Annotated in this window: 53 protein-coding genes and 2 pseudogenes (2 of these 55 only partly in view); 33 read left to right on the top strand and 22 right to left on the bottom strand. The window is 71.7% G+C overall.

Annotated elements, in window-relative coordinates; translation table 11 throughout:
* Positions 1–465, bottom strand: the 5' end (the start) of a protein-coding gene (locus ACIBVQ_RS24025; RefSeq protein WP_399180026.1) for a flavin monoamine oxidase family protein. 1,122 nt of this gene lie to the left of the window's left edge; only the first 465 of its 1,587 coding nucleotides appear in the window; its start codon is at positions 463–465; its stop codon lies off the left edge, out of view.
* Between the two features lie 501 nt (positions 466–966).
* On the opposite strand from ACIBVQ_RS24025, the gene ACIBVQ_RS24020 reads away from it, so the two are divergent.
* Both ACIBVQ_RS24020 and ACIBVQ_RS24015 read left to right on the top strand, forming a co-directional pair.
* Positions 967–1,509: an SRPBCC family protein gene (locus ACIBVQ_RS24020; protein ID WP_352015624.1), complete on the top strand. Its 543-nt coding sequence runs from the start codon at positions 967–969 to the stop codon at positions 1,507–1,509.
* A complete protein-coding gene (locus tag ACIBVQ_RS24015; RefSeq protein ID WP_362914857.1) occupies positions 1,506–2,681 on the top strand; it encodes a zinc-dependent alcohol dehydrogenase in 1,176 nt (391 codons plus the stop codon). Before ACIBVQ_RS24020 ends, ACIBVQ_RS24015 begins: the two co-directional genes overlap by 4 nt.
* 52 nt (positions 2,682–2,733) lie before the next feature.
* On the opposite strand, the gene ACIBVQ_RS24010 is transcribed toward ACIBVQ_RS24015, so the two are convergent.
* Entirely contained in the window at positions 2,734–3,030 is a 297-nt protein-coding gene (locus ACIBVQ_RS24010; protein WP_386188074.1) for an STAS domain-containing protein, read from the bottom strand.
* The gene (locus tag ACIBVQ_RS24005; protein WP_399180023.1) at positions 3,030–7,208 is read right to left on the bottom strand and encodes a SpoIIE family protein phosphatase; all 4,179 of its coding nucleotides are present in this window, start codon (positions 7,206–7,208) and stop codon (positions 3,030–3,032) included. Before ACIBVQ_RS24005 ends, ACIBVQ_RS24010 begins: the two co-directional genes overlap by 1 nt.
* A 367-nt stretch (positions 7,209–7,575) precedes the next feature.
* On the opposite strand from ACIBVQ_RS24005, the gene ACIBVQ_RS24000 reads away from it, so the two are divergent.
* Positions 7,576–9,372: a SpoIIE family protein phosphatase gene (locus ACIBVQ_RS24000; protein ID WP_399180022.1), complete on the top strand. Its 1,797-nt coding sequence runs from the start codon at positions 7,576–7,578 to the stop codon at positions 9,370–9,372.
* Between the two features lie 109 nt (positions 9,373–9,481).
* Positions 9,482–9,910, top strand: a complete 429-nt coding sequence (locus ACIBVQ_RS23995) for an STAS domain-containing protein (RefSeq protein ID WP_399180020.1) — start codon at positions 9,482–9,484, stop codon at positions 9,908–9,910.
* A 45-nt stretch (positions 9,911–9,955) separates the two neighbouring features.
* Here ACIBVQ_RS23995 and ACIBVQ_RS23990 read toward each other — a convergent pair whose 3' ends face one another.
* Positions 9,956–12,004, bottom strand: a complete 2,049-nt coding sequence (locus ACIBVQ_RS23990; protein ID WP_399180018.1) for a sensor histidine kinase — start codon at positions 12,002–12,004, stop codon at positions 9,956–9,958.
* 226 nt (positions 12,005–12,230) lie between these two features.
* Here ACIBVQ_RS23990 and ACIBVQ_RS23985 point away from each other — a divergent pair, with 226 nt between their 5' ends.
* The gene (locus ACIBVQ_RS23985) at positions 12,231–13,931 is read left to right on the top strand and encodes a serine/threonine-protein kinase (protein ID WP_399180016.1); all 1,701 of its coding nucleotides are present in this window, start codon (positions 12,231–12,233) and stop codon (positions 13,929–13,931) included.
* A gap of 295 nt (positions 13,932–14,226) precedes the next feature.
* Here ACIBVQ_RS23985 and ACIBVQ_RS23980 read toward each other — a convergent pair whose 3' ends face one another.
* Together ACIBVQ_RS23980 and ACIBVQ_RS23975 are read right to left on the bottom strand one after the other, a co-directional pair.
* Positions 14,227–14,643, bottom strand: a complete 417-nt coding sequence (locus tag ACIBVQ_RS23980; RefSeq protein WP_399180014.1) for a DoxX family protein — start codon at positions 14,641–14,643, stop codon at positions 14,227–14,229.
* Positions 14,644–14,796: 153 nt separating this feature from the next.
* Positions 14,797–15,210 (bottom strand): VOC family protein, encoded by a 414-nt coding sequence (locus ACIBVQ_RS23975; RefSeq protein WP_352015633.1) that lies wholly within the window; start codon positions 15,208–15,210, stop codon positions 14,797–14,799.
* A gap of 128 nt (positions 15,211–15,338) precedes the next feature.
* On the opposite strand from ACIBVQ_RS23975, the gene ACIBVQ_RS23970 reads away from it, so the two are divergent.
* A complete protein-coding gene (locus ACIBVQ_RS23970; protein WP_352015634.1) occupies positions 15,339–16,211 on the top strand; it encodes a sigma-70 family RNA polymerase sigma factor in 873 nt (290 codons plus the stop codon).
* Positions 16,212–16,256: 45 nt separating this feature from the next.
* Here the strand turns inward: ACIBVQ_RS23970 and ACIBVQ_RS23965 are convergent, their stop codons facing one another.
* A complete protein-coding gene (locus tag ACIBVQ_RS23965; RefSeq protein WP_362914873.1) occupies positions 16,257–16,928 on the bottom strand; it encodes a response regulator transcription factor in 672 nt (223 codons plus the stop codon).
* Positions 16,925–18,046, bottom strand: a complete 1,122-nt coding sequence (locus ACIBVQ_RS23960) for a sensor histidine kinase (RefSeq protein ID WP_399180011.1) — start codon at positions 18,044–18,046, stop codon at positions 16,925–16,927. Before ACIBVQ_RS23960 ends, ACIBVQ_RS23965 begins: the two co-directional genes overlap by 4 nt.
* A gap of 146 nt (positions 18,047–18,192) precedes the next feature.
* Here ACIBVQ_RS23960 and ACIBVQ_RS23955 point away from each other — a divergent pair, with 146 nt between their 5' ends.
* Positions 18,193–18,900: a hypothetical protein gene (locus ACIBVQ_RS23955; protein ID WP_352015637.1), complete on the top strand. Its 708-nt coding sequence runs from the start codon at positions 18,193–18,195 to the stop codon at positions 18,898–18,900.
* Positions 18,901–18,941: 41 nt separating this feature from the next.
* Positions 18,942–19,538: an HD domain-containing protein gene (locus ACIBVQ_RS23950; RefSeq protein ID WP_399180009.1), complete on the top strand. Its 597-nt coding sequence runs from the start codon at positions 18,942–18,944 to the stop codon at positions 19,536–19,538.
* A gap of 54 nt (positions 19,539–19,592) precedes the next feature.
* On the opposite strand, the gene ACIBVQ_RS23945 is transcribed toward ACIBVQ_RS23950, so the two are convergent.
* Together ACIBVQ_RS23945 and ACIBVQ_RS23940 are read right to left on the bottom strand one after the other, a co-directional pair.
* Positions 19,593–20,681, bottom strand: coding sequence for a DUF6745 domain-containing protein (locus ACIBVQ_RS23945; protein ID WP_399180007.1), 1,089 nt, complete (start codon positions 20,679–20,681; stop codon positions 19,593–19,595).
* Positions 20,682–20,960: 279 nt separating this feature from the next.
* Positions 20,961–21,539 carry a TetR/AcrR family transcriptional regulator gene (locus ACIBVQ_RS23940; protein ID WP_399180005.1) on the bottom strand — a complete coding sequence of 193 codons (579 nt, stop codon included), beginning with the start codon at positions 21,537–21,539 and terminating at the stop codon, positions 20,961–20,963.
* 542 nt (positions 21,540–22,081) lie between these two features.
* Between ACIBVQ_RS23940 and lanL the strand changes: the two genes are divergently transcribed.
* The 23 genes and pseudogenes from lanL (at position 22,082) to ACIBVQ_RS23825 (ending at position 44,100) form a co-directional block, all read left to right on the top strand.
* Positions 22,082–24,925: a class IV lanthionine synthetase LanL gene (gene lanL / locus ACIBVQ_RS23935; RefSeq protein ID WP_399180034.1), complete on the top strand. Its 2,844-nt coding sequence runs from the start codon at positions 22,082–22,084 to the stop codon at positions 24,923–24,925.
* A complete protein-coding gene (locus ACIBVQ_RS23930; RefSeq protein WP_399180003.1) occupies positions 24,922–26,739 on the top strand; it encodes an alpha/beta hydrolase family protein in 1,818 nt (605 codons plus the stop codon). Before lanL ends, ACIBVQ_RS23930 begins: the two co-directional genes overlap by 4 nt.
* Positions 26,740–26,884: 145 nt before the next feature.
* Positions 26,885–27,013 (top strand): ALQxL family class IV lanthipeptide, encoded by a 129-nt coding sequence (locus tag ACIBVQ_RS23925; protein WP_362780061.1) that lies wholly within the window; start codon positions 26,885–26,887, stop codon positions 27,011–27,013.
* Positions 27,014–27,069: 56 nt separating this feature from the next.
* Positions 27,070–27,201 (top strand): ALQxL family class IV lanthipeptide, encoded by a 132-nt coding sequence (locus tag ACIBVQ_RS23920; protein ID WP_399180001.1) that lies wholly within the window; start codon positions 27,070–27,072, stop codon positions 27,199–27,201.
* A gap of 56 nt (positions 27,202–27,257) precedes the next feature.
* Positions 27,258–27,377, top strand: coding sequence for an ALQxL family class IV lanthipeptide (locus ACIBVQ_RS23915; RefSeq protein WP_399179999.1), 120 nt, complete (start codon positions 27,258–27,260; stop codon positions 27,375–27,377).
* Positions 27,378–27,562: 185 nt separating this feature from the next.
* The gene (locus ACIBVQ_RS23910) at positions 27,563–27,685 is read left to right on the top strand and encodes an ALQxL family class IV lanthipeptide (protein ID WP_352015646.1); all 123 of its coding nucleotides are present in this window, start codon (positions 27,563–27,565) and stop codon (positions 27,683–27,685) included.
* 84 nt (positions 27,686–27,769) lie between these two features.
* Positions 27,770–27,895, top strand: coding sequence for an ALQxL family class IV lanthipeptide (locus ACIBVQ_RS23905; protein ID WP_352015647.1), 126 nt, complete (start codon positions 27,770–27,772; stop codon positions 27,893–27,895).
* Between the two features lie 151 nt (positions 27,896–28,046).
* Complete coding sequence (locus ACIBVQ_RS23900) at positions 28,047–28,187, top strand: ALQxL family class IV lanthipeptide (protein WP_399179997.1); 141 nt, start codon at positions 28,047–28,049, stop codon at positions 28,185–28,187.
* A gap of 173 nt (positions 28,188–28,360) precedes the next feature.
* Positions 28,361–28,489 (top strand): hypothetical protein, encoded by a 129-nt coding sequence (locus ACIBVQ_RS23895; RefSeq protein ID WP_362914890.1) that lies wholly within the window; start codon positions 28,361–28,363, stop codon positions 28,487–28,489.
* Between the two features lie 189 nt (positions 28,490–28,678).
* Complete coding sequence (locus tag ACIBVQ_RS23890) at positions 28,679–30,499, top strand: ABC transporter ATP-binding protein (protein ID WP_399179994.1); 1,821 nt, start codon at positions 28,679–28,681, stop codon at positions 30,497–30,499.
* Complete coding sequence (locus tag ACIBVQ_RS23885) at positions 30,481–32,376, top strand: ATP-binding cassette domain-containing protein (RefSeq protein WP_399179992.1); 1,896 nt, start codon at positions 30,481–30,483, stop codon at positions 32,374–32,376. The genes ACIBVQ_RS23890 and ACIBVQ_RS23885 overlap by 19 nt, the downstream gene beginning before the upstream one ends.
* A gap of 71 nt (positions 32,377–32,447) precedes the next feature.
* Positions 32,448–33,500, top strand: coding sequence for a radical SAM protein (locus tag ACIBVQ_RS23880; protein ID WP_399179990.1), 1,053 nt, complete (start codon positions 32,448–32,450; stop codon positions 33,498–33,500).
* A 195-nt stretch (positions 33,501–33,695) separates the two neighbouring features.
* The gene (locus ACIBVQ_RS23875) at positions 33,696–33,941 is read left to right on the top strand and encodes a hypothetical protein (protein WP_352015653.1); all 246 of its coding nucleotides are present in this window, start codon (positions 33,696–33,698) and stop codon (positions 33,939–33,941) included.
* Positions 33,938–34,132 (top strand): annotated as a pseudogene (locus ACIBVQ_RS23870) (PIN domain-containing protein); the annotation flags it as partial. The gene ACIBVQ_RS23875 and the pseudogene ACIBVQ_RS23870, both read left to right, overlap by 4 nt.
* 50 nt (positions 34,133–34,182) lie before the next feature.
* Positions 34,183–34,362 (top strand): hypothetical protein, encoded by a 180-nt coding sequence (locus ACIBVQ_RS23865; protein ID WP_399180036.1) that lies wholly within the window; start codon positions 34,183–34,185, stop codon positions 34,360–34,362.
* A 19-nt stretch (positions 34,363–34,381) separates the two neighbouring features.
* The gene (locus ACIBVQ_RS23860) at positions 34,382–34,867 is read left to right on the top strand and encodes a GNAT family N-acetyltransferase (RefSeq protein ID WP_399179988.1); all 486 of its coding nucleotides are present in this window, start codon (positions 34,382–34,384) and stop codon (positions 34,865–34,867) included.
* 108 nt (positions 34,868–34,975) lie between these two features.
* Positions 34,976–36,586 (top strand): AMP-binding protein, encoded by a 1,611-nt coding sequence (locus ACIBVQ_RS23855; protein WP_399179986.1) that lies wholly within the window; start codon positions 34,976–34,978, stop codon positions 36,584–36,586.
* Positions 36,587–36,656: 70 nt separating this feature from the next.
* On the top strand, positions 36,657–38,225 hold the full coding sequence (locus ACIBVQ_RS23850; protein WP_399179984.1) for an NAD(P)-binding domain-containing protein: 1,569 nt from the start codon (positions 36,657–36,659) through the stop codon (positions 38,223–38,225).
* A 5-nt stretch (positions 38,226–38,230) separates the two neighbouring features.
* Positions 38,231–39,274: an alpha-hydroxy acid oxidase gene (locus tag ACIBVQ_RS23845; protein ID WP_399179982.1), complete on the top strand. Its 1,044-nt coding sequence runs from the start codon at positions 38,231–38,233 to the stop codon at positions 39,272–39,274.
* Positions 39,268–40,620, top strand: a complete 1,353-nt coding sequence (locus tag ACIBVQ_RS23840) for a cytochrome P450 (protein ID WP_399179980.1) — start codon at positions 39,268–39,270, stop codon at positions 40,618–40,620. Before ACIBVQ_RS23845 ends, ACIBVQ_RS23840 begins: the two co-directional genes overlap by 7 nt.
* Complete coding sequence (locus ACIBVQ_RS23835) at positions 40,617–41,963, top strand: cation:proton antiporter (RefSeq protein WP_399179978.1); 1,347 nt, start codon at positions 40,617–40,619, stop codon at positions 41,961–41,963. Before ACIBVQ_RS23840 ends, ACIBVQ_RS23835 begins: the two co-directional genes overlap by 4 nt.
* 128 nt (positions 41,964–42,091) lie before the next feature.
* Complete coding sequence (locus ACIBVQ_RS23830) at positions 42,092–42,781, top strand: response regulator transcription factor (protein ID WP_352015661.1); 690 nt, start codon at positions 42,092–42,094, stop codon at positions 42,779–42,781.
* On the top strand, positions 42,778–44,100 hold the full coding sequence (locus tag ACIBVQ_RS23825; protein ID WP_362780024.1) for a HAMP domain-containing sensor histidine kinase: 1,323 nt from the start codon (positions 42,778–42,780) through the stop codon (positions 44,098–44,100). Before ACIBVQ_RS23830 ends, ACIBVQ_RS23825 begins: the two co-directional genes overlap by 4 nt.
* A 15-nt stretch (positions 44,101–44,115) precedes the next feature.
* Here the strand turns inward: ACIBVQ_RS23825 and ACIBVQ_RS23820 are convergent, their stop codons facing one another.
* The 6 genes from ACIBVQ_RS23820 to ACIBVQ_RS23795 all read right to left on the bottom strand — a co-directional run bounded on the left by ACIBVQ_RS23820 (position 44,116) and on the right by ACIBVQ_RS23795 (position 48,012).
* Positions 44,116–44,724, bottom strand: a complete 609-nt coding sequence (locus tag ACIBVQ_RS23820; RefSeq protein WP_362914913.1) for a DUF4291 domain-containing protein — start codon at positions 44,722–44,724, stop codon at positions 44,116–44,118.
* Between the two features lie 54 nt (positions 44,725–44,778).
* On the bottom strand, positions 44,779–45,024 hold the full coding sequence (locus tag ACIBVQ_RS23815; protein WP_352015664.1) for an SHOCT domain-containing protein: 246 nt from the start codon (positions 45,022–45,024) through the stop codon (positions 44,779–44,781).
* A gap of 101 nt (positions 45,025–45,125) precedes the next feature.
* Positions 45,126–46,037 carry a cation diffusion facilitator family transporter gene (locus tag ACIBVQ_RS23810; RefSeq protein ID WP_362780019.1) on the bottom strand — a complete coding sequence of 304 codons (912 nt, stop codon included), beginning with the start codon at positions 46,035–46,037 and terminating at the stop codon, positions 45,126–45,128.
* A 1-nt stretch (position 46,038) separates the two neighbouring features.
* Complete coding sequence (locus ACIBVQ_RS23805; protein ID WP_362780016.1) at positions 46,039–46,446, bottom strand: metalloregulator ArsR/SmtB family transcription factor; 408 nt, start codon at positions 46,444–46,446, stop codon at positions 46,039–46,041.
* Positions 46,447–46,709: 263 nt separating this feature from the next.
* Positions 46,710–47,288: a copper resistance protein CopC gene (locus ACIBVQ_RS23800; protein ID WP_399179974.1), complete on the bottom strand. Its 579-nt coding sequence runs from the start codon at positions 47,286–47,288 to the stop codon at positions 46,710–46,712.
* On the bottom strand, positions 47,251–48,012 hold the full coding sequence (locus tag ACIBVQ_RS23795; RefSeq protein ID WP_399179972.1) for a hypothetical protein: 762 nt from the start codon (positions 48,010–48,012) through the stop codon (positions 47,251–47,253). The genes ACIBVQ_RS23800 and ACIBVQ_RS23795 overlap by 38 nt, the downstream gene beginning before the upstream one ends.
* A 111-nt stretch (positions 48,013–48,123) precedes the next feature.
* Between ACIBVQ_RS23795 and ACIBVQ_RS23790 the strand changes: the two genes are divergently transcribed.
* Positions 48,124–48,552: a hypothetical protein gene (locus ACIBVQ_RS23790; RefSeq protein ID WP_399179971.1), complete on the top strand. Its 429-nt coding sequence runs from the start codon at positions 48,124–48,126 to the stop codon at positions 48,550–48,552.
* A 321-nt stretch (positions 48,553–48,873) separates the two neighbouring features.
* Positions 48,874–50,685: an alkyl sulfatase dimerization domain-containing protein gene (locus tag ACIBVQ_RS23785; RefSeq protein ID WP_362914923.1), complete on the top strand. Its 1,812-nt coding sequence runs from the start codon at positions 48,874–48,876 to the stop codon at positions 50,683–50,685.
* 120 nt (positions 50,686–50,805) lie between these two features.
* On the opposite strand, the pseudogene ACIBVQ_RS23780 reads toward ACIBVQ_RS23785, so the two are convergent.
* The 6 genes and pseudogenes from ACIBVQ_RS23780 to ACIBVQ_RS23755 form a co-directional block, all read right to left on the bottom strand.
* Positions 50,806–51,114: pseudogene (locus ACIBVQ_RS23780) on the bottom strand (DUF6114 domain-containing protein); the annotation flags it as partial.
* A gap of 71 nt (positions 51,115–51,185) precedes the next feature.
* Positions 51,186–51,782 carry a DUF6230 family protein gene (locus ACIBVQ_RS23775; RefSeq protein ID WP_386188155.1) on the bottom strand — a complete coding sequence of 199 codons (597 nt, stop codon included), beginning with the start codon at positions 51,780–51,782 and terminating at the stop codon, positions 51,186–51,188.
* 201 nt (positions 51,783–51,983) lie between these two features.
* Positions 51,984–53,363, bottom strand: a complete 1,380-nt coding sequence (locus tag ACIBVQ_RS23770; RefSeq protein WP_399179968.1) for a glutamine synthetase — start codon at positions 53,361–53,363, stop codon at positions 51,984–51,986.
* A 419-nt stretch (positions 53,364–53,782) separates the two neighbouring features.
* Positions 53,783–54,886, bottom strand: coding sequence for an allantoicase (gene alc, locus ACIBVQ_RS23765; protein ID WP_399179966.1), 1,104 nt, complete (start codon positions 54,884–54,886; stop codon positions 53,783–53,785).
* Positions 54,883–56,223 (bottom strand): allantoinase AllB, encoded by a 1,341-nt coding sequence (gene allB, locus ACIBVQ_RS23760; protein ID WP_399179964.1) that lies wholly within the window; start codon positions 56,221–56,223, stop codon positions 54,883–54,885. The genes alc and allB overlap by 4 nt, the downstream gene beginning before the upstream one ends.
* Positions 56,223–56,302: the 3' end of an aspartate/glutamate racemase family protein gene (locus tag ACIBVQ_RS23755; protein ID WP_399179962.1), read on the bottom strand. Its footprint extends 655 nt past the window's final position; the window shows 80 of its 735 coding nt (coding positions 656–735); its start codon lies off the right edge, out of view; its stop codon occupies positions 56,223–56,225. The genes allB and ACIBVQ_RS23755 overlap by 1 nt, the downstream gene beginning before the upstream one ends.

Raw genomic sequence — 56,302 nt, 5'->3', positions numbered from 1 at the left:
GGCGCGGTTGTCGTTGACGAACACCTGCAGGGGGACGTCGAAGTCGCGGCAGTACCCGAGGAGCGCCTCGTGGTGGTGGGGGATCCTGGCGGGCCCCGCGTTGAAGTAGAGGCCCGGGTCGCGGTCCCAGTCGACGCGCTGGACCGAGCCGTTCTCGACGACGGTGTCCCCGCCGCGGTAGGTCCTGATCCGGCCGCCGACCCGCTCCTGCGCCTCGAAGACCCGCACGTCGTACTGCGCGGCCGACAGTTCGAGCGCGGCGACCATGCCGGAGACGCCGGCGCCGATCACCGCGACCTTGACGCCCCGCCCGCCGCCGTGTCGTGCCAGGTCCGGCCGTCCGGCGTAGGCCTCGGGTACGGCCAGCAGGCCCATCGCCGTCAGCGTCCCGTACGCGGCTCCCACGCCACCGGCGCGTCCGACCAGGTTCACGAACGCCCGGCGTGTCAGTCGGTCACGGTACATACGCCCTCCAGTACGGGGATGAGTGCGTCGGAATCGGTGGGGCGCCGCCCGGCGGAGCGTGGGCGGGAGAGAGCCCACAGCCGCTTGGCGGCGACCTGGCCGGGGTCGCGAACCGGGAGGCGTCGACGCGCTGAGCTCGACGGGGCCGAGACGCCTGTTCTCCAGACGCGCCTCTCGGGAAAACATGAGGTTCTGGGGAGGTGCGAGGCCAGTTTGTCGTTTTATGACGGGAATGTCATTGACGGTTTCTGTATTGGTTGTTGATGGTTTCTGCACGCTTTCTCGGCGGGCGGGGCATGGCCGTTCGCCGGGGACGGCCCCTGTCGTCGCCCGCTCTCGCCGGGTGGGCCGCCGATCAGGGACTTCCGCCGCTCTCGCCCCGCGTGGCGCCCTCGTGGCTCGCCTGCACCGGAAATATATGGATATATCCGACTATTCCTCACTCAACAGGTGTAACTCTCCCTGAGGTCGGTAGCACCTGAAGTCAGGAGAGGAGGAGCCATGGAATTGACGGCCACGACGACAATCCGCAAACCGGCGCGGGACGTTTACGCGTTCTGGCGTCACCTGGAGAACCTCCCGACGTTCATGTGCCACCTTGACGAGGTACGTGTCACGGGCGAACGGACGAGTCACTGGACGGCGAGCGCCCCGTTCGACCGGACGGTCGGATGGGACGCCGAGATCACCGACGAGGTGCCGGGAGAGTTGATCGGCTGGCGCTCGACCGGCGACGCCGACGTGCCGAACGCGGGAAGGGTCCGGTTCGCGCCGGCCCCGGACGGCGTGAGCACGGAGGTGTACGTACTGCTCGTCTACGACATCCCGGGCGGTCCGCTCGGCAAGGCGGTCGCCAGATACTTCGGCGAGGAGCCGCACCAGCAGCTCGACGACGACCTGCGCAGGCTGAAGCAGGTTCTGGAGACCGGTGAGGTGATGCGATCCGACGGGGCGCCCTGGGGCAAACGCGCCCGCCGGGAGTTCCCGCAGCGTCCGGCGCGGCCCCTGTCGGCGGAGGAACTCGCGAAGGGGGCGGGGGCATGAGGGCCAACACCTGGGCCGGACGCAACAAGGTCGAGGTCCGCGACGTGCCGGACCCGACGATCCTCAACGGCCGTGACGCGATCGTCCGGATCACCTCGACCGCGATCTGCGGTTCCGACCTGCACCTTCTCGACGGGTACGTGCCGACGATGCAGGACGGCGACGTCATGGGCCACGAGTTCATGGGCGAGGTGGTCGAGGTCGGAAACGGCGTCGACCCGTCGCGGCTGCGTGTCGGCGACCGCGTCGTGGTGCCGTTCCCGATCGCCTGCGGCGCCTGCGCGGCGTGCGCGGCGCGGCTGTACTCGTGCTGTGAGAACAGCAACCCCAACGCCGGGATCGCGGAGAAGATGTTCGGCCACCCGGTCGCCGGGATCTTCGGATACTCGCACCTGACCGGGGGGTTCGCCGGAGGGCAGGCGGAGTACGCACGCGTGCCGTTCGCCGACGTCGGGCCGCTGCGGATCGAGTCGGAGCTGAGCGACGAGCAGGTGCTGTTCCTGTCCGACATCCTGCCCACCGGTTACATGGGCGCCGAGATGTGCGACATCCAGCCCGGCGACGTCGTCGCCGTGTGGGGCGCGGGCCCGGTCGGGCAGCTCGCCATGGACAGCGCGAGACTGCTCGGCGCGGCCGAGGTCATCGCGATCGACAGGGAACCGTACCGGCTGCGCATGGCCGAGGAGGCGGGCCACACCACCGTCGACTTCGAGGAGACCGATGTCCGCTCCCGGCTGCTGGAGCTGACCGGCGGACGCGGCCCGGACAAGTGCGTGGACGCCGTCGGCCTTGAGGCCACGCACGGCAGCGCCCACATCGGCGCCTACGACCGCGTCAAGCAGGCCGTCCGTTCCGAGACCGACCGTCCGCACGCCCTGCGGCAGGCCATCCTGTCGTGCCGCAGCGGCGGAGTGGTCTCGGTCATCGGCGTGTACGGCGGGCTGGTCGACAAGTTCCCCGCGGGGGCGTGGATGAACCGGTCGCTCACCCTGCGCACCGGGCAGTGCCATGTGCAGCGGTACATGGAGCCGCTGCTGAGGCTGGTCGAACGGGGCGAGCTCGACCCGACCCGGATCATCACCCACACCCTGCCGCTCGAACAGGCGCCGTACGGCTTCGACATCTTCAAGAACAAGCGGGAGGACTGCGAGAAGGTCGTCCTCAAGCCCTGAGAGGGCCCTGGGCGCCACGCCGCCGGAGCACCCCGCCCCCCGAGGGCGGGGGTCAGACGCCCGGCGAGGCGTGGACGGGGGCCAGGTCGGTGAACCCGGAGATGTTCAGGACGGGGAGCAGGAGAGGAGGGGCGATCAGTTCGATCCGGTCGACATGGGCGAACAGGACCGACAGGCCGGCGCTGTCGAGGTAACCGACGGAGGTCAGGTCGAGGACGACCGCGCCCGTCGTGCGTTCGAGGGCGGCGGCGAGGACGTCGGTGTTGCTCATGTCGATCTCACCGACGGCCGTCAGCAGGACGACGCCGTCCGGGCGGAGATCGGGGACCAGGGTGAGCGGTGTGGCCATCAGGTGATCCTCGTGTGCATGTCGACGGTGGTTCCGGTGGAACCCGGGGTGACGGTGACGTGCTGCATCATGGCGCGCATCAGGGCCATGCCACGGCCGCGATGGGCGTTGATCTCGGGACGGGGAGGCTTCCAGTGGCCGCTGTCGGTCACGGTGAGCCGCAGGTCGTCGACGGAGGCCTCGGCACGCAGGCGGATCGTGCCGCCGGGGGCGTCGCGGTGCCCGTGTTCGATGGCGTTGGCGCACGCCTCACCGGCGGCGAGCAGGATGCCCTGCAGGACCGGTGGGGAGAGCCTGCACTGGGTGAGCCAGCCACGCAGGGCCGTACGGATGGGTGCGAGCTGGGACGACTCAGCGGGGAAGACCACGTCCAAGGGAGCGGGGTGCCGGTACAGCAGCAGGGCGACGTCGTCGTCGTAACCCCCCTCCGGGGCCAGGCGGGTCATGACCTGGGTGGCGAGATCGTCGACGGCGATGTTCCGGCCCGCCTGGACCGCCGCGCCTGCCTGGTCGATGCCCGCGGTCAGGGGGCGGCGACGACGCTCGACGAGGCCGTCGGTGTACAGCAGCAGGGTGGCGCGCGCGGGGATGTCGCACTCGCCTTCGGGACGTGCCCTGCCGGGGAGGACGGCCAGCGGGGCGGAGCGGCCCTCGGACAGGAGGCGGACGGTGCCGTCGGGGTGGGCGAGGATGGCCGGTGGATGCCCGGCGCTGGAGTAGGTCAGGTGCCCGGTGTGCGGATCCAGGACGCTGCAGAAGACAGTGGTGCACCTCGCGCCGGGGAGACCGGCGGCGAAGTGGTCCAGGGCCATGAGGGTCCGGCCCGGCCGGGCGTCCTGCAGCAGCAGGGCGCGGCAGGCGCTGCGCAGCTGCCCCATGACGGCCGCCGCCTCCAGCCCGCGGCCGACACAGTCGCCGACCACGATGCCGATGCGGCCGTCTGGCAGGGCGACCGTGTCGTACCAGTCGCCGCCGACCTCCAGGGGAGGGGTGGCCGGTTCGTAGCGGACGGCGAAACCGTCGGGAAGGCTGGAGGGGCCGAGGATGGCGCGCTGCAGGGCGAGGGCGGTCTCGCGCTGCTGGTCGATCTGGTGGGCGCGGACCAGGCCCTGGGCGAGATGCCCGGCCAGCAACGACAGCAGCAGCTGGTCCTCACCGGTGAAGGGCCGGTGGTCACCCAGGTCGATCCACAGGGCCAGCGGGCCCTCGGGGTGCTCCAGGAGGACGCCGGCCCCGGTGCGGTCGGTCACCGAGGAGAGCGGAGGCCGTCCGCGCAGTTCGGTGAGGGCGTCACGGCGCCGCTCGGGCAGCAGCCGCCAGACGGGTGAGCCGTCGGTTGCGGTCAGGGCCGGCTCGTCGTCGCCGTCGAAGACGGCGGCCAGCACCGACCGGGCGCGCCAGAGGTTCTTCAGTTCGGTCAGCGCGCCGCGCAGCGCGTCGTCCAGGCTGGTGGCCCGGGACAGGCACGTGCTCAGCGACGCCAGGGCGATCTCCCGCTGGACGGCGTAGTGCTCCGCGGTGACGTCGCGGAAGGTGCCGACGGTCACCCTGCGGCCGGTTTCCGGGTCCTGGGCCTGGTTGAAGGTGGCGCTGATCCACAGCCGGTGCCCGTCGCGGTGGGTGACGGGCAGGGTGTGGCTGCCCCGGCCCTGGCCGAGCAGGTCCGCGAAGGACTCGGCGACCTGCCGGTGCGCCTCGGGATCGGTCTCGGCGTCGGGCCACCAGGGATGGGCGGGCGCGTACGGCAGGCCGTCGGCCCCGTAGCCGAGGATGTCGGCGAAGGAGGCGTTGATCTCGATGACCGCGCCGTTCTCGTCACAGACGAAGAACGCCTCCCGAAGGGAGTCGATCAGCGCGGTGCGCCAGCGGGCGTGGTGGCCGCGCAACCGGGCCAGTTCCACGCTCGCCCGTACACGTGCCAGCAGTTCGGCCGCGGTGAACGGCTTGACGAGGTAGTCGTCGGCACCGGCCCGCAGGCCCTCGATGGAGGCCTCCTGCCCGGCCCTGGCGGACAACAGCAGGATGGGAACCGAGGCGGTGCGCGAGTCGGCCCGGAGCGCCGCGACCAGCCCCAGGCCGTCCAGGTGGGGCATCATCACGTCGCTGACCACCAGGTCGGGAGTGGTCGTGCGGACGGCCCGCAGGGCCTGCCGTCCGTCGCCGACCGCGTCGACCAGGTAACCGGCCCCCCGCAGGATGCGGGCGAGGTACTCGCGCATGTCGGCGTTGTCGTCGGCGATCAGCACCCGTGCCGGGGGGTCGGAGGCCGGAGCCGCCCCCGCCGCCCCCGCCGCCTCCGTCGTCTCGGCGGCCGGATCGTCGGGCAGCCAGCGCAGCGCCTCCTGCAGGTAGGGGTCGGCCGCGGCGGAGGTCACGGAGAGGGACCCGGCGAGGGACGGGGCCGTACCGGTGGCCGGGGTCAGCGCCTCGGGGGGCAGGTGGGCGTGCCCGAAGGGCAGACGGACGGTGAAGGTGGTGCCCTCTCCTTCGACGCTGTCGGCGGTGATGGTGCCGCCGTGCAGACCGACGAGCTCCCACACCAGGGCCAGCCCGATTCCGCTTCCCTCGTTGGAGCGGGACCGGGTGTTCTCGATGCGGTGGAAGCGCTCGAACAGCCTGGGCAGTTCCCCGGCGGGCACGCCGATGCCGGTGTCCTCGACGGTGACCACGGCGTGGCCGTCGCAGGCGCGCACGCGGACCCGGATGGAGCCGTCGAAGGTGAACTTCAGCGCGTTGCTGAGCAGGTTGAGGATCACCTTCTCCCACAGGCCGTAGTCGATGTGGACCGGATCGTCCAGCGGGGGACAGTCGACGTCGAAGGACAGACCGGCCTTCTCGACGGCCGAGCGGAACACGCTGGCCAGGTCGGAGGTGACGGCGGCCAGGTCGACCGGCCGGTAGCGGGCCCGCATGCGGCCGGCCTCGATGCGGGAGAAGTCCAGCAGGGTGTTGACGAGCTTGCCCAGCCGCAGCCCGTTGCGGTGGACGGTCTCCAGCTCCTCGCGTATCCGGGGATCCGCCTCGGCGAGCTGCCCGCGCAGCTCATCCAGCGGCCCCATGATCAATGTGAGCGGGGTGCGGAACTCGTGACTGATGTTGGAGAAGAACGCGGTCTTGGCCCGGTCGAGCTCGGCCAGTTCCTCGGCCCGCCGCTGCTGGGCCTGGTAGTTGCGGGCGCTGGCGACCCCCGCCGCGATGTGCCCGGCGACCAGCTCGGCGAATCCACGGTAACCGTCGTCCAGCGGCCGGTACCGGTTCAGCGCGGTCACCAGGAACCCGTACGGCCCGCCGCCCTGTCGCAGCAGCGGCAGGACCAGTGCCTGCGTGGGCGGCTGTGGCCAGTCCCCGGTGGGCAGGGCGGTGAACGGAGCCCTCCCGAGGTCCACGAGCGCCGGTTCTCCCTGGGCGAGTGTCGCGGCGGGCCACACTCCGTCCGTGTCCCCGGCGGGCAGGGCCGCCGGGGCGGCGGGATGTCCGGGGGCGACGCCGGTCGCGTTGGCCAGCCGGGCGGAGCCGTCGTCCTGGAACAGGTAGGTCAGCGTGAAGGGAAGGTCCCGCAGGTTGCGGCCGAGCTGCCTGCCGGTGAAGGCGAGCATCTCCTGCTCGGTGCGCACCACGCTGAGGTCGGAGCCCAGGTGCCGCAGCGTCGTCATCCGCCGTCCGCCGACGACCCGCTCGGTGTCCTCGCTGACCACGCACAACATGCCGACCACCTGGCCGTCGTCGTCACGCAGGGGGCTGTAGGAGAAGGTGTGGTAGGTCTCCTCCGGGTACCCCGACCGCTCAAGGAACAGCAGCAGGGCCTCGTCCCAGGTCGCCCTGCCGGTGGTCAGCACGGTGTCGATCCGGGGGCCGATGTCGTCCCAGATCTCCGCCCACACCTCGTTCGCCGGGCGGCCGAGCGCCCACGGGTACTTGCGGCCCAGCGTGTCGCGCCGGTAGGCGGCGTTGCAGAAGAACGTCAGGTCCGGCCCCCAGGCCATCCACATCGGGAACCGGGACGACAGCAGGATGCTCACCGCCGTCCGCAGGCTCTGCGGCCAGCGAGCCGGTGACCCGAGGGGGGTCGCCTCCCAGTCAACCAGGGCGAGATCACCGCCGATCTCGCCGTCGACGGCGAACACGTCGGCTCCCGCCGTCACCGACGGTTCACGCCCAGCGTCTTCAGAACGCGTCACCGAACGCCCTTTCACCCACCTGACCGGATCCCGAAGCCGCCACTCGTCCCGGTCGCGTCCACGGCCCATGATGCACGTCCCGTTCTCTTGCCGATGTGGGGAAGAAAACACCGGCATCGCCCCGCTACCTTGGCCGCTGTATTATTTTTTCACCCATTGTAGGACAATTCGGTCTCTTTCCGGTGCGTGTGGCCGGGCCGACGAGGTACGAAAAGCACCCCTCGGGAGTACGGTGGCCAGGGCCTGAGGGCCCGGGGCAGGAGAATCCACCCCGGAGCGCAGGCACATATCGGCCGTCCATGGGCAGTAACCGGTTCGGCGCTCGTCGCCACGACCAGTAAGCATCACACAAGACAGGTGAACACCGATGTCGACCAAGGGCGCCGAGGGCAGGCGGTGCGAAGAGCGAGGACGGACCGGCCTGTCGGCCAGGGCGGACACGAACATGGAGCGCTTCGCCGCTCTGGTGGCCCGGACGTTGCGGGCACCGGTGGCGCTGGTGTCCCTGGTCGAGGGAGACCGTCAGGTCTTCCCCGGCCTGGCAGGCCTGACAGGACCATGGGCCGAGAGCCGGCAGAGTCCGCTGTCGCACTCGCTGTGCCGGTACGTCGTGACGGACGGCGAACCGCTGGTCCTGACCGACGCCCGCCTCGACGAGCGGGTGCGCGCCGTCCCGGCCGTCGCCGAGCTGGGGATGGTCGCCTACGCGGGGATGCCGCTGACCGACGAGGACGGGCGGGTGCTGGGGTCGCTGTGCGCGGTCGACACCACCGCCCGCCGGTGGACCAACTCAGAACTGACCGACCTGGCCGACCTGGCCGCGGCGTGTTCGAGTGAGTTGCGGCTGCGCCTGGCCTCCCGCGCCGCGGAGGACGCCCGCGCGGCCGCGGAGGAGGCGCGCGCGACCGCCCAGGCCAACGCCGCGATGCTGCTGCGCGCCTCCCAGGAGATGGCCGAGGCCACCAGCGTCCAGGACGTGCGGCAGCGACTGCGCCACCTGGTGATCGGCGCCCTGGCGCCGCACTACATCGGACTGAGCCTGCTGCGGGACGGCAGGCTGACGCGGGTGCCCGACACCGACGGCCCGCACGAGGTCGAGGAGGTCCTCGGCCAGTACGACACCGAGGCGCCCTTCCCCTCGGCACGGGCGCTGCGCGATCGCCGGATGATCGCCATCCCCAGCCGGGAGGACCTGGCGGCCCGGTACAGCCCCGAGGCGGTGGCCGCGTTCGACTCCCTGGGCCTGACCTCGGCGGTGTGCCTGCCGCTGATCGCCAGCCGCGGCCCGGTCGGCGTGCTCATGGTCGGCTGGAATCGGCACCACCAGCCGGACCTGGTGGAACAGGCGACACTGAACGCGCTGGCCAGCTACACCGCGCACACCGTGGCACGCGCGCTGTTCCTCGGCGAACGCATCACCGTCGCCCGTCAGCTGCAGAGCGCCATGCTGACCGACCTGCCCGCCACGCCCGGACTGGACAGCGCCGCCCTGTACCGGCCCGCCGCCACCGACGACATGGTCGGGGGCGACTGGTACGACAGCTTCCCGCTGCCCGGCGTCCCCGGCGGGCCGGTGACGTCCTCCCTGGCGATCACCGTGGGCGACATCACCGGCCACGACATACGGGCCGCCGCCCTGATGGGACAGGTGCGCAGCATGCTTCGCCAGGCCGTACTCGACCATCCCGCGCTCGGGCCCGCGGCCGCGCTGACCGCTCTCGAACACGCCTGCCTGAGCCTGCGGCTGCCCGCGACCGGCAGCATCCTGCACGCCCGTCTGGAGCACGGCGACGCCGGGTGGGCGTTGACCTGGTCGAACGCCGGTCACCCGCCTCCACTGCTGCTCCTGCCCGACCGGAGCACCCGGCGGCTCGACCAGCACGACGTGCTGTTCTATCCGGGTCTCGGCCATCCACCGCGTACCGACCACCGCATGGACCTGGTGCCCGGCTCGACGCTGCTGCTGTACACCGACGGCCTCGTCGACCGGCCCGGCCGGGACGTCGAGCAGGCCATCGGCACCACCCGTGCGTTGCTGGCCGCCCACGGGGAGCGGCCGCTGCCCGAGCTGCTGGAGACACTGGCCGACGAGATGGCCGGGCCGAAGGCCGACGACGACGTCGCCATGCTCGCCGTACGCGTCCCGCTCCGTCCGCATGTCTGAGCCCGGCGGGCACCCGGGGCCGGCGCGGCGCACAGGACGCCCGGATGTGCCTTACCGTGGTCCCAGAGCCGTGTACCGGCAGGGGGCGCCTGTCAGTGGAAGGGAAGCCATGTCGCACCACGCCGACCAGAACGACCAGACGGGGCAGGCGCAGCAGGCCTTCACCGTGGAGGCCGGTACAGACGGCTATCCGACGATCGTGCACGTGTCCGGTGCGCTGGACTACGACACCTCTCCCGTGCTGGGCGCCGTGATCGACAGGCTGTGGGAGGAGCTGGACGGCGACCACCTGCTGCTGAACCTGGAACGAACCACCTTCTGCGACTCGGTCGGCCTGAGCCGCCTCATCGCCGCCTTCACCGGTTCCCAGCAGCGGGGGGTGACGCTGCTGCTGGTCGCCCCGCAGCCCTTCATGCGCCACGTCCTTGACCTGACCGGCCTGTCGCGGATCCTGATGATCCGCGACAGCCTCGCCCAGGCGCTCGACGAGGCCCGGGAGCGCTCCACGAACGACCAGGGCCACGTGCCCTCCCTGTGAGGCCCTCGGCCGACGCCACGCCCGGACCCCGGGCCGCGGGACCGGTTACCCGTGCTGGGGCACCGGCCGCGTGTCGGCGAAGGGGACCGCGGGAAGGGGGAGCGTCACCTCGACCGTGGTGCCCTCCCCGGGGCCGCCGCTGACGAGGCAGAGCCCGCCCAGCTCTGCGGTGCGCTCGCGCATGGAGGTCAGGCCGACACCCGCGCGGCGATCCGGCGCCAGCCCGGCGCCGTCGTCGACGATCAGCAGGCGCAGCGCCTCGGGTTCGCGGCGCAGTTCGACCCGGACGTGGGTGGCGTTCGCGTGCCGCCGGACGTTGGTCAGCGCCTCCTGCGCGATCCGGTAGACGGCCACCTCGACGGCGGCGGGCAGGTCGTCCAGCTCGCCCTCGACGCTCACCTCGGTGACGGGCCCCTCGGGGGTGGCGGGTCCGGCGAGCGCCCGTACGGCGGCGGCCAGCCCGAGGTCGTCGAGGGCGGGCGGGCGCAGGCCGTAGACGAGCTGCCTGATGTCGCCGGTGACCGAGTCCATGCCGGAGCGCAGCTCACGCAGCAGCCCGTCGGCGGCGTCGGGGGAGGTCTTCAGGCTGAGGCGGGCCATGTTGATGGTCATGGCCAGCCCGCTGAGCGTCTGCCCGAGGCCGTCGTGCAGGTCACGGCGCAGCCGCCGCCGTTCCTCCTCCCTGGTGCTCAGGATGCGCTCCCGGGAACGTTGCAAGTCGGCCGACATCCGCAGCGCGTGCGCCACGTCGGCCGCGTAGGGGACCAGCGTGGCCAGCACCCGCTCGTCGTGCGCGGCGGGGAAGCGGCGCGGGGTCGGCGGTCCGACCAGCAGCCGCCCCACCCGCTCGCCGTGCCAGACCAGCGGCACCTCACGGGGGGCGTCGCCGATCTGCCCGCTGGTCGCGCTCGCCACGCCGACCCGCTGTCCCGGCTCGCCGCCGGTCACCTCGACCGTTACCCCCTGTACGGCCAGGCCCTCACGCAGCACGCCGATCACCGACGCCAGCGCCTGCGCCGGATCCCCCCGGCGTACCTCCTGGACCAGCCGTTCCGCGAGCACACGCGGGTCGCCGACCGGACCGTAGAGCAGGCGGTCGATGGACCGTTGCAGCGTCCGGCGCAACGGCTGGAAGAACGCGCCGGTGAACAGGGCCGCGGCGAGCCCGGCGATCTGGTCGAGGCCGGAGACCAGCAGGCTCGACAGCGCGGCCACGCCGAAGTAGACCCCACCGACCACGGCCAGCAGCCCCGCCGCGACGAAGGTCCGGCTGACGATGGTGTCGATGCCGTACAGCCGGTAGCGCATCACCGAGAACAGCAGCGCGACCGGGATGAGCATCGCCCACAGGATCGACAGCCAGGTCAGCTCCGGCGCGGCGACGCCGACGAACATGAACACGATGTACCCGGCGAACGCCAGCAGCGGCCAGCCGATCTGCCGCCTGACCTCCGGGTCCGCCCCGCGGAAACGCAGCAGCATGGACAGCGCCGCCAGCGGCAGCGTCGCCAGGATCCCCGTCCAGTTCACCACCAGCATCGTCTGGTGGTACGGCGCCAGCTCGGGGATCTGCAGCGGGTTGTGGATGACCGCAGGGAACAGGTAACCCTCAAGCGGCGGGTCGGGCCGGATGAACTGGCGGGTGGTCTCGGCGACGGTGGACACCACGCCGAGCAGCACCACCGCCCGCCAGCGCCGCGAGGGCAGCCTGCCGTCCGGGGAGTACAGCGGCAGCAGCATCTCCAGCGCGAGCCCGGAGACCCCCCAGCCCAGATACACCGCGAACCTCAGGAACCCCGCGAGCGTGAGGTTCCCGTGCGAGGCGGTCAACAGCATCATCGCCTGGCAGAAGTCGTGTACGGCGCCGCCGAGCCCGCCCAGGCACATCAGCCACGCCAGCTTGAGCCTGGGCCGGTGCGCGATGAGGAACGCGCCGACGGCGGGGAAGGTCACCCCCGCCGCCGTCAGCGGCGTGACGGTCTCGGGCGACTTCCACTCCTCGGGGAGGGTCGCGTAGATCCATATGGCCGCGGTCACGAGCAACGGAGACACCACGGCCAGGACGACGGTGACCGCCCTGGCTGCCCACGCCATCCCACTCCCGCTTTCCGGCGCCTGTTTTCGCCTGACCCTAGTGTGCCTTTGGGGCGGTACAAAGGTCACGATTCACCACCATTGTGGCAGGGGCGTTATCAACGGAAGCGCCGGATTTCACACTGATGACCGCCAGCTCGTTCACACAACGGCGGGAATGAGATACAAACTCTCAGTGATCCCGATCGATGGCACTGATCCTCGGCGAATCGGTCCGTACCACATCATGGGCAGATTGGGAGCGGGCGGCATGGGGGTCGTGTACGCCGGTCTTGCCCCGGACGGCGCCCGTGTCGCGGTCAAGCTCGTCCACGACTCCCTCGCCGGAGACCCGGAGTTCCGGATGAGGTTCGCGCGGGAGATCTCCGTCCTCACCCGGGTACGGGGCCTGTGCACCGCGCGGATCCTCGAATCCGACGCGGACGCGGCACGCCCCTGGCTGGCCGCCGAGTACGTGCCGGGGCGGACGCTGGGCGACCACGTCCGGGCCGACGGCCCCCTGACGGGGGATCAGTGGTTCGGCCTCGTGGTGGGGCTGGCCGAGGCGCTGGTCGCGGTCCACGCCGTGGACGTCGTGCACCGTGACATCAAGCCCTCCAATGTGATCCTCGCGCCGAACGGCCCCAAGCTCGTGGACTTCGGGATCGCGCGGGCCCTCGACGGGACGTCCGTGACCCGCACCGGGGCTCTGGTCGGCACCCCCGGCTGGTTGAGCCCGGAGGAGTACCGCAGCACGTCGGCAGGACCGGCCGCCGACGTCTACGGCTGGGGACTGCTCGCCGTGTACGCGGCGACCGGCAGACCGCCCTACGGCACGGCCCGTCCCGAGGTCCTCGCGCTCAGGGTCCTCAACGACCCGGTGGACACCTCCGAAGTCCCCGAACCCCTGCGCGAACTGGTCGGCAGAGCACTGGCCAAGGACCCGGCGTCGCGGCCCTCCGCGCGGGAGATCCTGGCGGAGGCGTCGCAGGCGTGGCGGATCGACGGGACCGACGAACTGACGACACGGCTCGACCACACCTGGGTGCTTCCCGTCGAGGACGTCCCCTGGCGGGAGCGGGACAGCGGCCGCCGCCGGGGCGTGATGGCCGGTGTCGCGGCCGTCGCCGTTCTGGGGGTGGGGGCTGTGGCCCTCTGGTCTCTGCCGGACGGGGCCGGCCTGTTCGCCTCGCCCACTTTCGCCGCCACCCCGCCGCGATCCACCCCTCCGTCCACTCCGTCCGCCTCGACGCCTCTTTCGATACCGCCCTCGACGGCCCCGGTGTCGTCTTCGATGTCACCCTCGACGACCCCGGCCACCCCGGCGCGGCCGGAAGTGCCGAAGACGACCGCCGAACTCGCCGCCGCCCTCGACCTGGCGTTGACCATGACCCCGGCGGCGAGCTTCTCCTTCGAAGGAGGATTCACCCAGAGCGACACTGTTGCGAAGGCGACCGGCCGGGTGGTGAACCATACCGTCCACACCGGCCGCGACGATTTCGACCTCCAGACCGCAGGCGGCGGAGGCTCGGAAGTCCGTCACATCGTCGTCCGCGGCGGTGACCTCTATCCAGGCAAGGAGGAACTGTCGGACCTGGAGGCGGCCACTCCCAAGTGGACCGCGCTCATGGTCGCGGGAACCGCCGGGCCGTCCGTCATCGGTGAGGTGGTGGCCAATTCCACTCGGATGGAGCGTAAAGGACACACTTACTCGGGAACTCTGGCCATCGACAGAACGAGTGGGCGCCTGCGAGAGCTCTTCAGCTTCTGGGTGGACGGGGATGTCGCTGAGAAAAGCCCTCGTTCGTACATCACCTACCGGCTGACCACCGACTCGCACAACAGGCCGAAGGTGTTCGACCTCGTTTGGTGTTTCCCCACCGGAAGCGCCGGCATCTACAGGTCGAACTTCACCACGACCTACAGCGACTGGCGCTCGGCCGAATGACCTTCAGGTACGGCCGACGCCCGAGCACTCGGTGGTGACGGGTGCGGTGCGAATAGGGGATGGCCCTTCTCGTAGGCGAGGTGCGCCCTACTGGGCTCCCCCTCCCCAGATGGCCCAAGGTATCCACTCGGATGCTTCTTGCCGCTGGGCATGGTTCGCGTGTTTTCAGCGGCGCGGGCTGATCGGGCCTGACCCGTAGGCGGTGACCAGGAGTTGGGCTCCGTCGCGGTCATGGGTCCTCACCATGGCCGCTGGGCGAGTTCGGCGCCGGACAGGTCGCGTGCCACCAGGACGCTCAGGACCGTGATCCGTTCGGTGAGGCGGTAGGAGCCCGCAGAAGGTCCCGCCAGTCGGCGGGCCAGTTGGCCAGCGCGAGAACGCCCATGATGAGGAGGTGGGCGGGTGCGGCCCAGCTTTCCACCGCCGGGTCGTGGTTGACGATGTGGGTGGTGACCGCGCCGGTGAGCACGAACATCAGCGTTGTGGCGCCCAGGAAGCGCGTTCGCCGGTCGGGGATCACGAGCAGGACGGCGGCGGCACCTTCCAGGGCGCCGACCACGAAGCGCATCCAGGAGGGGTAGCCCCAGTCGGCGAACTTCACGGAGTACGCCGTGCTGAATATCGTGTCTCCCGGCCAGTACTTGGTCACGGCGCCCAGCATGAACTGAAGGGCTATGAACCAGTACAGGCCAGTCTTCAGGTGTTTCGACATGTGCTCTCCCCTTTCGGGGGCAGGTCAGACCTCCGCGTTGCCGGAGGCGTTGTTTCTCTTCGCTGGGATCGCGACACGCCCCGCGCCGGGGTGCAGCCGTCCGGGACGGCGGCGCGTGGTCCGCCGTCCCGGGCTTGGCGCAGAAGGTCGCGGTCACTCCGCGTAGGGCTGGTCCGTTCCCCGGGGGCTGTAGCCGAGACTCCAGACGTAGCCGTCCGGGTCGGCGAAGGTGCCGCCGTACCCGCCCCACGGCAGGGCACCGGCGGGCTTGAGGACTGTGGCGCCGGCCTTCTCGGCCTCCGCCATGATCTCGTCGACCCGCGCCTCACCACGGACGACGTAGGTCAGGACCAGTCCGCTGAAGCCGCTGCCCTCAGGGCTTGTGCCCACCTGGTCGGCCAGGCCCTCACGACCGTAGAAACCGACGGGCGAGGCGCCGTCCGACTCGAAGAACACCGAGATGCCGTAGTCGTTCTTGATCTTCCAGCCGAGTCCCTCCGTGTAGAACCGCTTGGCCCGGTCCATGTCCCGGACTCCGAGAAGGATCGAGCTGACGTGCGCTTTCATGCCTTGCTCCCTGTGCGTGGGGTGGTGTGCGCCGGCGGGCCGGACATCCGGGCCGGGGCCCGGATGTCACATCGGCGTGCGTTCGCCGGTCAATTGGTATGACAGGCGCGGACGGAGGAATGTGACAGATGGCTGAGCAGGACTGGCTGAGCGAGCGGTTCGCCGAGCACCAGAACCGCCTGTACGCGGTGGCCTATCGGATGCTCGGCTCCTCGACCGAGGCCGAGGACGCGGTGCAGGAGGCCTGGCTGCGGGTCGGCCGCGCCGAAACCGGCCAGGTGGAGAACCCGGCCGGTTGGCTGACCACCGTCGTCGCCCGGGTCTGCCTGAACATGCTGGAGACGCGCCGGGCCCGGCGTGAGGAGTCGGCCGGGGCGCTGCCGCCAGAACCGGCCGAACCGCGACCGAGCACCCACCCGGTCGGCCAGGCCACCCCCGAGGAGGAGACGCTTCTGGCCGATTCGGTCGGTGTCGCGCTGATGGTGGTGCTGGACACGCTGACTCCCGCAGAGCGGCTCGCGTTCGTCCTGCACGACGTCTTCGCCGTGTCGTTCACCGAGATCGGCGCCATCCTCGACCGCTCCCCGGCGGCGGCCCGGCAACTCGCGAGCCGGGCCCGGCGCCAGGTGCGGGGAACGGCCGACGCCTCCGACGCCGCGCGATCGGCGAAACGGGAGATCGTCGAGGCGTTCCTCGCCGCGGCCAGAGGAGGGGACTTCACCGCCCTGGTCGAGTTGCTCGATCCGGAGGCCGTGGCCATAGAGATCCGCGGCGCCGAAGCGGTGGCGGCGTTCTTCGCCGGACGGGCCCAGGCCGCCAGGCTCGCCCTGGTCGACGGCGTCCCGGCGGCCGTCTGGTCACACCGGGGCCGGCCGAAGGCCGTCATCACGTTCACCGTCCACGACGGGAAGATCACCCGCATCGCCGTCGAAACCGATCCGGACCGGCTCCGCGACCTCGACATCGTCCATCTCCTGGCCGGTGACGAGGAGCGGCGTTGACCGGCGTCCGGTCAGGGCGCGGAACGCCGTTTTCGGGGAGGAGGGTCAGCGGTTCGGGCTGATCAGGCCTGACTCGTAGGCGATGATCACAAGTTGGGCCCTGTCTCGGGCGTGGAGTTTCGCCAGCAGCCGTCCGATGTAGGTCTTCACCGTGGCCGGTGACAGCTGTAGCCGCTCGGCGAGTTCGGTGTTGGACAGGCCGCGCGCCACCAGGGTCAGGACCTCCCGCTCCCTTTCGGTCAGGAGCTGGAGTTCGCGGGTCAGCACCGGGGGCCGTTCGGGGGAGCGGGCGAACTCGGCGATCAACCGGCGGGTGACGGTCGGGGCGAGGAGCCCCTCTCCCCGGGCGACGAGGCGGATCGCGTCGCACAGTTCCGCGGGCCGGGTGTCCTTGAGCAGGAACCCGCCCGCCCCGGCGCGCAGCGCGGCGTACACGTGGGAGTCCAGGTCGAACATGGTCAGGATCAGGACCCGCACCCCCTGGGTCTCCGGCGTCCCGCAGATCCGCCTGGTGGCCTCGATGCCGTCCATCGTCGGCATGCGCACGTCCATGAGCACGATGTCGGGCAGGTGGGCGAGGGCGAGTTCGACGGCCTCCGCGCCGGTGCCCGCCTCCGCGACGACGGTCATCTCGGGCTCGTTCTCGATCAGCGCCCGGAAACTGCCCCGCAGCAGGGCCTGGTCGTCGGCGACGAGCACCCGGATCGGCTCGGTCACAGCGCCTCTTCGTAGCGCAGGGTCGCGTTCACCTGGAATCCCCCATCCGGCAGCGGCCCCGCGGCGAACCGCCCGCCGTACATCGTGACCCGCTCCCGCATGCCGATGATGCCGTGTCCCGGGGAGGTCGAGGGCGACGGGGCGCCGTGGCCGTCGTCGGTCACCTCGATCGTCACGACCCCCTGCCCGGCCAGGACGTTCACCCGGCAGCGGGCCGGGGCCGCGTGCTTGACGACGTTCGTCACGGCCTCCTGGACGATCCGGTAGGCGGCGAGCTCGACGGGTTCCGGGAGGTCGTCCCCGCCCTCGACCGACAGTTCGACGTCCACCCCGGCCATGGCGGCCCGCTCGGCGAGTTCGGTGAGGCCGCCGAGGGTCGGCACGGGGGCCGGTCCGGTGTCCTCCCGGAGCACCCCGAGCAGCCTGCGCGTCTCGGTGAGCGCCTGCCTGCTCGTCGCCTCGATGACCCGCAGCGCGTCGAGGGCCTCCTCCGGCCGGTTCCGCGCCAGGTGGTTGGCGACGCTCGCCTTGACCGCGATCAGCCCCATCCCGTGGGTCATCACGTCGTGCAGCTCACGGGCGATCCGCAGCCGCTCGTCGACCAGCACCTGGTGCTCACGCTGCCGTTCCAGGCGTGCCTCCTGGTCACGGCGTTCACGCACGTTGAGCGCCCACCGCCAGGCACCCCCGAGCAGCGGCAGGGCCAGGACGTACCACCACGCGCCGCCGGGGAGCGGCAGGTCACCGACGGCGGAGGCGACCACCGTCGCGGCGGCGGCGCAGGCCATGGCCCGTGCCGCGAGTTCCCTGCGGGCGCCGAGTGTCAGCGTGTACAGGGCGCAGGCCGTGGCGACGAACGGGTCCCACAGCAGGCCGAGCGCGGCGGCGGGGGCCGAAAGCGCCATGATCACGACGAACGCCCCGAACGGCCGGTACCGCCTGAGCGCGAGCGGTACGGCGATCGCGGCGGCGACGGCCAGTGAGACCGGGAGCCGCCACGGGGACCCGGTCTGGTCCATGAGCAGGTTGCCCGCGAGACCGATGTCCACGGTCAGGAGCGCGACGGCCGTCATGACATCGGCGGCGACCTGACGGCGGGTGGGCTTCTCTGCGGGCATGACCGGTACGGTAACGCGCCGCCGAACCAGGACACATCCACCCAGGGAGGATCATCCCTGGGGATGAACGACAGCCCTGGGGCTGACCGGGAAGTGTCCACGGAGGGCTGATCCGCCCCGGGCGGACGCGGTGCGATCGTCGGGCCATGCCAACCGACCACAGCTTCCCCGGCCGCCGGATCAGCGCGGTCTCCATGATCGTCGGACCCCTGCTCCTGCTGGCGGGGGCGTTGACGCGGGTGCCGTTCCCCTTCTCCTTCACCGAGCAGCTGGCGGCCGTACAGCGGGCTCCCGGCCTGGTGATCGGCGGCTACACCGCGTTCCTGGCGGGCAACGTGCTGATGTGGCCCGCCGTCGTCACGCTGGCCCGCGGGATCGGGCGGACCCATCCCATGTGGGCCGCGTGGGGTGGGGCGTTCGTCATCTTCGGGCTGTTCGAGCGCACCTTCCACGCCGGAATCAACCAGACCGCGTTCCGGCTGGTGCTGCGGCGCGGCCTGGACTCCGCGACAGCCTTCGTCCAGGACTCCTACCAGGACACCCATCTGTTCAGCTACCTGTCGTTCACGATCATGTTCGGCTGGTACGTCCTGGCCTTCGGCGCCTACCGCAGCCGGGTCCTCGGCCTGACCGGCTCGATCGCGCTCGCCTCGATGGGGACGGTGCCGCTCGGCGTGCTCAAGGGGACGGACGCGTTCACGATCGCCGGGACCTTGGGGTTGTGCGTGGCGTTCCTGCCGCTGGGGTTCAGGCTCGTGCGTGAGGGGCCGAGGCCGAGCCGCCGCTCCGTCCTGCTCACCCTGCTCGGCACGGCGGTCGTCGGCCTGCTCGCCTACGCGAGCACCCTCGGCTGAGCCACTCGAACGCCGTTCTCACCCGTTGTTAGACTCCCGGAATGCGGATTCCTGGAGACGAACAGATTCGCGCGCTCCACGAGAAGTACGCGCCCACGCGGGAGGCGTTCGAGCTCGTCTTCACCCACTGCGAAATCGTGTGCGGCATCGCCGAGCAGATTCTCGCGCGTACCGGATCCGACCTCGACAGGGACCTTGTGCGGGCGGGAAGCCTGCTTCACGACATCGGGGTCTACCGGCTTTACGGCGCCGACGGAGAACTCGATCACACACGTTACGTACGGCATGGCGTGCTCGGTCACGAACTCCTCCGTGAGGAGGGATTTCCTGAGGAGATCTGCCGCTTCTGCTCCTGCCACACCGGAGTGGGGATCAGCCGGGACGACGTGCGGAACCAGGGGCTTCCCATCCCCGTCGCCGACTATGTCGCCGAGTCGGGTGAGGAGAGACTGGTGATGTACGCCGACAAGTTCCACAGCAAGTCCACCCCGCCCACATTCGTCTCCGCCGCGTCCTACGCCACCCGGGTCCGGCGCTTCGGCGAGGACAAGGTCGTCGCGTTCAAGGCGATGTGCGAAACCTTCGGCGTTCCCGATCTCACGCCTTTCACCACGGTCTATGGGTGCGCCGTGGTCTAGGAGGGCGGGCGTACGGCAGGGCGGCCTCTCCCGTCTGACGAGGTCGTGATCCCGTCAGGAGAGCCGGGGGTGATCCCACTCGGAGGCCTCCAGCGGGGTGGCCGTCTCCACGGGGACGACCAGCCCGGCCCTCCCGCGCGACCCGCCGGGGCCCGTGGGGTCGCCGACGCGCAGCAGGACCCGGGCGGGCTCCCCCAGAACCTCCTCGGGCACCTCGTACAGGGCGAGGGTCAGGGCCGGGTCGCGGGGGTCCTCCGCCGAGGCGACCAGCGGCAGTCCGGTCTCGGCGACGTAGCGGTCCCAGCCGAGGGACTCGATGGCGCACCTGCGGACCTCGGCGTCCTTCTCCGCCGCGATGGCCTCGCAGTTCGGGGCCTCGATCACCCACTTCGGAACGCGGGTGCCGTGCCAGGCGTAGAGCGTGTGCCCGTCGGGCCAGGAGAGCGCGGGCCCGTTCTCGCAGTGGAGCCGCAGGTCGCCGTCACGCCGGATCGCGACGGGACGTCCGGACATGACGACCGCGCCGGCCAGGGGGATCCACCAGCCGAGCCTGCGGGTCACCTCCGCCAGCGCGTCCAGGCGTTCGTCGGGTCCCGCCCCGGCCACACGCAGGGCGGAGGTGTAGAACGCGATCCAGTAGGCGTCCCTCCAGATGTCCTTGGCCCCCCACACGTACCTGGACGGATCGGATCCGGCCCGGTCGCCCAACTGGCTCAGGAGCTGCCCCCGTAACTGGGCGCGGAGCTGCCCCCACAGCGGCTCCCAGAGCCGGGCGCGGAGCTGACATCGGAGCCGGTCCAAGAGCCGCTGCCCGAGCCGGTCCCTGAGCCGGCCCTCCAGGCACTCCTTGAGCCGGTTCTCGAAGTGCCCACAGCGGACGATGGAGCCGCCAAGGGCGGAGACCATCGGGAAACAACCGGGTGGCGAGTCCACCCACACCTTGAGAAGGGGCGGCTCCAGGCCGACCAGCGCGTACATCTCGCGCACCGCCCGCTCCGCCTCGCCCCTGTCGACGGGGCGGGTGGACAGGCCGTCGCGCATCCACTGGTCACGGATGTCGGCGACGAGGGTCTCGTGCTCGGCGGTGAGGACGCCCTCGAAGGGGGGCAGGGGTGTGCCGCTCATCTGCAGTCGGTCATCCATCTCGGAGAGTCGCTCAGGACGATCGGTGACACCGCCGGTCCGGACTTCTCGTCGGCCGCCTCCGGACGCGTTCGCCGGGTCGAAGGAGCCGGGCGAAACACGAAGCGTGCCGGCGCTCTTCTTCGAGCGGCTCGGTCCGGAGGGGAAACCTGCGTTGTTCCGATGCCGCCAGGTTCACCGAACATTCTTGCGAGCCACTTGGAATTCGCTGGAGGACATTCTTGTGAGCCACTTGGAATTCGCTGGCGTCAAGGAAGTCGCCGGTCAGGGCGCCGGATCTCAGTCGCGGTGTGGTGCCCGCGGTTTCAGGGGGGCGAGGTGGCGGCCGACGGCGCGGGCCAGTGTCTCGACGTCGCCGCCGGGCTCGGGTTGCACGTTCCCCTCGACGAGCAGGCTGGCCAGGCCGTGCATCATCGCCCATGTGGCGACGGCGGCGGTCCAGTCGGTCGAGCCGTCCGGCATGGTGGTGCTGCTCAGCCACTGGTGCCAGGCCCGGTCGCGGGCGGCCACGAAGTCGGGGTCACGGCTGTTGAGCAGGTCGGGGACGCGCATGACCGCGAAGTGGGCGGGGTGGGCGGTGGCGAAGAGGACGTAGGCGACGCCCTGCTCGACGAGTCCGCCGGTGGCCCGGACCCGTTCCAGCTCGTCGGCCAGCAGGTGGTAACCCTCGACTGCGATCGCGGTGAGCAGGCCGGCCTTGTTGCGGAAATGGTGAGTGGGAGCGGCGTGGGAGACGTCCGCCCGGCGGGCGATCTCGCGAAGGCTCAGCGCGACCGGCCCGTCCTTCGCGACGGCCTCCAGCGCGGCGTCCAGCAGGGCTCGCCGCAGGTCCCCGTGATGATAGGACTGCTTACTCACGGCGATCAGCCTACCGGGGCCGTCTGAACGCCGTAATGCCCCCTCAGGGCTGCGGACCTGCTCAATCATCGGCTGGGCGGCCGCCCTGGGTCCCGGTTCTCGCGGACACCCCACGACGCGGGCCGCCTCCGGGATCGCGGCTTCGCCGGGTCCCGTTCGGCTCCCCTCGGAGGCCGGAGAAGAACCGGGACGAGGGCCGCGTGGCCTGCCGTGCCGGATGGCTCGCCGTACGGGCTCGGGGCCGGGCGGACATCGGCCCCGGAATGACCCACCTCAATCTTGCCGTTGCCAAGATTGGATCCGCGTCGTATCTTGTCGATGTCAAGTTCGGCATCGGGGGGCCGACCGGCAGGGGTGGTGCCGGCGGATCCCACGACGGCCTCGGCCGGGGGCCGGCCTGCTCAAGCGGTGGTCTCGACAGACCGGCGAGCGGACCGGTGCCGACGCCGCTCACCCGGAGCCGAACCCGGACGGTGAGCGGTTCGCGTCCGTCGTGGACGACGCGGACCAAGATCGAGCGAAGACGATGGGGAAACGTGGACATGCAGGCTGTCAACGGGGGAAACCGGTTCGATGAGGATCGTCACGTCCTGCGGGACGTCGCCACGGCGACGCTGGCGAGGGCCGTGAGCGGACCGGGTGACGCGCAACCACGGGCGGAAGGAGGGGCCGTCCCCGGCTGGGAGATCCAGCAGGGCGAGCCCTGGACCTACGTGACACCGCAGGACGCGGCCACCCGCCCGCAGGGCTGGAAACTCCACGTCTCGGCGACGCCGCTGTCGGCGCCGCTGGTGCTGGCGCGGGTGGTGGAGGTGCTGGCCCGGCACCGCTGCTCGTTCAAGTTCGCCGCCACGCTCACGGAACTGAGCGGACTCGTCTCCCGCGACCAGAACCGCGGGTCGATGGGCAAGTTCGTCACGGTCTACCCGCCCGACGACGAGGCCGCCGTGGCGATCGCCGAGGAACTGCACACCGCCACGTACGGTCTGCCGGGCCCGCCGATCCTGTCCGACCGCGCCTACCGGCCCGGCAGCCTGGTGCACTACCGCTTCGGGGTGTTCTCCGCCCTCAGCGAGCTCGACAACGACGGCACCTACGCCTCCCGGCTGACCGCCCCCGACGGCACCCTGGTGACCGACGAACGCAACGCCTGGTACTCCCCGCCCGCGTGGGCGCCCTGCCCCTTCGAGTCGGGACAGGCGACGGTCAGGACCACCGCGCCCGAGGCGGTCCTGCTGGCGGACCGGTTCGTGGTGCGCCAGGCCCTCCGGCACAGCGCCAAGGGCGGGGTGTTCCTGGCGGAGGACCGCACCGACGGCGGCATGGTCGTGATCAAGCAGGCCCGCCCCCACCTCGGCGCCTCGATCGACGGACGCGACGAACGCGATCTGCTGCGTCACGAGGCCCGCATGCTGGAACTGTTCGGGCCGCTGGGGGTCACCGCACGCGAGATGGCGCTGTTCGAGACCGGCGGCAACCTGTTCCTCGCGCAGGAGCACCTCACCGGGACCCCGCTCAGCGCCTGGGTCAACGAGCGGCGCCCCTCCCTGCCCGGCGCGGAGTGGCGTAAGACGGTGGTCGGCCTGGCGCGGAGGATGACGGCGCTGGTCTCGACGGTCCACGAACAGGGATACGTGCTGCGCGACCTGACGCCGAACAACGTCATGGTCCTCCCCGACGACGAGTGCCTGCTGATCGACCTGGAGATGGCCGCCGTGCCCGGCACGCCGGTCGGCCGGGCCTACACACCCGGTTACGCCCCGCCCGAGCAGGTGCGGGCCGCCCACTACGGCCCCGCGCCCGATGCCACGGTCGACCTGTTCGCGCTGGGAACGACCCTGTTCTTCCTGGCCACCGGCTGCCAGCCGTCGGTTCCCGAGGACCTGTCCCCCGAGGTCAGGCCGTGGGAGTCCCGGCTGCGCACGCTGCTGAGCGTGGTGACCGCCGACGACGCGACGGCGACCGCGCTGGCGCCGATGATCCTGGGACTGATGAGGGAGGAGCCCTCCCTGCGCTGGGACCTGACCCGGGTGCGGGCGTTCCTGGACGAGATGGCCGACGGGGCCGGGCCGTCTCCCTCCGCGGGGGGCGCCTACCGCCTGAGCGTGGCCGACCAGGATCGTCTGCTCGGGGACGGGCTCGCCCACGTCCTGCGGACGATATCGCCGTCCGGACCCGGGGGCGGTGTGACGCGGCGCGGTTCCCTGTGGCCCGTCACCGGGTTCGGCACGACCGCCGACCCGTGCGCCCTGCAGTACGGCTCGGCCGGGGTGCTCACCCTGCTCGCCGCCGTGGTGGATCCCGAGCTTCCGTCGTCCTCCGAACCGGGTACGGGCGGTGACCTCCTGGCGGGCTCACGCGAGGACCTGACGGCGGGGCTGCGGCAGGCGGCGGACTGGACCGTACGCCGCCTGGCCGGTGAGCCGCGGCCCTCGCCGGGGCTGTACTTCGGCCGGGCGGGCATCGCGTGGAGCCTGTACGAGGCGGGCCGCGCGCTCGACGACGCCTCCCTGCGGTCCCAGGGGCTCGACATGGCCCGGGGCCTGCCGGACGACTGGCCGAACCCGGACATCTGTCACGGCCTCGCCGGAACGGGACTGGCCCTGCTGCACTTCTGGCACGCCACCGGTGACACCGAGTTCCGCGACAAGGCGGACAGATGCGCCGACGCCCTGCTGAAGGTGGCCCAGCGCACCCCGGAGGCCGTGCTGTGGCGCATTCCCCCGGACTTCGACTCCGCACTGGCGGGAGTGCTGCACTACGGCTTCGGCCACGGCGTGGCCGGGATCGGGGCCTACCTGCTGGCGGCGGGAACCGCGCTCGGCCGGGACGACTGCCTGGAGACCGCCGTGGCGGCGGGGGAGACCCTGCTGGCCGCGGCCATCCGCCAGGACGACGCCGCCTGGTGGGCCGAGAGCCCCGGCGGCGTGGCCCGCAAAACCCACTGGTGCAGCGGCTCCTCCGGGGTGGGAACGTTCCTGGTCCGGTTGTACGCGGCCACCGGCGAACCGCGCTTCCGTGACGCGGCCGAGGCCGCCGCGGTGGCCGTGCACTCCGGCCGCCTGCACATGGGTACGGCCGCCTGCCACGGGCTGGCCGGTGACGGGCAGTTCCTCCTGGACATGGCCGACCTGCTCGACGAGCCCGCCTACCGCGAGCGGGCCGAGGAACTGGCCGCGTGCCTGTGGGCACGCGCCATGCTCCGCGACGGGCTGCTGCTCGTGGCCGACGAGGGCGGGCACGAGGTGAGCCTCGGCTGGAACACCGGCATGGCGGGTGTGCTGGACTTCCTGCTGAGACTGCGCCACGGCGGGCCACGCCCCTGGATGGCGGACGAGCCGAAGGGCGTTCCGGTGCCCGTGGCGGCCACGGGCCGGGCGCGATGAAACTCGGCACGGTGGACGCCGGCCGTACGGCGGCAGGCCTCGCGACCGGAGCCGACCGCCTTCCCGACGTCCGCCGGATCAACTTCCGCTTCTCCGGGCGCGGCCGGTACCTCGCCTGCCTGGCCGACCACGGTCACGGCCGCCTCGCCCCCGAGATGTGGGACCTGACCGACACCGGGCGGGAATCCCGGGAGCTGCGCGTCCGCGACGAGCAGACGCCGATGACGGTGCCGGTCGCCACCGACGACGGGCACATCCTGCTCTGCCACATCGGCACCGAGGGCGTGCACCGCGTCCTCCTCGCCGTCCCCTCCCGGGACGGCGGGCGGCCCGAGGAGCACGAACTGGGCACCGTCCTCGGCAACGGCCTCGGGGTCGTCGCGGGGCCAGGTGGGGGAACGGCGGCCGTGGCCTTCGCGACCGGCGTCGAGCAGAGCAGGGTGCTGCGCCTGTCCGGCAGGCCCGAACCGCCCGAGCTGGTCACCGTACTGCCGGACCTGGTCGGCGGAGGGATCTGGCTCGACGAGAACGGCACACGCCTGGCCGTTCGCTCCAGGACGGGGGCGAGCACGGCGGTCCTGGACCTGGCGCGCGGCGCCCTCGAACCCCTGACCGGATTGTCCGGTGACGAGCACCTGCTGCTGGCCGCGCCCCGTACGGGTGCGCTGCTCACCGCCGCCCGGCGCGACGGCGCGTACCGGCTCGGCGTGCGACTCCTGCACGACGACGGGCCCACCGTCTTCCCCGACCGGCTGAACGCGATCGAGGGAAGCGTGACACCGCTCGCCCTGTCCCCCGACGGGCGACGGCTGGCCCTGGCGGTCACCCGCCGCGCCCGTTCCCACCTCCTGCTGCACGACCTGGTCGGGGACGTCACGGAGGAGAGCGGCCTGCCGGGCGGGACGCTGTTCCCCCTGGCGTACTGGAGCGACACCCACCTGCACCTGATCCACACCACGCCCGACCGGCCCCCCGGCCCGATCACCGTGTCCAGGCGGGCGCAACGGATCCCGTCCGCCCCCGAACCCTTCAGGCCCCGCTGGGCCGGTGCCCGCGTCCACACCTATGACGGCCCCGCCGGAGCCATCGAGGCCGTCGTGTACGGCGAGCCGGCCACCGCCGCGCAGGTCGTGATCGCCCTGCACGGCGGCCCGGAGGCGGCCTGGCAGCTCGGCTTCGACCCGTTGTTCCAGAGCCTGGCCGCCGAGGGGATCGCGGTGGTCGCCCCCAACCAGCGCGGCAGCACCGGATACGGCGCCGCCCACCGCGACGCGATCCAGGGCGCGTGGGGCGGCCCCGACCTGGCCGACATTCTCCACCTGGGACGCGCCCTGGACACCGCCCGAGGGCCTCTCCTGGAGCGACCGGCGCTGTACGGCGCCAGCTACGGGGCCTACCTGGCACTGCTGGCCGCCGCCGCGCGGCCGGACCTGTGGGCCCGCGCCGCGGTCGTCGCCCCGTTCCTGTCCGGGCGGGAGCTGTACGAGGACGGGCCCACCACGGTGCGCACCATGCTCGACCGGCTCGGCGGCCGTGAGGAGATCCACGACGACCTCGGGCCCCGCGACCTGCTGCGGCTGGCCGACCGCCTGCGAACGCCCCTGCTCATCGTCCACGGCGAACGGGACCCGATCATCCCCGTCTCCCACTCCCGGCGCCTGCGCGACCGGCTGCTCGGCAGCCGCCACGGCGCGGGCCCGGCCTACCTGGAGATCCCCGGCGCGGGTCACGACCCGCTCTCCGAGAGCGACGGGAAGGCCGTTCGCGACGGCCTCGTCGGCTTCCTGCGCACCGGGACGCCCCCGTCCGCCTAGCCGGCGTGGACGGGGCCACAGCCCCGGCCGGCTTGGGCACCCCCACGGGCTCGCCCGGTGGAGGAACCCGGGACCGGCCGGTACGGAGGGCCGTCGTCATCGAAGGCGGCCGGCCCTGACAACCACCAACAAAGAAGGGAAAACGATGGAACTCGACATCACCGCTCTGGACCTGCTCCCCGCCGAGGAGGAGTCCCAGCTCTACCCGTGCCAGGTCACCTGCTACCCGCGTACCTGCGGCACCGGCCGTACCTGCCAGATCACCGAATGGTGACGTCTCCCTCGCACTGATCGGTATCAGAACCAGCGGATAAGCAGAAAGGCACCACCGTGGAACTCGACATCACGGCCCTGGACATGCTCCCCGCTCAGGAGGAGTCCCCGCTCTACCCGTGCAACAACACCTGCTCTCCGCGCACCTGCGGCACCAACCACCCCACCTGCCTGTACACCTCCGCGTGAGGTCTTCCTCGCGTCACCCGGCATCGAAATCACCGAATCAACGGAGAGGCATCGCCATGGAACTCGACATCACCGCTCTGGACCTGCTCCCCGCCGAGGAGGCCCAGCTGAAGGACTGCCAGGTCACCTGCAGCATCACCTGTCACGGCCGCACCTGCATGATCACCTCGGCCTGAGGCCGTCCGTCCTCGTGCGGCCGCCGGGTGTCCGGCGTGTTCCGAGGACGGCCCTGACGGCGCCGTGCCCGGGCACCGGCCTGGGCGCGGCCCCTTCCGGCGCGGTGGTGTTCACGCGACACCGCCGGAGAAGGTGCGCCTTCGCGCCGGACATCTCCCAGAGAACAGCAAGAAAGGCAGAAGCCATGGAACTCGACATCACCGCTCTGGACCTGCTCCCCGCCGAGGAGTCCCCCCTCTACGTGTGCACGGTGACCTGCGCCAGGACCTGCAGCATCGGCGGCACCTGCCGGGTCACCAGCAGCTGACGCCTCTCCTCGCTCCGAGAGAGCGGGAAAGAGGCGGACACCCGCGGACCTTGACGGCGACCGGAGAGAAAGGAGGAGAAGGCGATGGACCTCGACGTCACGGCCCTGGACATGCTCCCCGAGAGGGAGGAGTCCCGGCTGTACCCGTGCAACCACTCCTGTGAGTACACCTACCACTGCCAGCTCAGCTGCGAGGGCACCAACCGGTGACACCTCCTCCCCAGCGGGAGGAACGCGAGGAGATCGCGGATCTCCGAGGCGAAGGAACGTCACGGACCATCCCCGGAGTCCGCACCTCCCAGAAGGACACCGCGGGCGTGTCCACGCCCGCGGTGATTCCGACCACGGAAAGGAAGAAGACATGGAACTCGACATCACCGCTCTGGACCTGCTCCCCGCTCAGGAGGAGAGCCCCCTGTACCCGTGCCAGGTCACCTGCAGCGGCAAGTCCTGCGAGCACACCTGCACCGGCCCCACCTGCGACTGGACCAACCCCTTCTGACGCCTCCCGCGTCGGGAGGGTCCCGGGGGACGACGGCCCCGCTCGGGGCCGTCACGACCACGGTGGCCCGGACCTCCTCCGGGGCGATACGCGCCCCGCAGGAGGCACACCCGAACATCGCTCGCGAGGCGGCCAACGCCCGCGGCGACTCCCATCACAGAAAGGCAGAAGTCATGGAACTCGACATCGTCGCCCTGGACCTGCTCCCCGCCGCCGCGGAGGAGTCCCAGCTGCGGGAGTGCAGCGGCCCCACCTGCGGCATCACCTGCAAGGGCCGCACCTGCAGCATGACCACCACCTGAGCACGTCCGCCTCGTGGGAGGCGCCGGAGCCCGGCGTCTCCCCGGGAGGACGGCCATGACGGCGCCGCGCCCGGTCACCGAACCGGGCGCGGCCCTTCCCGGCCGGGTGGCTCCCCAGCCGTGACGCCGCCGGAGAACCGAGAGAGGACAACGATGTCAGACCATGCGTCGGACGCGCCGGAAGAGCGAGTGACGCACAAGCACGGCGACCGGCTCCTCTGGTCGCTGACGCGTGGCGCGTGGGCGCCGCTGGCGGTGGCCACGGTGTCCGTCCTCACCTCCTCCGCCGCCGCACTGGCCCTGCCCGCCGCACTCGCCGCCGCGGTCGACGCGGTCCTGACCGGACGGGGAACGGCGGACGCCGTGACATGGCTCGCCCTCGTCATCGCCGTCGCCACGGGCGCCGAGGTCACCGGCGCGCTGGCCGGGGTGACGGCCACCGCGTCCGCCACGTCGGCCCTGCGCTCCCGCCTCACCGCCCACGTCCTGGGACTCGACACCGTCCAGGCGCGCCGGTTCCCCACCGGGGAACTGGCCAACCGCCTGGTGAGCAACACCGCGATCTCCGGATACGTCCCGCTGACACTGCTGTACACGGTCACCGGGCTTCTCACCTCCATCGGCGGCGCCGTCGGGCTGTTCCTGATCGACTGGCGGGTCGGTCTGACCTTCCTGGCCGGTGTGCCCGTCGCGATCGTCGTCATCCGCGTGTTCGTCGCCCGGGTCTCGGGGTTGTACGACCGCTACCAGGACGCGCAGGGCCGCCTGGCCGCGCGCCTCACCGACGCCCTGGCGGGCATCCGTACCGTGCGGGCCTCGGGCACCGCCGACCGCGAGATCTCCCGGGTGCTCGCCCCGCTGGCGGAGCTGTCCGCCAGCGGGCACGCCCTGTGGCGCGCCCAGGCCCGCAGTGTGTGGCAGCTCTCGCTGTTCCTGCTGCTCGTCGAGGTGCTGGTGCTCGCGGTGACCGGTCTCGGCATCGCCGACGGGCGTCTTGAGCCGGGCCGACTGCTGGCCGCGGCCGGTTACACCGCGCTGGCCCTGGCCGTCGTCGAGAGGATCGACTCGCTGATGGATCTCGCCCACGCCCGTTCCGCGGCCCGGCGGGTCGGGGAGGTGCTCGCCCTGCCCGCCCAGGTTCCCGGCTCCCGCCCGCTGCCCGAGGGCGCCGGAGCGCTCTCGTTCCGCGCCGTCACGGTGGCCGGCGACGGCCCGCCGCTCCTGGACGGCGTCGACCTGGAGATCCCCGCCGGGGCGCTGACCGCCGTCGTCGGGCGTTCCGGCGCGGGCAAGAGCACCCTCGCCCTGCTGGCGGGACGGCTGATGGACCCCGACCACGGCCAGGTGCTGCTCGACGGCCTGCCCCTCACGGAGGCCGACCCCGACGCGCTCAGGAACGCCGTCGCCTACGCCTTCGAACGCCCCGTGCTGCTGGGCGGCGACCTCCTGTCGGCCGTCGCCTACGGCCTGCCCGCCGACGCTTCCGACGTCCGCGAGGCGGCGCGCGCGGCGCACGTCGACGGCGTCGTCAGCCGCCTTCCCCAGGGGTACGGCACGCCCGCCGACACGGCCCCGCTGTCCGGCGGTGAGCTCCAGCGGCTCGGGCTGGCCCGCGCGCTGGTCAGGCGAGCCCGCCTGACCGTTCTCGACGACGCGACCTCCAGTCTCGACACGGCGACCGAGGCCCAGGTGATCCGGACCCTGACGGAGGAGATGCGCGGGCGTACCCGGCTGGTCGTCGCCCACCGCGCCACGACCGCCGCCCGCGCCGACCTGGTCGTGTGGCTGGACGACGGACGGGTGCGGGCCCGCGGTCCCCACCGGGAGCTGTGGCGGGACCCGGCCTACCGCGCCCTGTTCACCGCCGTCGCCCCGGTGTCCGGCGCCTCAGCGTCCGCCGCTCCGGCGTCCGCCGCTCCGGCGTCCGGCGTCCCGGTGTCCGGCGCCGGTCGGGAGCCGACCGGTGGCGACCCGCTCCACGAGGAGGAACCGTGCCCGGTCCGTCCCTGACCCGCCCACGGCCCGGGCGGGACATCCCGCCGTCCGGGGCCGCCCCCGCGCAGGCCCCGCTGTACGACGGTCGTCTCACGGGGGACGGCGGGCTCCGGCTGCTGGTGTCGCTGCTGCGTCCGCGCCCGCGTCCCCTGGCGGTGGCCGCGCTCTGGTCCGTCGTCGAGGCGCTGCCGACGCTGCTGTCCGGCCTCCTCATCGCCACCGCCGTCGACCGCGGCTTCCTGGCCGGGAGCCCGGGGACCGGTCTGGCCTGGCTCGGCCTTCTCGGGCTCACGATGCTCGTCCAGGCGGCGGCCGTCCGGATGATGTTCCCCGCCCTGGCGGCGGTGGTCGAACCGCTCCGCGACGACCTGGTCACCGCCGTCGTCACCGCCGCCGTCACCCGTGCCGCGAAGAGCGCGCGGCCACCGGACGCCGCCGCCGTGACCCGCCTCACCGAGCAGGTCGAGACGGTGCGCAACCTGGTCTCCGCGCTGCTGCGGAGCACCCGTGCGCTGGGCGTCTCGCTCGTCGCCGCGCTGGGCGGCCTGCTGCTCCTGTCGCCTCTGCTCGCCGCCGTCGTGGCCGTGCCCGTCACCGTGGCGCTGGTCGTCTTCGTCCGGCTGCTCCGCGTGCTCGTGGCCCGCCAGCGCGCGCTCATCCTCGCCGACGAGGAACTCACCGGACAGGCCACCCCGATCCTGGCGGGCCTGCGCGACGTCGCCGCCTGCGGAGCGCGCCGGCAGGCCTACGCGACCGTACGGGCGGCCGTCGACACCCAGGTGGCGGCCACCCACGCCCTGGCCTGGGCCGGCCTGAGCCGCCGTCTGGTCGTCGCGCTCGGCGCACACCTGCCGCTGTTCGCTCTGCTGATCGCCGCCCGGCCCCTGATCGGGGACGGCCACCTGAGCGCGGGAGAGGTCGTCGGAGCGGCGACCTACCTGGCCACCGGCCTCGACCCGGCGCTGCGCGCCCTCACCGGCGTCGTCGGCGGCTGGGGCGTGACCCTCGCCGTCACCCTGCGCAGACTCGGCGAGACCATCGCCCCGCCGCCGGAACCGTCCGCCTCCACACCTGTTCCCCCTGCTCCGTACGGCATCGCCCTGGCGGCCGTCGCGGACGTGGAGCCGGTCGGCCACGGGCTGCGCCTGGAGAACGTGGGCTTCGCCTACGCGCCCGAGGCCACACCTGTGGTGCGTCACCTGGACCTCACGATCGCCGAGGGCGAGCACCTGGCCGTCGTCGGCCCCAGCGGCATCGGCAAATCCACCCTGTCCATGCTGCTGACCGGGATTAGCCGCCCCACCGAGGGCCGGATCCTGCTCGGCGGCCTGCCGATCGAGGCGGTCCCCGAACACCGGCTGCGGTCGTTGATGGCGCTGGTGCCGCAGGAGGCGTACGTCTTCACCGGCACCGTGGCGGAGAACCTCGCCTACCTCCGCCCCGAGGGCACGAGGGTCGCCGACGAGAGGCTGGAGGCCGCGGCCGAGGCCGTGGGAGCCGGAGCGCTCGTCGAACGGCTCGGCGGGCTCCGGGCCACGATCGAGGAACCCGCCGCGCTCTCCGCCGGAGAACGGCAGCTCATCGCCCTGGCCCGCGTCCACGCCTCCCCGGCCAGGATCGTCGTCCTGGACGAGGCCACCTGCCATCTCGACCCGGCCGCCGAACAGCGCGCCGAGGCGGCCTTCGCCGCCCGCGGGGGCACGCTCGTCGTGATCGCGCACCGCATGAGCTCAGCGGGCCGGGCCGGGCGGGTCCTGCTGATGGACGGCACCGCCGCGCTCACCGGATCGCATCGGGAGCTGACGGCCCGATCGCCCCTCTACGCCGACCTGGTCGGCCACTGGCACGGCGGTGACCCGTCGGGGCACCGGCCGCCTGAGGGCTCCCGCTGACCTTCCGCTCCGCCCGCCGCCGACGGCGGCAGGGCGGAGCCGTGCCCGCAACGACGAAAGGAACCTCTGACATGGACGACATCCTCTCCGGACCCACCGACGTCATCTGGGACGTCACCTACGCCTGCCCTCTGCGGTGCGCGCACTGCTACTCGGAGTCGGGCAGGCGTCCGGCCCGGCAGCTGAGCCACGGTGAGATGCTCCGGGTCGCCGACGCGATCGTCTCCCTGCGCCCGGAGGCGGTGGAGTTCGGCGGGGGCGAACCGCTGCTGGTCAGGGAGATCTTCGACGTCGCCGAACACATCAGGCGGGCAGGCGTCCAGGTGAACCTCTACACCGGCGGGTGGACGCTCACCGCACGGATGGCCGAGCAGGCCACCCGGGTGTTCTCCCGGATCACCGTGAGCGTCGACGGGGCCGACGCCGCCGTCCACGACCGGATCCGGGGGAGGGTGGGCTCCTTCGACCGGGCGATGAACGCCCTGGCCCTCCTCGACGACGTCTCCGGCAGGCGCGTCGCGGAGGGCGCCGACCCCGTGGAGTTCGGGATCGACTGCGCGGTCGTGCGGAGCAACCTCCACCAGACGGAGGAGTTCTGCACGGCCGTCCTGCCTCGCTTCCCGCACGTCCGGTTCCTGAACTTCGGCGCCGCCGTACCGTCCGGTCTGGCCAGCCGGGCCGATTTCGCCGAGCACGAGCTGCTCACGAACGACCAGATCCGCGCGCTGACCGGCGCCGAGCACGTCGAGCGCCTGGTGTCGGCGGCGCCGCCGTCGGTGCGGGTGTCGGCCTCGGACAACGTCATCCTCCAGATGCGTCCGGCCTTCGTCGAGCAGGGTTTCGTGATTCCCCTGATGCAGGTCGAGCCCGACGGGGAGGTGCGCGCGATGCCCATCTACGAGGGGACCGTGGGCAGCCTCCTGACGGAGGAGCCCGCCGTACTGTGGCGGCGCGCCGTCGCACGCTGGAGTGACCCGTTCGTGGCCGAAGCCCTGTCGTCGGCCCGGTCGATGGGCGACTGGGCCGAGGCCACCCGCCGTATCGACCGCCACTTCGGCTCCCAGGAGGTCCTCCTGCGCATCGACCGCCGCCCCGCCTACCCGGCCCCCGCTCTCGGGAGGTGACGGAGAATTCGGAACCGCGGGAGCGATGCAGGTCGTCGCGCAGCCGCTGACCGGGAGGCGCGTGTTAAGACCGAGCCGAAGACAAAGCAGTGGGGCAAGTGACAGGAGCCGACTGAAAACTCACCGATCGCGCTGTTCGGGCACGACTTGAGCTGAGCATCCGCCTGCTGGATCCGTAAGCGTAGGCTTGTGGTCATGAGCGCCGGGCATGCGTATGAGGAGCTTCACCACCTGGTGGATCGGCTGTCGCCGGACCAGGCGCGTCGGCTCCTGCGCTTGGTGAAGACAGATCCGGAGCTGGCTGAAGCGACAGAAGAGGAGCGGTCCGGCCCGGTTCGGCGTCGTCGGCTGTCGATTGCCGGAATCGGTGCGTCCGGTGAGGGCGATCTGTCGGAACGGGTCGAAGACCTGCTGGTGGAGCGGTTCAATCGCTCAGTGTGAGCGCCACACTCCTGGATACCGGCCCTTTGATCGCTGTTGTCGATCGAGACGACAAACACCATGCTTCGTGCGTACGACTCCTTGAGGAGTTGGAGGGGCCACTACTTCTGCCGTCAACGATCCTGATCGAGGCCGGATGGACGATCAACCGGCATATGGGTCCTGCCGTGCATGCGCAGTTCCTCGATCTCGTTGTCGAAGAATTCGAGCTGGTCGACCTGCTCCCGCAGATGTACGACGCATGGCTGAACTGGTCCGGCTTCACAGGAGCGCCCGACTTGACCCGGCCGACGTGTCCGTGGTCGCCATCGCGGAACGTCTGGGCATCACCCAGGTCGCGACGATCGACCGGAGGGGCTTCAGTCTGATTCGCCCTCGACATGCGTCGGCGTTCAGATTATTGCCGGAGGTGCTTGCGTGACGGCCGTTATGGTCGTTCTGTGACTTTTCGGGTTGAGCTCATCACCCCCGCCAACGTCGAGGCGGCCATGAAGGTGAACGTCCGTCCTGAGCAGGAGCGGTTCGTCTCGCCGGTGGCGACCTCGCTGGCCGAGGCCTACGCGCACGGGGAGGTGGCCTGGCCGCGTCTCATCCTCGACGGTGATCGTCCGGTGGGTTTCCTCATGGCGTTCCTGAACATCGACTGGGACGGAAAGGGGGCCGACTTCCGCTCCGGGCTGTGGCGGCTCAACGTGGTTCCCGAGGCGCAGGGACGTGGGGTCGGCCGTTTCGCCGTCGAGGCGGTGGCCGCCGAGGTGCGGCGCCGGGGCGAGAGGCGGATGTACGTCACCTGGGAGCCGGGGGAGGACGGCCCCGAGGGCTTCTACCGGAGGCTCGGGTTCGAGCTGACGGGCGAGACGTCCGGGGGCGAGACGGTCGGGGTGCTGGACCTGGGCGAGGCACCCTCCGGCGACCGGTCGTTCTGATCTGGCTCTGATCTGCGCTGCCTACTGTCGCGGACAACGCACCGGTTCCGCACCGACGGCCCGGTGACCGGACAGGTCCACGAAGGCAGAAGACAAGAGGAGCCAGTCATGCACGAGTTCCCGTCGTTCACCGAGTCCGTCCGGCCCGCCGGGTCCCCCGAACCGCCGTTCCCCTACGCGCTCCTCGACGCGCTGCGGAGCTCGCCCGACAGTCCGATCTTCGAGCAGGGGACGCGAGTCGTCTCACGGGGTGAGCTGCTGGACCTCGTCGGGCACATGGCCGGTGCGATGCTCGACGCCGGGCTCGACCCCGCCCGGGGCGTCGCCGTCCACACGGGCGTCTCGCCGGAGGCGTTCGCCGCGCAGACGGCCGCGCACGTGCTGGGCTGTCGTGTCGTGTTCGTACGCCCGGGACAGACGCCGGGCCAGCTCGCCCACATGCTCGACACGGGGGTGGACGCCGTGGTCGTGGACGCCTCGACGGCGGATCCCGAGGTGTTCGCCGCCGCGGGGGCGGCCACGATACTGACCCTCGGCCCCCTCCCCGGGGACGTTCCCGGCGCGGTCGACCTGCTGGCCCACCACGGCGGTGTGCGGCTGCCCGCCCTCCTGGGGCACCCCGACGACGTGGCCCTGATGGCCTTCACCAGCGGCAGCACCGGGCAGCCCAAGGGGTGCGCGCTCACCTACCGCGCGCTGGGGGAGAGCTGGTCGTGGCAGCCCAGGCTCTGGTCGCCGCTGGCGACCGAGCTGGCCGGGGCGTTCCGGCGCTATCTGCTGCTCGGCACCCTGTCCAGCCTGGTGGTCCAGGAGTTCCTGGCGTTGTGCCTGCTCGGCGGCGGTGTCGCGGTCATCCCCGAGGACGACGGACGGCCGCCGTTCCCGTACGCGATCGAGCGCCACCGCATCACCGGGGCCATCCTCCCGGTGCCCAGGCTGTGCCGCATGCTCGACCTGCTCCGCACGGAACAGGTCGACGTCAGCAGCCTGCGGGCGCTGATGGTCGCCGGGTCGCCGATCAGCCCGCACCGGTTGGCGGAGGCGGTCGAGCGGCTCGGGCCCGTCGTCTACCAGGCGTACGGGTCGAGTGAGGCCGGGATGATCTCCATGCTCACCCCCGGGGACTTCGCGAGGTTCCCCGACCGAGCCCTCGCCTCGGTCGGCCGCCCGCAGCCCAGGGTCGAGATCAGGGTGCTCGACGAGGAGGGCCGCCCGGTCGCCACGGGACGGACCGGGGAGATCCACGTCCGCAACGACTACCTCATCGCGGGCTACTGGGGGCAGCCGGAGGAGACCCGCGCGGTGCTGCGGAACGGCTGGCTGCGCACCCGCGACCTCGGCTACCTCGACGAGGACGGCCTGCTCTACCTGGTCGGCAGGACCAGGGACGTCATCATGGTCAACGCGATGGTGGTCTACGCCGGGCCGATCGAGCGTGTGCTGGCCGGTCACCCCGACGTGGCCGAGGCGTACGTGACCGGCGCCATGGACGAGCGGACCGGGGAGGCCGTACACGCCTTCGTCGTGCCCACCCCCGGCCGTGTCCCGGACCTCGGCGAGCTGACCGCGCTGGTCGGCACCGAACTCGGCGCCGACAGCGTCCCCCGGACGATCATGTCGATCCCCGCCCCGCTGGTCGCGGCCAGCGGGAAACCGGACAAGCGCGCCCTGCTCGAACGGTACGGCTCCGGCCGTGCCGAGGAGGCAGGACGACTCTGATCAATCTCTGAGAATCACGCGCCAACACTGATGTCGTCCCGTTCGACCGTACGCAGTGACGGAGGCATCAGTGTCTGACAACACCCTTGACTATCTGGTGATCGGCGCCGGGCCCGCGGGCCTGCAACTGGGCCACTTCCTGCACCGGGCGGGGCGGAGGTACCGGATCCTGGAGGCGGGCCCCGAGCCCGGCCAGTTCTTCCGGACCTTCCCCCGCCACCGGATGCTCATCTCCATCAACAAGAAGCACACCGGACAACACGACCCGGAGCTCAACTTCCGGGTGGACTGGAACTCGCTGCTCTCGGACGACCCGGATCTGGTGTTCACCCGCTACAGCGACCGTTTCTTCCCCGGCGCCGACGACCTCGTGCGTTACCTCGGTGACTTCGCCGCCGCCCTCGACCTGCGGATCACCTACGGCGCCCGGGTCGTCGACGTCTCCCGCCCGGACGCGAAGGGGCCGTTCCGGGTGATCGACGGGCAGGGCCGGACCCACCAGGCCGAGCACGTGGTCGTCGCCACCGGGGTCTCCAAGACCAACGTCCCGGAGATCCCCGGCATCGAGACGGCCGAGGGCTACGACACCGCCTCCGTCGACCCGGCGGACTACACGGCCAAGCGGGTGCTCGTCATCGGCAAGGGCAACTCGGCCTTCGAGACGGCCGACAACCTCATCGAGACCGCCGCGGTGATCCACGTCGCGGGCCCCCACTCGGTACGGCTGGCCTGGCGGACCCACTTCGTCGGGCACCTGCGCGCGGTCAACAGCAACTTCCTCGACACCTACCAGCTCAAACTGGGAAACGCGGTGCTGGACGGCGACGTCAGGCGCATCGAGCGCCGCGCGGACGGCACGTACCTGGTGACCGTGAGCTTCGCCAGGGCCGACGAGGTCACCAAGGACATCCCGTACGACCGGGTGATCGTCTCCACCGGGTTCCGGTTCGACGCCTCGATCTTCTCCCCCGAGTGCCGTCCCGAGCTGACGATCAGGAACCGCTTCCCCGCGCTGACCCCCGCCTACGAGTCGGTCAACGTGCCCGGCCTGTACTTCGCCGGGACCATCACGCAGTCCCGCGACTTCAAGCGCGGCACCAACGCCTTCATCCACGGTTTCCGGTACGGCGCCCGCGCCCTGCACCGCATCCTGGAGACCAGGCACCACGACGCCCCCTGGCCCGGCCGGGACCTGCCCGCCGACCCCGGCGCGTTCGCGGACGCCGTACTCGAACGGGTCAACCGCAGCTCCGGGCTGTTCCAGCAGTTCGGCGTGCTGGCCGACGTCATCGTCCCGGACGGCGACGGCGGCGCGCGCTACCTGGAGGAACTGCCGGTCGACTTTCAGGGCCCGCCGATCGGCGACGGCGGCCACTTCGCGATCACCCTGGAGTACGGCCCCGACCACGACAAGGTCGACCCGTTCGACATCTCCGTGTCGCGGATCAGGCAGGGCGACGCCTCCCGGGCCCACAAGGGCCACTACCTGCACCCGGTGGTGCGCCACTACCGGGGAGGGGTGGTCGTGGCCGTACACCACGTCACCGAGAACCTGGAGAACGACTGGACCTCCGAGGAGGTCCACCTGCGGCCGTTGCGGGAGTTCTTCCAGCGTCAGAGCCTTCCGGTCCCGGCGTGACGGCCATGCGCCCTCCACTGAACGTCAGGGAGTTCGAGGAGGCCGCCCGCGACCGCCTGCATCCCGCGCACTACGACTACTTCGCCGGCGGAGCCGGTGACGAGACGACCGTCCGGGCCAACGAGGCGGCGTTCGCGCGGCTCGCCCTGCTGCCACGTGTGCTGCGCGGCGCGGGCGAACCGAGGACCGGGGTCACCCTGCTGGGCGACCGGGCCGCCATGCCGGTGCTGGTCGCGCCGACCGCGTTCCACCGGCTCGCCGACCCCGAGGGTGAGAAGGCCACGGCCCGCGCGGCGGCCGCCGCCGGGACGATCATGATCGTGAGCATGGCCTCGACCGTCGCCGTCGAGGACGTCGCGGCGGCGGCTCCGGAGGCCACCCTGTGGTTCCAGCTCTACGTCCAGCCGGACATGGCCTTCACCGAGAGGATCGTCCGGCGCGCCGAGGCGGCCGGATGCACGGCGCTGGTCGTCACGGTCGACTCTCCCGGCAGGGGACGGCGGGAGCGGGACCTGCGCAACGGCTTCGACGACCTGCCGGAGGGCATGTGCTGCGAGAACCTGCGCGACGGCGACCGGGTGCGGCCGATCGTCATGTCGCCGGACATCTCCTGGCGGCACATCGACCTGCTCAGGCGGATGACGGAGCTGCCCATCGCGCTCAAGGGCGTCGTGCGTCCCGCCGACGCCTGCCGCGCGCTCGACCACGGCGTCTCCGCGCTGTTCGTCTCCAACCACGGAGGCAGGCAGCTCGACACCCTCCCGGCGACCGCCGACCTGCTGCCGGGGATCGTGGCCGCCGTCGGCGGGGCCGTACCGGTGCTGCTCGACGGCGGGGTCCGGCGCGGGGTGGACGTGGTCAAGGCGATGGCGCTCGGAGCCTCGGCGGTCGCGGTCGGCCGCCCGGTGCTCTGGGGTCTCGCGGCCGAGGGCGAGCGCGGCGTGGCCCGGGTGCTCGGGCTGCTGCGCGAGGAGGTCGAGCGGGCCCTCGTCCTGTGCGGCGCCGCGTCGGCGCACGACCTCGACCCAGAGCTGGTACGGCCATGCTGACCGCGCTGACCGTGTCGTTCGCAGCCGTCCTGATCAGCCTGCCCTGGTGGCTTCCCGCACGGATCGTCGCGCTGCGGGTGCGCGTCCTCACCAGGATCAACGGCGAGGAGAGCATCCCGGTCCCCGGTGACCTGGTCGGCGTCGACCGGTTCAGGGAGGTCTACTCCCACCCGGCCGCCTCGGGCCGGAGCAGGGGAGCCGTCCTGTCCGACCTGTTCTGGTACTGGCTGGCACCGGGACCCGAGATGCACCAGGAACACCTGGAGGCGGGGGAGCGCTACGACGCCGTCGCGCTGGCCACCCGGCGGATTTTGGCCGTGCCCCGGACGAGGGTCGAGGAGCTCACCCGCCGCTGCGTCAACCGGGCGCTGCGGGACAGGCGGGGGATGGTACGGCTGCGCGACCTGATGATGCCGGTCTGGGCGGAGTTCTCCTACGAACTCGTCTTCGGCGAACCGTGTCCGCCGAAGGCCCGTGACCTGATCGTCGGCAACGCGGACGACGTCGTCACCTCACTCAAGTGCTGCGGCCTGCGGCACATGGACCGGCGTGACCGGCTGACCGGATACCTCGTCGAACGGCTGCCCGAGGTGCGGCACGAGCTTCCCCAGGACCTGTCGGCCAGGGAACAGGCGCTGTACCTGCAGGGGGCCTTCTTCAACACGGCGGTCGTCCAGATGTCGGAGGCGACGGCCCACGTGCTGATGGTCCTGGCCCAGCACCCCCGGGTGCAGAAGGCGGCGCGGGGCGGCGACGACCGGTATCTGGACCAGGTGATCTCGGAGACGCTGCGGCTCTACCCGCTGTTCGGCATCGCCCACCGCGTCACCACCGGGGAGATCCCCCTCGGCGAGGGCGCCGCGATCCCGGCCGGTTCCGTGCTGTGCTTCAACTACCCCGAGTTCCACCGCGCGGGCCTGCCCGACCCGGACCACTTCGACCCGGCCCGTTTCGCGGCGCGTCCGGCCAGGGAGATCAACCACATCCCCTTCGGCATGGCCGCGAACCGGCCCTGCCCCGCGTGGCGGCTGGCGCCGATCGCCCTGCGGGTGGCCGTACGGGAGACCCTGCACGCCTGCGAACTCGGCTCGACCGCCTCCCACACCCGGTCCCTGCCCAACAGGGGGCCGTGCCTGCTGACCCCGCTGGGAGCCGGGAGCGGCCCGGAGGTCCGGGTGAAGTTGCTGTTCATGCGGTTCAGGGACCGCTGGGAGGACGTGTGGCGCAGCCTCGTGCAGCTCGTCCTCGGCACGTACATGGTGTGGGACGCGCGCAGGCTGCGGCTGTGCGAGCGCCACTTCGCGCAGGAACCCCATCCGGTCGGCGTACGGAGGCACGAGTCATGAGCGGTTTCCTGGCCTTCACCCAGGCCTCCCCGGTCGATCCCAACCTGGGGCTGGTCCTCAGGGTGCTGCCCGCCCTGGTCGTGATCCTGCTGGCGGCGGCGGTGTGCGGCCGGCTGGCGACCATGGTGATGCAGCCACGGGTCGTCGGTGAGATGGTCGCCGGGGTCCTGCTCGGGCCGACGCTGCTGGGCGCCGTGTTCCCCGGCGCGCAGGAGGCCCTCTTCCCCGCCGACGTCCGGCCGATCCTGTACGTGCTCAGCACCATCGGGCTGACGCTGTACATGTTCCTGGTCGGGGCGGGGATGGACCACAGCGTCCGGACGCCGGGGGAGACGCGCAGGGCCATGGCGCTGGCCGCCTCGGGGATTCTTCCGTCCCTGGTTCTCGGCAGCGCCCTCGGGTTCCTGCTGTGGGATCGTCTCTCCCGGCCCGACGTCGGCCGTGTGGAGTTCGCCCTGTTCCTCGGCAGCGCGCTGTCGCTGACCGCCTTCCCCATGCTCGCCAGGATCCTGTACGAACGCGGCCTTGAGAACACCCGCATCGGCAGGATCACCCTGGTCGCGGCCTCCATCGACGACGCCGTGGCGTGGTGCCTGCTCGCGGTGCTCTCGGCGGTCCACCTGGGCACGGGCGGCGGTGACGCGCTGCGCACCATAGGTCTGGCGGTGGTGTTCACGGCGGTGATGCTCGGGGTGGTCGCCCCGCTGCTGCGCCCCCTGGGCCGTGAGGTCGAGCGCACCGGCCGTCTCGGCGCCGGCGCCGTCTACGTGATCGTCCTGGTGCCGCTCACGGCCGGTTGGCTCACCGACTGGATCGGCGTCTACTCGGTGTTCGGCGGCTTCGTCGCCGGGCTGGCCATGCCCCGCGAGGCGGCGTTCCGTCAGGCGCTGCACGGCCGCATGATGGACGTCGTCTCGACGCTGCTGCTGCCGGTCTTCTTCGCCTTCTCCGGGTTGAACACCCATCTCGGCGGCATCACCGGCGGTTCGATGCTGCTGGTGCTCGTCGCGATCCTGCTCACGGGTTTCTGCGGGAAGTACTTCGGCTGCGCGCTGTCCACGAGGGCGCTGGGGTTCGGCTGGCGTGAGTCGTGGGCGATCGGCGCCATCATGAACGCCCGGGGGCTGATGATCCTCATCTTCATCAACATCGGCCTGGCCCAGGGCCTGATCACCCAGGAGGTCTTCGCGATGCTCGTCCTGGTGGCGGTGCTCACCACGGCGGGGGCGCTGCCGCTGTACAAACTGGCCATGCCCGAGCGCCACGAGCGGGCGAGCATCCAAGAGCCCGCCGGGATCGGTGAGACGGAGCACGGACGGGAGGCGGCGCCGGTGAGCGGATGATCATGCCTGGTCACCGGGACCGTGACGGGCTGTGGCGCGGGCGCGACGCACGCGCCACGCCTGCGCCACGCCTGCCTTTGCGCCAGAGTTGACTAGAAATTTACCAATATCAGTGCAATTGTTGACCAGTGGCACGGATACCGGCGACATCCGAACCGCGCTCTTCCCGGCTGCTGCTCGTCGAAGACGACCGTGATCTGGCGGACATGCTGGCCGAAGTGTTCGCCGACCAGGGATACACCGTAGACCTGGCACCGGAGGGGCAACGTGGCCTGCACCTGGGGTTGAGCCGCGGTTACGACATCATGATCATCGATCGGGGACTGCCCGCGATCGACGGGCTCGACCTGCTGCGACGGCTGCGCAGGCAGGCCGTCACCGTGCCGGTGCTGGTGCTCACGGCCTTCGGCACGACCGCCGACCGCGTCAGCGGACTCGACGCGGGCGCCGAGGACTACCTGGTCAAACCCTTCGAGATCGACGAACTGCTGGCCAGGGTGCGTGCCCTGCGGCGCAGGAACCTGGACCAGGCCAGACTGCTGCCGCTCGGCGCGGCCTGGCTCGACTCCGACTCCCACCTCGTACGGTTGCCCTCCGGCGAGCAGGTGACCCTGTCCGGTCAGGAGTGCCGCCTGCTCCACGCGCTGGCGGTCCGCCCGAGGCAGGTGCACACCCGCGACTCGTTGCGGCAGCGGGTCTTCGACGGCGCCCAGACCGAGTCGATCGTGGACACCTACGTCTACTACCTGCGCAACAAACTGGGGCACGGCGTCGTACGCACCGTACGGGGCGTGGGGTACCGCCTGGGTGAGCTGTGAACGGGCGGCGGCGCTTCGACCCGGAACGGCGGCTGCTGATCCGGACCCGCCGCCGGATCACCGTGCAGATCGCGGGCGGATTCACCCTCGTGCTCGCGCTCATGGGCGCGATGGTCTACTACGTCACGGTCAACGGCCAGGACGTCGCCGCGCGGCGTGACCTGTTCGTGGCGGCGCGGTCGGCCTCGATCACCCAGCCCCCGCCCTGCATGTGGCTGTTCGAGCTGGGCGGAGGCACCGTACGGAGGTCTCCCGGGTCCCCGGACCGGTTGCCGGTGCGCGCGTTCATGGACCTGGTCGCCGCGGACGGGCGGCCCCGGGTCGAGGTCGCCGAGGTCGGCGGGCTGACCTACCTGATCAGGACCCAGCGACGTGACGACGTCGTGGTGCAGGCGGTGATGGACCTGCGCTTCCGGATAGCCGACCGGGAACGGCTGCTGAGCACCCTCGGCGCCGCCGAACTCGCCGGGCTGCTGGCGGCGCTGCTGATCGGCCAGGTCCTCGCGGGCCGGGCGATCGCGCCGCTGGGCGAGGCCCTCGACCGGCAGCGGCGCTTCACCGCCGACGTCAGCCACGAACTGCGCACCCCGCTGACCCGGCTGCACGTCCGCGCCCAGCTCACCGCCCGGCACCTGCGCCGGGGGTCGGAACCGCTCCTGGCCGTCGGCGACGTCGACCAGCTGGCCGCGGGCATCGGGCAACTCGGCGAGGTGATCGAGGACCTGCTGCTGTCCACCCAGCTCAGACGGCGGCTCCAGCCGTTCGGCCCGGTCGACCTGGCCGCGCTGACCGAGGAACTCGCCACGGCGGAGGCGGCCCGCGCCGAGCAGCGCGGGGTGACGATCGAGGTGAGGAAGGGCCCCGGCGAGCACGTCGTGCGCGGAGCGCGCTCCGCGCTGCGCCGGGTGATCTCCGCGCTGCTCGACAACGCGCTGCGGCACGCCCGCGAGGGCGGCGACATCTGGATGACCCTCCGCTCGGGTCCCGAGTGGGTCCAGCTCAGCGTGCGGGACGACGGCGTCGGACTGGACCCGCGTGACGGTGAGCACCTGTTCGCCAGACACGTCGGCAAGCCCCACCAGGGAGGCCTGGGCATCGGTCTCGCCCTCGTGAGCGAGGTGGTGGACGCCCACGGCGGCACGGTCGGCGTGGACGGACGGCCGGGCGCCGGCGCCACGTTCACCATCCGCCTTCCGGCGCACCCCGGCGGCGACGGCGCACCGCGCTCCCCCCGGATACGGCTCCCGCAGCAGGTGCGGAACCGGGCGCACAGGAAGACGCGGGTGCCGGTCCCCGAGTACGGCGAGGGCCGCCCGTAGGCGGCACGATCGGCGTCACCGGCCTGCCGGGACGGCACGCTCGGAGGCCCCCGTGATCCGGGCGAGTTCGTCCGGCAGGGGATAGGGGCGTTCCACGGGCAGCATGTCCGTGATGTCCTGGCCGTCGCGCAGTGCCTGACGGATGTCGTGGACCCGGCCGGTCAGGTCGGTGATCCGCAGTGTCCACCGGTCGAGATAGCGGGTCACGGCGTCGCCGGAGAGGCCGATCTGGATCGACCGGTATGACAGGGGATTGTGGCGCGGGCCGCGTTCGGGGTCCCACTGGACGCGCACCGGGCTCTCCCGCAGGCGCCGACGCCAGACCTCGGGATCGACGCCGTCGCCGGGGTGGCTGAGGCAGGAGTGCCGGAGTGCCCACTCGAAGCCCTCCCGGCTGATGTCGACGGCCAGGACCCTGGTCTGACCGGGCTTGGTGGCATAGCCGCAGCGGTACATCATCCAGAGAAAGGAGGGTTTGATCCAGGTCATCCGTTCGCGTTTGAAGGGCGGCACGAACCGCTGGGCGGCGACGGCCGGGTCCGCGATGGCGGGGTCGTAGGCCTGGTAGACGGTGATGGCCTCCTCGGTGAAGGCCGCACGGATCTGGCGATAGGGGATGGTCATGTCCCCGAGCATGGTGAGCCGTGTGTAAGCCCCGCAACGGGATTTAGCGGGCGGTCACCGCCGGTTTCGCAGCACCTCAAGGCGTTGCCGGTACTCCTCGGCGTCGACCTCTCCCCGGGCCAGCCGTTCGGCCAGCACCTCCTCCGGAGGGACCCGCCCGCCCGCCGCGAGCCAGCCTGTCCGCCGCCCGCCGCTGACGTAGTGGAGCAGCGCGACGATCCCGGCGATGATCAACACCCACAGCAGGATCGTCGTTATGCCCATGACCAGCCAGGAGCCGATTCCGTAACCCCACATCATCGTCGGTCCCCTTCCCGAGAGGTACCTTCAGCCTTCCTCCGCCGAGTCCGTGCGAAAGAGGGCCATTGGTCCCGCGACCGGCGCCGATGGTCCCGGCGCGGCTACCAGCCGAGTTCGTCGCAGCCCCGGTGGTCGGCCGGCTCGATCTGCAGGGTGGCGTGCTCGACGCCGTGGCGGGTGCGCAGCAGGTGACGCGCGCGGTCCAGTACGGCGTGGCCGTCGGCGAAGTCGGTGGCGACCAGGTGGGCGGTGGCCACGTTCATGCCGGAGGTCAGCGTCCACAGGTGCAGGTCGTGCACGTCGCGTACCCCGTCGATGGCGGCCAGGTCCGCGGCCACCGCGGCGGCGTCCATGCCCTCGGGCACGTGCTGGCCCAGGACGGCGAAGACCTGGCGGCCCAGCGACAGGGCACGCACCGCGACGAAGACGCCGATGGCCAGCGCCACGACGGTGTCCCACAGCACCTGGCCGGTGGCCGCGACCAGCCAACCGGCGATGATGACGCCGACCGATCCCGCGGTGTCCGCGACGACCTCCAGGTAGGCGCCCCTGACGTTGAGGCTCTCACCGGCGCCGGAACGCAGCAGCAGCAGCGCGACCAGGTTGACGAGCAGGCCGATGGCGCCGACGACGAGCATCGGGCCTGAGGAGACCTCGGCGGTCTGGCCGATACGGCCGACGGCCTCGACCACCACGTACACCGCGACGCCCAGCATCAGCACCACGGCCAGCAGAGAGGCGAACACCTCGGCCCGGTAGGAGCCGTAGCTGCGCCTGCCGGTGGTGTCGGGCCGGGTGGCGATCTTCGTGGCCACCAGCGCCGCGCCGAGGGTGACCACGTCGGCGGCCATGTGCCCGGCGTCGGAGAGCAGCGCCAGCGAGCCGGAGACCAGTCCGTAGCCGAGTTCGACGACGAAGAAGGCGCCGATCAGCACGAAGGACAGGGCCAGCCGCCTGCGGTGACGGCCTCCCGCGTGTCCCTGGACGTGCCCGTGGCCGTGTCCGGTTCCCATCTCAGCCCTCTCCGTCGCGCTCGGGGTGCAGAAGCTCGGTGTGCTCGATGTGGACCAACGCCACGTCGAGGAGCATCCGCACGTGCGGGTCCGCCAGCCGGTAGTAGACCATCCGGCCCGCGCGGCGGCTGGTCACGACACGGTGGGCGCGCAGCAGCCGCAGCGCGTGTGAGGCGGCCGACTCGCTCTGCCCGGTCACCGCGGCCAGGTCGCACACGCACATCTCCCCCTCAAGCAGGGCGACCAGCAGTCTCAACCGGTTGGCGTCCGACAACAGGCCGAAGACGTCGGCCACGTCGGAGAGATCACGGGGGGCGGGCATGCGCTCCCGCACGTCGGCGACCCGGTCGGGATCGACCTTCCTGACGACACATCCGTCAATCGATGGAACATCTGAATAGGTATTCATATGAGCAGATTAGCGAGTGAGGTCACCGGGCTGTCAACCGGTCCGCGTCGGCCGGGCCGGTACGGCGGGTCCGCGGTGGCCGGGTCGGCTGACCCGTGCTGGTCGGCCCGGCCGGCCCGCGTTGGTCGGCACAGCTGGTCCGCCCGGTCGGTACGGCGCACGCCGCGGACGGTGGCGCACACCGTGGTGCGCCACCGCCGCTCTCTCACCCGGCCCCCGCCGCCATGCCCACGATGACGCCGGGTGTCCGAGAGTGCGGGGGCCTACCCCTGGGTCCCCTTGCGGCGCGTGATCAGCCACGCGCCCGCCCCGGCGAGTACGACGACCGCGCCGACCGGCCACACCCACCCGGGCAGGCCGGAGGTGCCGTTCGGCTCGGACGCGGCGGCCGGAGAGGGCTCGGCGGCGGAGGATTCGCTGGCGGCCGGGGGAGGGACGGCCTCGGAGGGGTCGGCGGAGGCCTCCGCCGTACTCGCCGGTGTGGAGACCGACGGCGACGGGGACTCCGGGGTGGGGGAGGGGCCGTCGGGGTCGGCGATCACGGTGAAGGGGATCTGGCCGCTGATGGGGTGACCGTCGGAGGAGGCAACGTGCCAGGCGATCTGGTAACGACCCGGGGCCAGCTGGTCGGGCACCTTGGCGCGGATCGTGCTCCCCTCGTCCGGCGCGTCGAGCTTGGTCGTCTCGTCGCCGGGGCCGGTCAGGACGACCTTGGCGAAGCGCATACGGGAGGAGAACTCCAGGGTGACGGTCTCGGGGCTGGTCACCTTGGCGTTGGCGGCCGGTGAACTGCTCTTGAGACGGTCATGGGCGAACGCCGGTGAGGCGGTGCCGATCAGCACCAGCAGGCAGCCGACGGCGGCTGCCAGGACGGTGCCGGCGGTTCGGCGCGGCGATGCCGCCGAGGTCAGGAATGACAAGGTGGGAACTCCCGAAGACGGCCCGGCGATGGCCGGGGCGAAGGTGACGTCCGTGCGTGCGGGCGTCGATGACACGGGTGCGCCGCTCCCCGGAGGGGGCGGCGTCGTCCGCGGGAGGTCCACGGCGGTGGATCGTGGAGGTGGGCCACCGCCGGGCGAGGCCGGAGGAGGGCCACGACGCGGGGGCGACAGGCCGAGGCGTCGGCGGGTCGTCGGAGGCGGCGGACGGCGGCCGGAGCAGTAGGGGCCACGAGGGCCGCAGCAGGCGCAGCATGAGCCAGAAGGCGCTCTCGCCCCGGTGCAGCCACCAGCCGCTCATCGCCCCGACCGCGAGGTGGACCAGCGCCATGCCGACCGCCTGGTGCCCGTGCCCGTCCTGGGCGGCGAACCCGCCGGAGGTGCGGGCGAACAGCTCGTGCAGCAGCACCTGGGCGCCGATCGTGGTGCCGACCACCGCCGCCGGTGGGTGCTCACGGCCGACGAGCGGCAACACCACGACCAGGAGGCCCGCCGCGCCTGCCGCGAGGGCCGCGACGGAAAGCGAGGCCCCCGCACTGAAGGCGTGCCCGCCCGCCGAGACCGCCAGGCAGGCGGTGGTGAACGCCAACGCCCGTAGCAGGCGCAACGTCATCGGTAAGGGCGGCACATGTCCCATCTTGCCGTCCAATGTCGCATTGGCAACCGCCACGCTGACCCCAGGTCTGACTGGCTACCCTCTGTCATCGGTCGATGACGAAGGGCGATGTACGGTTGTGGGGTGATCGCACCGATGCGACGAGCCGTACAGCGCGCGGGCCTCTCCCTCGTGCTGTGCCTGGCCGCGCTCGCGGTGGCCCTGCTCGCGCATCTGATCCTCTCCGCCGCCCACACCCAGGTGGCGCACCACCATCACGGACCCGGCCCGGGGCAGTCGGGCATTTCCGTCACCGTGGCCGGTTCACCGCGGGAACGGGTGCCGGAGCGCTGCCCCGCCCCCGATCCGCCGGAGCACGACCACAGTCTGTGCGGGGCGGCGACGGTGGCGCCCGCCACTGAGGCGCGCCCGCTGTCGTCCGGTCCCTTCACCGGCCTGCCCGCCCTGTCGTGGCTGGCCCTGACGGTGATCGGTCTCGCCTGCGCCACGGCCGTCGCCGCCCTCGACCGTACGGCGGGCCTGCCCCAGCCCGCCCAGGCCGTCACGGCGTAACGCGCCGGGTGCGTGGCGCGGGTCCGCGGGCCGTACGACCCACGGGCCCGGTCCGGCCGGTCGCCCGCGGTGCCGCTCCAGCGGCCGTCCTCGTTGTGGTTCCCGGCCAGGGCGCCGGACGACGGCCGGGCTGGACGAGGCGGTCGGGCAGGACGGAGCCGTCGTTGACGATCTGGATCGCCGGGGTCGCGGTGTCGTTGCCGACACGGCGGCGTCGGCCTTGGACGCGAGTCGCCGCCGCGACGGTGTCGAAGCCCGTATAAGGGGATTTTTGGGTTTTTCCTGGCCTTTGGTTGGAGGGGGTGGGGGCAGCACGGTTTCATGGCAGACCTTCCCTTTCATGACCGTGCCGACTTCGACAACGCCGACCGTGGCTTCGTCGCGAAACTCAGCCCCGCCCTGGTGAAGGGGGCCGACGGGAAGGTCGTCTGGGACAACGACGTCTACGCCTTCCTGGACGGCGACTGCCCGCAGGACGCGCATCCGAGCCTGTGGCGACAGGCGCAGCTGTGCGCCAAACAGGGGCTGTTCGAGGTGACCGAGGGCGTCTACCAGGTGCGCGGGCTGGACCTGTCGAACATGACGATCGTGGAGGGCGAAACCGGCGTCGTCGTCATCGATCCGCTGATCTCCACCGAGTGCGCGGCGGCGGCGTTGCGGCTCTACCGGGACCACCGGGGCGACCGGCCGGTCACCGGCCTGATCTACACCCACTCCCACGTCGACCACTTCGGCGGAGCCCGCGGTGTGACCGACGGCGAGGGAATCCCGATCCTGGCCCCGGCCGGCTTCATGGAGCACGCCGTCTCGGAGAACGTCTACGCGGGCACCGCGATGAACCGCCGGGCCCTGTACATGTACGGCCAGCTCCTGCCACGCACCGCCGAGGGCCAGCTCGGCTGCGGCCTGGGGATGGGCACCTCGGCGGGTACGGTCACCCTCATCCCGCCCACCGTCGACGTCACCCACACCGGGCAGGAGGAGACGATCGACGGGATACGGATCGTCTTCCAGCTCACCCCGGGCACCGAGGCCCCGGCGGAGATGAACTTCCTCTTCCCCGACCGGCGGGCCCTGTGCATGGCCGAGAACGCCACCCACAACCTGCACAACCTGCTCACCCTGCGCGGCGCCGAGGTCCGTGACGCGCGGGTCTGGGCCCGCTACCTGGACGAGGCGATCACGCTGTTCACCGACAAGGCCGACGTCGCCTTCGCCTCCCACCACTGGCCCACCTGGGGCAGGGACGACATCGTCGCCTTCCTGTCGCAGCAGCGTGACCTGTACGCCTACCTGCACGACCAGACCGTACGGCTGATGAACCACGGCCTGACCGGCGTCGAGATCGCCGAGACCATGCGGATGCCGCCCGCCCTGGAGCAGGCCTGGCACACCCACGGCTACTACGGATCCGTCAGCCACAACGTCAAGGCGATCTACCAGCGCTACCTGGGCTGGTTCGACGGCAACCCGGCCCACCTGTGGGAGCATCCGCCCGTTCCGCAGGCCAGACGCTACGTCGAGTGCCTGGGCGGCGCCGCGGCCGTCGTCGCACACGCCCGCCGCTACGTGCGCGAGGGGGACCTGCGTTTCGCCGCGACCCTGCTCAACCACGCCGTCTTCGCCGACGAGGACAACACCGAGGCCCGCGAACTCCTGGCCGAGGTCTACACCCGCCTCGGGCACGGCGCCGAGAACGCCACCTGGCGCAACTTCTATCTGGCCGGTGCCGCCGAACTGGCCGAGGGCCCCTCGGCGGGTACGGCCGACACCACCTCACCGGACATGCTCAGCGCGCTGTCCGCCGAGCAGATTTTCGGCTCCCTGGCCATTCGCGTCAACGGTCCGAAGGCGTGGAACGAGCGGTTCGCCATCGACTGGCACCTCACCGACCTGGACGAACACCACCGCACCACGATGTCGAACGGCGCGCTGACCCACCGGCGGACGTCGCCGGGGGAGAGCGCCGACCTGACGCTACGGCTGACCAGGCAGCGGCTGCTCGACCTGATCGTCGGGGACGGCTCCGGTGGTCTTGACGGCGTCGACCATGACGGGGACGCCACCGTCCTGCGGAGGCTGGGCGCCGTACTGGAGGAGTCCACGCCGGACTTCGCCATCGTCACCCCCTGAGAGGCCGCCCGAGCGGTCGGCGGCATGGCTGACGGTCCGGCCGTTCGCCCGGTCGGCGGACTGGCTGACGGTCTGACCGCCCGGCCGGGCGGCGGGCCGGTTGACGGGGGCCCAGGCTGCCGCCAGCATGCCGCCCAGCAGGCCCAGGACCATACCGGCCAGGAAACCGCCCAGGTTGGAGTAGACGAAGGAGGCCAGGGACAGCACCACGCTCACCAGGCCGAGGAAGACCCGCTGGCCGGGCTGCAACCAGATGAGCACTCCCGCGAGCACCATGACCAGCGCGACCAGGTAGCCCGCCCCCACCGCGCCGAACATGACGGCCACCGGCAGGGCGTCGATCGTCAGGGAGACGGACAGCAGCTCCAGGCCCGCCGTCACGATGAACAGGCCGCCCCAGAAGGGTCGTGAGCGCCGCCACGATCTCATGGTCCTCCGTTCGCGGGTCAGAAGCGGTTCACGGGTCAGAAGCGGTTCGCTGGGTAGGAGCCGTTCGCGGGTCAGAAGCATTCGTGCTCGCCGCGCAGGATCTTCAGCCCGAGGTCGGGCAGGCTCAGCGTCGCGGCGGAGACGGCCCGCGCGCTCAGCCGTACGTCGTGCAGGGTGAAGGTCCGGCTCTGGCCGCCGAAGGTGCCCGCCGGGCCTCGGGCGGCGGGCACCCCGTTCAGGGTGGAGGCGTCGCGGCCCAGCTCGACGCCCCGCAGCGTGGCCGCGCCACGGGCCGCCGCGGTGTCGATCACCATGTCCTCGATCGTCACCTCGTTGCCGTCCTGGCCGCCGGTGATCCTGATGGTCACCGTGCCCACGGGGGTCCGCACCAGCGCGCTCTGGCACAGGCCCTTGGCGAACGCCCGCCGTACGCCGGTCACGATGACCGGGATGGCCTGGCCCTCCCGGTCGCGCACCACACCGGCGGACAACGTGAAGTCCTGCCCGCGCAACTCGTCGGTGAAGAGCTTGAACGCCTGCCCGGAGACGACGAACGTGGCGCCGACGACCCCCTGGGCGACGGCGCCGACCAGCAGCGACGTCACCGCCGCGACGGGAAGGAGGATCAGGAGGAAGCGCCTCCAGCGCACGCGCCCCTGCTCGGCCATGATCGCCCCTCACCACCCCGGAAGAGCCGGCGATTCACCACGGAACGCCGTGGCCCGACCCGTTTCAGATCATGAGCGGCATTCGCCGAGCCTGTCGACGCACACGCCGGACCCCCCACCACCTATGACCCGAAGCTGGACAACCTTTCCAAAGACCGGAAAGACCCCTGAACCAGTTCGACGAGATCTTGGAAAGGGCTGTCAGTAGCGCCACAGGTGGGCGGTGATGACTTCTTCGAGGGGTTTGCCCTCGGCCCAGGCCTGGTCGGCCGCGCGGACGGCGGCGAAGGCGCCCAGGAGTTCCTCGCCCAGGGCGTCGCGGACGCGGTCGTTGCCGAGCAGGGCCGCGCGCTGTTCGTCGGGGGTGGCGGGAAGACGGTGGATGTTCGCCGCTTCGCGGCGCTCCGCTGACCACGTGTCCGGGTTCTCCTGGACGGGCTCCGGCGGGGTGAGGCCGTCGGCGATCCCGGCCAGGCCGGAGGCGATGACGACGGCGAGCGCGAGATGGGGGTTGGCGGAGGCGTCGGAGGGCTTGAGCTCGACGTTGGCGTGGGAGGCGCCGAGCAGTTCGGTGGCGGGGACGAACCGCAGGGCGGCCTCCCGGTTCTCCACTCCCCAGAAGGTGTAGGCGCTGGAGAAGTAACCGGGCCTGAACCGGTGCAGGGAGGGAACGCTGGGCGCCGTGACGGCGGTGATGGCCGGCAGGTCGCGTAGGAGACCGGCCAGGTAGGCGGCTCCCTCGGCGGTCAGGCCATACGGGCCGTCGCCCCCGGAGAGCAGGTTGACACCGTCGCGGGACAGCGAGGTGTGCAGGTGCCAGCCGTTGCCGACCCCGGCGCCGGTGATCAGGGGGGCGAAGCTCGCCCGCAGCCCGTGCGCCCTCGCGGCGGCGTGGATGGTCTGCCGGGCGAGCAACTGCTGGTCCGCGGCGGTGACGGGGTCGGCCGCCGCGATGCTGAGCTCGTACTGGGCCGGGCCGTACTCGGCGTGGAACTGGTTGACCCGCACGCCGTTGTCCCGCAGGTCACCCAGGAGCTGGGCGGCGAAGCCGTCGACGTCGAGCAGGACGCGGGGGCCGTAGGCCGGACCGGGGAGGGCGAGCTGGGTGCTCCCGCCGGGCCCCGGCTCGGTGTGGCTGAGATGGAACTCCATCTCGTAGCCCGCGCGGAACTCCAGGCCGAGTTCCGCCGCCCGGCCGACCTGACGCTCCAGCGCGTCCCGCTGGTCGTACGGCCAGGCGGAGCCGTCGGCGGCGACCTGCCTGCCGGGGACCCACGCGAACGAGGGCTGTCCGGCCAGCTGGACGATCCGGTCGGAGACGGGGATCAGCCGGATGTCGCCGGACGGCGTGGCGAGCCCCGGGTGGCCGAAGGTGATGCCGTCGTGGGAGTCGAAAACCGCGAACAGCGTGGTGACGCCGACCCCGCGTTCCGCCACGGACGCCAGCTGGTCGACCGGGACCGTACGGGAGCGGGTGATGCCGTTGTTGTCCGCCCAGGCGATGGTGATGCCGACGACGCCCTCCTTCGCCAACGCCTCCGCCTTCGCCTGGAGATCGACGGTCGTCACGTTCTGTGCCATGGATCGCTCCTTGGGAGTTCGGTGGTTGTCAGGCGGTCACGGCGAGACGTGGTCCGGGGCGTGGAGGGTACGGCCGGGCGCGACGGGGATGGCCGGAACCGGTGTGCCGGGCGGGAACGGGCGGGCGTTCTTCGCGTCGAGGGGCACGCTGGCGAAGATACCGTCTGGGGTCACGGCGACGAGGGCGAAGATCCGGATACACGCCGGGAGAGCACCGGGAGCCGGGGCCGTCCCACTCCGGCAGGCGAGGTGGGTCTCCGGAGGCCACGGTTCAGGCGATCACGGCGATCACGGCGATCACCGGTGCCGTGGTGCCGGAGGGCGCCTCGGTGGCCGGTCCGACCCAGGCCACCGACCGGCCCGTGGCGACGAGCTTCCCGCGCCCGCCTCGGCCGCCACCGGGCGAAGAAGGCGCGCTCCTACCGGGACTCTCCCATGAGCGCGGCGAGCACCGCCGGAGGCAGTTCGCCGGGCTGACGGGGCACACCGGCCTCGCCGAGGACCTGGACGGCGTGTTCCGCGGGGAGCAGGGCGAGCCAGTCGAGGACGGCGGCCCGGTGGGCGTCGGCGGTCAGTTCGCCGTGCACCCTGAGCCTGGCCAGGCCGCCGTCGGGGAAGACGTCGAGACGGACGTGCGTCACGGGGGCGGCGGAGACCGGGCGGAAGAAGTGGCGCGTGTCCGGCTGCAGCCTGGTCCTGGGGATCAGGTCGAACCACTCGGTGTCCTCGCCGGGACGATCGGAGTCGGTCCCCCTCAGCGTGGCCCAGCCCGCCGCGTTGCCGACGAAGTACGACGTGTCGATCTCCACCCGGCGGACCCGCCCCCGGGCCGCGAGCCTGATCGACACGTGGTCGTTGCCGCCGTCGCGACGGCGGGCGTTCTCCCAGCCGTCGCCCATGGTCGCGGCCCTGCCGGGCAGCAGCAGTTGCACCGGCGAGGAGTAGAAGGTGTTCGAGCAGTCGATCACCGATCCGCCGTTCTCCAGCGCGGCCAGGTCGATCGTGCCGTCCAGGAGACGGGGGTCCGGCACGGGCTCGCCGTACACCCGGAACCGGGCCACCCCGCCGTCGGGGTAGATGCTCAGCCGGACGTGGGTCCAGCGTCGTGGGTCCGTCACCTCGAAGGCGTTCTCGGCGTCGCCCTCGATCGCGCTCCTGCCGACGATCGTCTCCCAGGTCGCCTGTTCGAGCTCGGCCGGTGACGGCGCTCCTTCGACGCTGGTCGCCTCGACCGAGGCGTAGGGCGGGTAGTTGCCCCTGAACCAGGCGGTGTCGATCACCACGCCGCGCACCACGCCGGGGACGCCGAGCCGGATGATCGCGTGGTCGTTCCCCGGCTCGCGGCGGCGCCGGGTCTCCCAGCCGTCGTACACCTTGCCCTTGTGGCCGAAGTCCTCCGTCGAGAACACCGAGGGACCGGGCTTGATCAGGTTCTCGCGTTCGGCGAACAACTCGTCGTTGGCGTACACGACGCTGCCGGCCAGCGCGCGGGAGGCCAGGTCGGGAAGGTGGGTGAAGGTCATGCCTCTCCTCGGTTGAGCAGCCGGCCCTGCGGCGGGCCGTCGATGTCGATCCGTACGCCGCGCAGCCAGGTGCCGCGGACCACGCCGGTGAGCTCGCGGCCGTGGTAGGGCGTGACGGGGTTGCGGTGGTGCAGCCGGTCCCTGTCGACCGTGAACACCTGGTCGGGGGCGAACACGCAGAAGTCGGCCTGGTGGCCCGGTGCGATCCGTCCCTTGCGGGACAGACCGGCCACCCTCGCGGGGCCCTCGGCCATCCAGCGCGCCACGTCGGTCAGGGTGTGGCCGCGACGCCTGGCCTCGGTCCACACGGCGGGCAGGCCGAGCTGCAGCGACGCGATGCCGCCCCAGGCCGCGCCGAAGTCCCCGGTGTCGAACCGCTTGAGCTCCGGTGTGCACGGCGAGTGGTCGGAGACCACGCAGTCGACGGTGCCGTCGGCGAGACCCCGCCAGAGCGACTCGCGGTTGGGCTCCTCGCGGATCGGCGGGCAGCACTTGAACTGGGTGGCCCCCTCGGCGATCTCCTCCGCGGTGAACGTCAGATAGTGCGGGCAGGTCTCCACGGTGATCCGGACGCCGTCGTCCCGGGCCGAGCGGATCATCGGCAGCGCGTCCGAGCTGGACAGGTGCAGGATGTGCACCCGGCAGCCGGTCGTGCGGGCCAGTTCGATGACGCGTGCGATCGCGAGGTTCTCCGCGCCACGGGGCCGGGAGCGCAGGAAGTCCCGGTAGCTCGCGCCGTGCGCCGCCGGGGCGTGATCGATCACGTGCGGGTCCTCGGCGTGCACGATCATCAGCGCGTCGAACGTCCGGATCTCCCTGAGCGCGTCCGTCAGCTCGTCCGGCTCAAGGTGGGGGAACTCCTCCACACCGGAGTGCAGCAGGAAACACTTGAACCCGAACACCCCGGCGTCGTGGAGTCCGCGCAGCTCACGCAGGTTGCCCGGTACGGCACCGCCCCAGAGGCCGACGTCGACGAGTACCCGCCCCTCGGCGGACTCCCGCTTCACCCGCAACGCGGCCGTGTCGACGGTCGGCGGGAGGCTGTTCAGCGGCATGTCGACGATCGTCGTGACGCCACCGGCCGCGGCGGCCCGGGTGGCGGTCGCGAACCCCTCCCACTCGCTCCGGCCGGGGTCGTTCACGTGCACGTGGCTGTCCACGAGACCGGGCAGCAGCACCTCGTCGTCGCCGAGTTCGACGACCTCGGCGGCGTCGAGATCCGTGTCCGGCGGTTCGACCGCGACGATCGTCCCGTTCCGCACGCCGACGCCGCACGCCCTCTCCCCGGCGGGGGTGACGACGCGACGGGCACGGAACAGCAGGTCAAGCCCGGCCATCAGAAGGCATCCCCGGTGTGGACCGGCCATCCGGTCACGGTCTTGGGGCGCGGTTTCGCGTAGGTTCGCACCTTGCTCG

The sequence above is a fragment of the Streptosporangium sp. NPDC049376 genome (genome assembly GCF_044466505.1).
Classification (GTDB): Bacteria; Actinomycetota; Actinomycetes; order Streptosporangiales; family Streptosporangiaceae; genus Streptosporangium.
This window is presented reverse-complemented; position numbering and strand designations above follow the sequence as displayed.

Excerpts from the sequence above, each read along its gene's own strand:
- ACIBVQ_RS24020 (WP_352015624.1), top strand. The coding sequence starts at position 967 with ATGGAATTGACGGCCACGACGACAATCCGCAAACCGGCGCGGGACGTT.
- ACIBVQ_RS24015 (WP_362914857.1), top strand. The coding sequence starts at position 1,506 with ATGAGGGCCAACACCTGGGCCGGACGCAACAAGGTCGAGGTCCGCGAC.
- ACIBVQ_RS24010 (WP_386188074.1), bottom strand. The coding sequence starts at position 3,030 with ATGGCCACACCGCTCACCCTGGTCCCCGATCTCCGCCCGGACGGCGTC.
- ACIBVQ_RS24000 (WP_399180022.1), top strand. The coding sequence starts at position 7,576 with ATGTCGACCAAGGGCGCCGAGGGCAGGCGGTGCGAAGAGCGAGGACGG.
- ACIBVQ_RS23995 (WP_399180020.1), top strand. The coding sequence starts at position 9,482 with ATGTCGCACCACGCCGACCAGAACGACCAGACGGGGCAGGCGCAGCAG.
- ACIBVQ_RS23990 (WP_399180018.1), bottom strand. The coding sequence starts at position 12,004 with ATGGCGTGGGCAGCCAGGGCGGTCACCGTCGTCCTGGCCGTGGTGTCT.
- ACIBVQ_RS23985 (WP_399180016.1), top strand. The coding sequence starts at position 12,231 with ATGGGCAGATTGGGAGCGGGCGGCATGGGGGTCGTGTACGCCGGTCTT.
- ACIBVQ_RS23980 (WP_399180014.1), bottom strand. The coding sequence starts at position 14,643 with ATGTCGAAACACCTGAAGACTGGCCTGTACTGGTTCATAGCCCTTCAG.
- ACIBVQ_RS23975 (WP_352015633.1), bottom strand. The coding sequence starts at position 15,210 with ATGAAAGCGCACGTCAGCTCGATCCTTCTCGGAGTCCGGGACATGGAC.
- ACIBVQ_RS23970 (WP_352015634.1), top strand. The coding sequence starts at position 15,339 with ATGGCTGAGCAGGACTGGCTGAGCGAGCGGTTCGCCGAGCACCAGAAC.
- ACIBVQ_RS23960 (WP_399180011.1), bottom strand. The coding sequence starts at position 18,046 with ATGCCCGCAGAGAAGCCCACCCGCCGTCAGGTCGCCGCCGATGTCATG.
- ACIBVQ_RS23955 (WP_352015637.1), top strand. The coding sequence starts at position 18,193 with ATGCCAACCGACCACAGCTTCCCCGGCCGCCGGATCAGCGCGGTCTCC.
- ACIBVQ_RS23950 (WP_399180009.1), top strand. The coding sequence starts at position 18,942 with ATGCGGATTCCTGGAGACGAACAGATTCGCGCGCTCCACGAGAAGTAC.
- ACIBVQ_RS23945 (WP_399180007.1), bottom strand. The coding sequence starts at position 20,681 with ATGGATGACCGACTGCAGATGAGCGGCACACCCCTGCCCCCCTTCGAG.
- lanL (WP_399180034.1), top strand. The coding sequence starts at position 22,082 with ATGCAGGCTGTCAACGGGGGAAACCGGTTCGATGAGGATCGTCACGTC.
- ACIBVQ_RS23930 (WP_399180003.1), top strand. The coding sequence starts at position 24,922 with ATGAAACTCGGCACGGTGGACGCCGGCCGTACGGCGGCAGGCCTCGCG.
- ACIBVQ_RS23925 (WP_362780061.1), top strand. The coding sequence starts at position 26,885 with ATGGAACTCGACATCACCGCTCTGGACCTGCTCCCCGCCGAGGAGGAG.
- ACIBVQ_RS23915 (WP_399179999.1), top strand. The coding sequence starts at position 27,258 with ATGGAACTCGACATCACCGCTCTGGACCTGCTCCCCGCCGAGGAGGCC.
- ACIBVQ_RS23910 (WP_352015646.1), top strand. The coding sequence starts at position 27,563 with ATGGAACTCGACATCACCGCTCTGGACCTGCTCCCCGCCGAGGAGTCC.
- ACIBVQ_RS23905 (WP_352015647.1), top strand. The coding sequence starts at position 27,770 with ATGGACCTCGACGTCACGGCCCTGGACATGCTCCCCGAGAGGGAGGAG.
- ACIBVQ_RS23900 (WP_399179997.1), top strand. The coding sequence starts at position 28,047 with ATGGAACTCGACATCACCGCTCTGGACCTGCTCCCCGCTCAGGAGGAG.
- ACIBVQ_RS23895 (WP_362914890.1), top strand. The coding sequence starts at position 28,361 with ATGGAACTCGACATCGTCGCCCTGGACCTGCTCCCCGCCGCCGCGGAG.
- ACIBVQ_RS23880 (WP_399179990.1), top strand. The coding sequence starts at position 32,448 with ATGGACGACATCCTCTCCGGACCCACCGACGTCATCTGGGACGTCACC.
- ACIBVQ_RS23875 (WP_352015653.1), top strand. The coding sequence starts at position 33,696 with ATGAGCGCCGGGCATGCGTATGAGGAGCTTCACCACCTGGTGGATCGG.
- ACIBVQ_RS23865 (WP_399180036.1), top strand. The coding sequence starts at position 34,183 with ATGGCTGAACTGGTCCGGCTTCACAGGAGCGCCCGACTTGACCCGGCC.
- ACIBVQ_RS23855 (WP_399179986.1), top strand. The coding sequence starts at position 34,976 with ATGCACGAGTTCCCGTCGTTCACCGAGTCCGTCCGGCCCGCCGGGTCC.
- ACIBVQ_RS23845 (WP_399179982.1), top strand. The coding sequence starts at position 38,231 with ATGCGCCCTCCACTGAACGTCAGGGAGTTCGAGGAGGCCGCCCGCGAC.
- ACIBVQ_RS23840 (WP_399179980.1), top strand. The coding sequence starts at position 39,268 with ATGCTGACCGCGCTGACCGTGTCGTTCGCAGCCGTCCTGATCAGCCTG.
- ACIBVQ_RS23835 (WP_399179978.1), top strand. The coding sequence starts at position 40,617 with ATGAGCGGTTTCCTGGCCTTCACCCAGGCCTCCCCGGTCGATCCCAAC.
- ACIBVQ_RS23820 (WP_362914913.1), bottom strand. The coding sequence starts at position 44,724 with ATGACCATCCCCTATCGCCAGATCCGTGCGGCCTTCACCGAGGAGGCC.
- ACIBVQ_RS23815 (WP_352015664.1), bottom strand. The coding sequence starts at position 45,024 with ATGATGTGGGGTTACGGAATCGGCTCCTGGCTGGTCATGGGCATAACG.
- ACIBVQ_RS23810 (WP_362780019.1), bottom strand. The coding sequence starts at position 46,037 with ATGGGAACCGGACACGGCCACGGGCACGTCCAGGGACACGCGGGAGGC.
- ACIBVQ_RS23805 (WP_362780016.1), bottom strand. The coding sequence starts at position 46,446 with ATGAATACCTATTCAGATGTTCCATCGATTGACGGATGTGTCGTCAGG.
- ACIBVQ_RS23785 (WP_362914923.1), top strand. The coding sequence starts at position 48,874 with ATGGCAGACCTTCCCTTTCATGACCGTGCCGACTTCGACAACGCCGAC.
- ACIBVQ_RS23775 (WP_386188155.1), bottom strand. The coding sequence starts at position 51,782 with ATGGCCGAGCAGGGGCGCGTGCGCTGGAGGCGCTTCCTCCTGATCCTC.
- ACIBVQ_RS23770 (WP_399179968.1), bottom strand. The coding sequence starts at position 53,363 with ATGGCACAGAACGTGACGACCGTCGATCTCCAGGCGAAGGCGGAGGCG.
- alc (WP_399179966.1), bottom strand. The coding sequence starts at position 54,886 with ATGACCTTCACCCACCTTCCCGACCTGGCCTCCCGCGCGCTGGCCGGC.
- allB (WP_399179964.1), bottom strand. The coding sequence starts at position 56,223 with ATGGCCGGGCTTGACCTGCTGTTCCGTGCCCGTCGCGTCGTCACCCCC.